Raw genomic sequence first — 45,322 nt, 5'->3', positions numbered from 1 at the left:
CAAGATTTGCCTGGCGGCTTTAGCGCGGTGGTCCCACCTGACCCCATGCCGAACTCAGAAGTGAAACGCCGTAGCGCCGATGGTAGTGTGGGGTCTCCCCATGCGAGAGTAGGGAACTGCCAGGCATCAAATTCGTTCCTTTTCCCCTGACAAGGAAAATAACAGGAACAGACGGCCATCAGCCCGTTGCTGACAGCTGTGAAAGAATCGGTGGAGCGGTAGTTCAGTTGGTTAGAATACCTGCCTGTCACGCAGGGGGTCGCGGGTTCGAGCCCCGTCCGTTCCGCCACCCTATTAGGGGCGTAGTTCAATTGGTAGAGCACCGGTCTCCAAAACCGGGTGTTGGGGGTTCGAGTCCCTCCGCCCCTGCCAGAAAACGATCCTTTGCTTCGGCAAAGGATTTTTTTTTGCCTTTAAAAAAGCAAAAAAGAAAAACCAGCTAAATCTAACTGGCCTCTGATCTTCCCTGCCTACTGTCCTGCCTGCAAATTCAGCTATTTTGCCTGACCAGAATCGGGAATTTAAGCAACTGACGGATATGTGCCTGCTGATCGCTGTTCTGCAACCAGACAGCATAGAGCGGACGCACGGCGACGGGCGTATCCGGAATCACCATCAACTCACTGTACACACTCTGCCAGAAGTCCGGCAGAAATGCGCACGCTCCGGTGGTATGCAGCAGTTCACGGGTGACATGTGCCGACGTGGTGGTCAGTACCGGTACATCATCAGCCCCGGAGAGATAGCTCTGATGCTGATGAAAATCTGCTCCCCATTCCAGCTTAATATAATCATATTTTTCACGCTTCTCGCTCTGCCGGGCGCAGAAAAGCGCCAGTGAAATATGACCAATCTGCTGACTGGTTAACTCATCCATCTTAGGTGCTTCAGTGGTAATCAACAGATCCAGCTGGCGCTCATGGAGTTGCTTAACCAGCAGATGTCGTTGTGCCACGCGCGCTTCTAAGTGCAGGCTCTCCCGATTCTCGTAGAGCGTCTGTAGCCATGGCGTCAGATAAGCCTCCCATAGTGATGCACTGGCACCTATTGAAAGCTCATGGTGCTGCTGAGTGTGAGAGACCTCCTTCTTCGCCATCATCCAGGTGTTCATCAGGCTTTCAGCATAGGGGAGCAGTCGCTCTCCGGCCGCCGTCAGACGTATGTTATTGCGATGCCGTGTAAAAAGGTTAACGCCAAGCTGATTCTCTAACTGACGGATGCGAAAACTGACAGCAGATTGCGTGAGGTAAAGTGCTTCTGCAGCACGCCCGAAATGGCGAGTTCTGCTCACTTCCAGGAAAGTTTTCAGTAATTCCGTATCCACAGCGTTCTCCCAAAAAATGTTTGTCGTATAGATTTAAATGTTTTGTTTTACACTCTGTCAAGCCTATCTAATACTCCGCGCCATTAACAGCACGGCATTAGAAAATCAGGAGCGTGTAACATGGCGGAAAGCTTCTCAACAGAGAATCGTTTCTTTGATAACAAACATTACCCGCGTGGTTTCTCACGCCACGGTGACTTTACTATTAAAGAAGCTCAGCTTCTTGAACGCCACGGTTTTGCCTTTAATGAGCTGGATTTATCAAAGCGTGAGCCTGCAACCGAAGAAGAACGTTTGTTTATTGAAGTGTGTCGTGGCGTGCGTGAGCCGCAAACGGAAGCTGAACGTGTATGGTCTAAGTATATGACCCGCATTAAGCGTCCTAAACGTTTTCATACGCTGTCTGGCGGTAAACCGCAGATGGACACCGTTGAAGACTTCACCGACAGCGACGATTAACAGAGAAGGGGCGAAAGCCCCTTTTTTATTGCAGGCTGTTATGCAGATGGATCATTAATCGATCTATCGTACGATAGCTGACAGCTTCCTGCAGATGATGCCGGGTGATGTCTGTTTCCCCAGCCAGATCGGCCAGGGTACGGGCCACTTTTAAAATCCGCTGCCATGCCCGTACAGATAAACCCAGCTTCTCCAGCACTGACTCCAGCCACTCCGCATCCTCTTTAGCAGGCTGACACCAGCGCATAATCTCTGCATTGTTTAAATGCGCATTTATTTTTCCTGCACGAGCCAGCTGAATGTCACGCGCTGCGACCACCCGATGACGAACCTGCTCAGATGCTTCCGCCCTGGCGCGCTGACCGCTGAGCATGCCGCTGGGGAGTAGCGGCACCTCCAGCGAAAGATCAAAACGATCAAGAAATGGGCCGGATAGCTTACTGAGATAACGCAGCACCTGCTGGGGTGAGCAGCGGTTATGCTGTCCCTGATAGTGTCCGGTTGGACTTGGATTCATCGCAGCAATCAGCTGAAACCGGGCCGGGTAGGTAACTTTTGCCCGTGCGCGTGAAATAGCGATGACGCCCGACTCTAATGGTTCGCGCAGTGAGTCCAGCACCTTGCGATCAAATTCCGGTAATTCATCCAGAAACAGCACGCCGTTATGCGCCAGGGAGATCTCACCGGGCCGTGGCAATGAGCCGCCGCCAATCAGAGCATAGAGAGAGGCGCTGTGGTGAGGTGATCTGAAAGGCCGGGTGCGCCACTGTCGGTGCAGGGTATTGCTGTTCACCAGGCTGGCGATTGCCGCGCACTCCAGTGCTTCCTGATCGCTTAAGGAGGGCATGATGCCGGGCAACCGGGTAGCGAGCATGGTTTTACCGGTGCCAGGGGGCCCGATCAGCAACAGGTTGTGCCCGCCAGCCGCAGTGATCTCCAGTGCTCTGCGCCCCTGTTCCTGACCAATGATATCAGCGAGATCGTCAGCAGGTGCATCGCCCTGATGCTCAGGATATTGGGCTGTCTGTAGTGTGAGTTCATTGCGCAGAAAGGCGCACACTTCGCTGAGGTGAGAGGCAACCAGCGACGAGCCCTGACGGATTAGCCCGGCATCACACTGATTCTCAGCGGAGAGGACCAGCTGTCGTCCAGCCTGAATGGCTACCATGGCCGCTGGAATCGCGCCCTGTACACCGCACAGTGCGCCGTCGAGTGCCAGCTCACCCAGAAACTCATAGTGCGTCAGTTTGTCGGCAGGAAGCTGCTCAGAGGCCACCAGAATGGCAATCGCCATAGGTAAGTCATACCGCCCGCCCTCTTTGGGTAAATCTGCGGGTGCCAGATTGATGGTGACGCGTTTTGCCGGGAAGGCAAAACCGCTGTTGATAATGGCGCTGCGTACCCGCTCACGCGCCTCTTTCACCGTGGTTTCAGGCAGCCCCACCAGCGTTAACGCAGGCAGTCCGTTACTGATGTGTGCCTCGATGGTCACCAGCGGGGCTTCCACTCCCAGCGCTGCCCGGGTCAGAACTTTTGACAATGACATACTCGCTCCTTGTTACCGTCAGTCTGGTGACAGCATCAAAGGAAAGCCAGGGCATCATCAGCACTATTCGGGTCATTGCACAATCTATCAGAAGTTTTTTCACAACCTGTTAAAACGCTGCGTGTCTGCGCGCAAATTCACCAAAAAATTATTACGTCAGTAAAGTGATGAATAATTATCATCATGTAATTATTTCTTTTATTACAAATTGATAGACCGCGATTTAGCGCCAGGCGCTAAAAAAACTCTGTAAAAAAAGTTGTGTCATGCCCCCTGACTATGATAACTCTGTAGGCATTACTTCGAACAAGCGAAAGAATTGAACAACACATGAAAGCCCTTCTACAAGTGATTAGCCTGGTCGTGATTAGCGTGGTGGTGGTTATTAACCTACCGTGCGGGGCAACGCTTGGAGAAAGAAAGGCTTAAAAATCAAGCCTCGAATCCGAAAAAACCCCCGCACCGAAAGGTCCGGGGGTTTTTTTTCGACCAGAGGAAATATCAGTAAATCCACAAGGAACAAACAATGAACAGTAGCATAAAATTCTGTTGTTCCGGTCAGGACACAGGAGAATAGCGATGACAGGTGCACAGTGGGTAGTTCAGGCTTTACGCGCGCAGGGTGTTGATACCGTATTCGGTTACCCTGGCGGCGCAATCATGCCGGTTTACGACGCGCTCTACGACGGCGGCGTGGAACACCTACTGTGTCGCCACGAGCAGGGCGCTGTGATGGCGGCGATCGGTTATGCGCGCTCAACCGGCAAAACCGGTGTCTGTATCGCCACCTCTGGCCCTGGCGCGACCAACCTGATTACCGGCCTGGCAGATGCCATGATGGATTCGGTTCCGGTGGTTGCCGTAACGGGTCAGGTCTCTTCCGCTTTTATTGGTACCGACGCCTTTCAGGAAATCGACGTACTGGGCTTATCGCTGGCCTGCACCAAACACAGCTTCCTGGTTGAATCGCTGGATGAGCTGCCCGCCATCATGGCAGAAGCCTTTGCGCTGGCGCAGTCGGGCCGTCCGGGTCCGGTACTGGTGGACATTCCTAAAGATATTCAGATTGCGCAGGGAGAACCTGCCCCGCATCTGGTTCCGGTAGAAGAGGGAAGCGCGCTGCCGCATCAGGCGATTCAGGAAGCACGCGCACTGATGGCGCAGGCCAGAAAACCAATGCTCTATGTTGGTGGAGGCGTTGGCCTGGCACAGGCTGTTCCGGCACTGCGCGCGCTGGCAGAAGAGACCGGCATCCCGGCAGTGGCCACCTTAAAGGGGCTGGGCAGCGTAAACCCCCACAGCGAGGTGTATCTCGGCATGCTGGGGATGCACGGTACTAAAGCCGCCAACCTGGCGGTGCAGAGTTGTGACTTACTGATCGCGGTCGGTGCCCGTTTCGATGACCGCGTGACCGGCAAGCTGGACACCTTTGCCCCCCATGCCAGCGTGATTCATCTCGATATCGATCCCGCTGAGTTAAACAAATTACGTCGTGCACACGTCTCTCTGCAGGGTGATCTCAACGAACTGCTGCCCGCCCTGAGTCAGCCTCTGCATATCAACGCCTGGCGCGATGAGATGAAAGCGCTTAAGGCCAGTCACCCATGGCGCTACGACCATCCGGGCGAAGCGATCTATGCACCGCTGTTGCTGAAGCAGCTTTCCGATCGCAAACCGGCCAATACCGTAGTGACCACCGACGTCGGTCAGCACCAGATGTGGACGGCGCAACACATGGCATTCAGCGCGCCGGAGAACTTCATCACCTCCAGCGGCTTAGGCACCATGGGCTTTGGTTTACCCGCCGCCATCGGTGCGCAGGTTGCACGCCCGGAAGATACGGTTATCTGTGTCTCGGGCGATGGCTCCATCATGATGAACATCCAGGAGCTGGGCACCATCAAGCGCGGCAAGCTGCCGGTCAAAATCGTGCTGCTGGATAACCAGCGTCTGGGCATGGTGCGTCAGTGGCAGCAGCTGTTTTTCGATGGCCGCTACAGTGAAACCAATCTGTCCGACAACCCCGACTTCCTCACGCTGGCCAGCGCTTTCAATATTCCCGGCCAGCGCATTACCCGTAAAGATCAGGTCGACGCCGCCCTTGATGCTCTGCTGAACAGCGAAGGTCCTTACTTCCTGCATGTTGCAATTGATGAGCATGAAAACGTCTGGCCACTGGTACCGCCGGGTGCCAGCAATGCAAACATGATGGAGAAAACTGTATGAACCAGCATCAATTGTCTATCGAAGCCCGTTTCCGCCCTGAAATATTGGAGCGCATTTTACGCGTAGTGCGTCACCGCGGTTTTCAGGTCTGTTCTATGAACATGGCCTCAGTCGCCAACGCAGAAAACATTAATATTGAAATGACCGTTGCCAGTCAGCGTTCCGTCGATTTACTGTCTTCGCAGTTAAGCAAATTGATCGACGTTGCATGCGTTCAGATTCAACAACAGACAACACAACAAATCCGCGCTTAGCCGCGAGAGGGAATAACAATGAGCACGAAGAAAGCAGACTTTATTTGGTTCAATGGCGAGATGGTTAAGTGGGAAGAGGCGAAGGTCAGCGTCATGTCCCACGCGTTGCACTACGGTACGTCGGTATTTGAAGGCGTGCGCTGCTACGACTCTCACCAAGGACCGGTTGTGTTCCGCCATCGCGAACACATGCAACGTCTGCACGACTCCGCCAAAATCTATCGCTTCCCGATTAAAAGCAGCGTTGATGAGCTGATGGAAGCGTGCCGCGAAGTCATCCGCGTGAACAAACTGAAAAGTGCTTATATCCGTCCGCTGGCCTTTGTCGGCGATGTGGGCCTGGGCGTGAACCCGCCAGACGGCTTCACCACCGACGTGATCATTGCGGCGTTCCCGTGGGGCGCATACCTGGGCGCTGAAGCCCTGGAGAATGGCATCGACGCCATGGTCTCCTCATGGAACCGCGTAGCACCGAACACCCTGCCAACCGCCGCTAAAGCGGGCGGTAACTACCTCTCCTCACTGCTGGTGGGCAGCGAAGCCCGTCGTCACGGCTATCAGGAAGGGATTGCGCTGGATACTAATGGCCTGATCTCAGAAGGTGCAGGCGAAAACCTGTTTGAAGTTAAAGATGGCGTGCTCTTTACCCCGCCATTTACCTCTTCAGCACTGCCGGGCATCACCCGCGATGCCATCATCACGCTGGCGCGCGATATGGGCATTGAAGTGCGTGAGCAGACCCTGTCGCGTGAATCTCTCTATCTGGCTGACGAAGTCTTTATGTCTGGCACCGCGGCAGAAATTACACCGGTGCGCAGCGTTGACCGCATTCAGGTTGGCGAAGGCAAACGTGGCCCGGTGACCAAACGCATCCAGGAGGCCTTCTTTGGCCTGTTCACCGGCGAAACCGAAGACAAATGGGGCTGGTTAGATCCGGTTAACCCATAATCAGATACAGCGCGGGCGTCATCTGACGTCCGCGAGCTTATTCTTACTGGAGTAAATAGAGTATGCCTAAGTACCGTTCCGCCACCACCACCCACGGCCGCAATATGGCGGGTGCCCGTGCCTTATGGCGCGCGACAGGAATGACCGACGACGATTTCGGCAAGCCGATTATCGCTGTGGTTAACTCATTCACCCAATTTGTGCCGGGCCACGTTCACCTGCGTGATCTTGGTAAACTTGTCGCCGAGCAGATCGAAGCGGCAGGCGGTGTGGCTAAAGAGTTCAACACCATTGCGGTGGATGACGGTATTGCCATGGGTCATGGCGGCATGCTGTATTCACTGCCGTCGCGTGAGCTGATTGCTGACTCGGTCGAGTACATGGTCAACGCCCACTGTGCCGACGCCATGGTCTGCATCTCTAACTGCGACAAAATCACCCCGGGTATGCTGATGGCGTCATTGCGCCTCAATATTCCGGTGATCTTCGTTTCAGGCGGACCGATGGAAGCGGGTAAAACCAAGCTTTCTGACCAGATCATCAAGCTGGATCTGGTAGATGCGATGATTCAGGGTGCCAACCCGAACGTCAGCGATGCCGACAGCGAGCAGATCGAACGCTCTGCCTGTCCGACCTGCGGCTCCTGCTCCGGTATGTTCACCGCCAACTCGATGAACTGCCTGACTGAAGCACTCGGTCTGTCGCAGCCTGGCAACGGTTCACTGCTGGCTACGCACGCCGATCGCAAAGAGCTGTTCATCAATGCCGGTAAGCGCATCGTAAGCCTGACCAAGCGCTATTACGAGCAGGATGATGTCAACATGCTGCCGCGTAACATCGCGAACAAGGCCGCTTTTGAGAACGCCATGATGCTGGATATCGCCATGGGTGGCTCCACCAACACCGTGCTCCACCTGCTGGCAGCCGCACAGGAAGGCGATATCGACTTTAATATCTCCGACATCGATCGCCTGTCACGCAAAGTGCCTCAGCTCTGTAAAGTGGCGCCAAGTACCCCGAAATACCACATGGAAGATGTGCATCGCGCGGGTGGCGTCTTCGCCATTCTCGGCGAGCTGGATCGTGCCGGCCTGTTCGACAGCAGCGCTCGTAATATCCTGCAGCAGACCATGCGTGAAACGCTGGATCAGTACGACATCATGCTGACCAAAGATCAGGCGGTAAAAGATATGTTCCGCGCGGGTCCGGCGGGTATTCGTACCACTCAGGCGTTCTCACAGAACTGCCGCTGGGACACGCTGGATGATGACCGTGCCGAAGGCTGTATCCGTACACATGAAAACGCTTACTCGCAGGATGGCGGTTTGGCCGTGCTCTACGGCAACATCGCGGAAGATGGCTGTATCGTAAAAACTGCGGGCGTAGACAAAGAAATCCTGACCTTCACCGGTCCGGCCAAAGTCTATGAAAGCCAGGATGACGCCGTTGAAGCGATTCTGGGCGGCAAAGTCGTTGCGGGCGATGTGGTCGTCATTCGCTACGAAGGTCCAAAAGGCGGGCCAGGCATGCAGGAGATGCTCTATCCGACCACTTATCTGAAATCGATGGGGCTGGGCAAAAGCTGCGCGCTGATCACCGATGGTCGTTTCTCTGGCGGTACGTCAGGCCTCTCTATCGGTCACGCCTCGCCTGAAGCAGCCAACGGCGGCACCATTGCGCTGGTCAAAGATGGCGACACCATCGAAATCGATATCCCTAACCGCGGTATCAAACTCGCCGTACCGGATAACGAACTGCACGCCCGTCGTGAAGAGCAGCAGGCACGTGGCGATGCGGCGTATACGCCGGTCAATCGTCAGCGTGAAGTCTCCTTTGCGCTGCGTGCCTACGCATTACTCGCGACCAGTGCTGACAAAGGCGCCGTCCGCGATAAGAGCAAGCTGGGAGGCTAACAATGGCCGAGTCTCAACCGCTACCCGAGGCGCCTTGTGGCGCTGAGTATTTGCGCGCAGTGTTGCGTTCACCGGTGTATGAAGTGGCACAGGTGACGCCGCTGCAGGTTATGGAAAAAATCTCATCGCGTCTTGGCAACACCATTCTGGTGAAGCGGGAAGATCGTCAGCCGGTGCACAGTTTCAAGGTGCGCGGTGCCTACGCGATGATTGCCGGTCTGAACGAAGAGCAGAAAGCGCGCGGCGTGGTAACGGCGTCAGCCGGTAACCATGCGCAGGGCGTGGCGCTTTCTGCCACTAAGCTGGGCATCAAATCACTGATTGTGATGCCGCTGGCGACGGCAGACATCAAGGTTGATGCGGTGCGCGCATTTGGCGGTGAGGCTTTCCTGTTCGGGGCCAACTTTGACGAGGCGAAAGCCAAAGCGATAGAACTCTCTGAACAGCGCGGTTACACCTTCGTACCGCCGTTTGACCATCCGGCCGTCATTGCCGGACAGGGCACGCTGGCGATGGAGCTGCTGCAACAGGATGCGCATCTCGACCGGGTCTTTGTCCCGGTTGGCGGTGGAGGTCTGGCAGCCGGCGTCGCGGTGCTGATCAAGCAGCTGATGCCGCAAATCAAAGTGATCGCGGTGGAGTCAGAAGATTCAGCCTGTCTGAAAGCAGCGCTGGAGGCGGGTCATCCGGTCGATCTGCCGCGCGTCGGGCTGTTTGCCGAAGGGGTGGCGGTGAAACGGATTGGCAGCGAAACCTTCCGGCTCTGTCAGGAATACATTGATGACATCATCACCGTCGACAGCGATGCCATTTGTGCCGCGATGAAAGATCTGTTTGAAGATGTCCGTGCTGTGGCGGAGCCCTCTGGCGCGCTGGCGCTGGCGGGCATGAAAAAGTATATCCAGCAGCATGGGATCAAAGGCGAGCGGCTGGCGCATGTGTTATCCGGGGCCAACGTCAATTTCCACGGCCTGCGCTACGTTTCTGAGCGCTGCGAGCTGGGCGAACAGCGAGAAGCGCTGCTGGCCGTAACGATCCCGGAACAGCAGGGCAGTTTCCTGCGTTTCTGCCAGACGCTGGGTGGACGGTCGATTACCGAGTTCAACTACCGCTACGCCGATGCGGACAAAGCCTGCATCTTTGTTGGCGTACGACTGACGCGCGGCGTGGAAGAGCGCAGCGAGATCATCAGCGAGCTCACCGGCGGCGGTTATCAGGTGGTCGATCTCTCGGATGATGAGATGGCGAAACTGCACGTGCGTTACATGGTGGGCGGACGCCCTTCTAAACCACTGCGTGAACGCCTCTTCAGCTTTGAATTCCCGGAGGCACCCGGCGCGTTGCTGAAGTTCCTGCAAACGCTGGGCACCCACTGGAATATCTCGCTGTTTCATTATCGCAGCCACGGCACCGATTATGGCCGTGTGCTGGCCGCTTTTGAACTTGGCAGCGATGAGCCACGCTTCGAAGAGCATCTCACCGATCTGGGTTACGACTTTCATGACGAAAGCCAGAACCCGGCGTTCCGCTTCTTCCTGTCAGGCAACTGATTACAGCTGGCTCCAGAAAGCACTGATCAGCGGCTCTCCGAGCCGCTTTTTTTGCACGCAGATGCCGAGTTCGAACGGCGCAACCGAGTCAATATTCTCCAGTAGCAGCACGCGGTTACGCACCGGCTCCGGGCTGTTTTCCAGCACCACATCCGGCAAAAGTGCAATACCGCAGCCCAGCGCCACCATCGAAACAATCGCCTCATGCCCCGAGACCGTGGCGTAAATCACCGGATTCGGGATGCGCTGGCGGCGGAACCAGAGATCGATACGTCGCCGTGCCGGTCCCTGCACCGGCAGGATAAACGGAATTTTTGACCAGTCGGGCTGCGGCTGTGTTGCCTGGGTACGAACGGCACAGGGCAGTGCAGGCGCGATCAGCACCAGCGGGATCAGCCCCAGTGGCATAAAATCAATGCTGGCGGGCAGCGTTTCAGGACGGCCGGCAATGGCCAGATCGGCATCGCCGGAGTGCACTTTTTCCACCGCATCCGCGGCATCGCCGGTATCCAGTTTGATTTCGACCTGCGGATGTTCAGCGCGAAAGCGGTCGAGGATGGGCGGCAGATGACTGTAGGCCGCCGTCACCGAACAGAACAGGCGCAGCTCGCCGCTGAGCGACGGACCGTTAAGATCCATCACATGGCGCAGTTGCTGATACTGCAACAGCGTCTGCTGGGCAAACTGGCGCAGGCGTTCGCCCGCTTCTGTCAGCGTCACGGTGCGGTTATCGCGCAGAAACAGCGCATGGCCGACATCTTCTTCAAGCCGCTGGATCTGGCGTGACAGCGTGGAAGGGCTGACGTGCATAGCACGCGCAGTGCGCCCGAAGTGGCAGCTTTCTGCCAGATGAAGAAACAGTTTCAGATCCCGTAAATCCATGTGCGCGTCGCCTCTGGGTGGTGTTGCATTTATTGCAATGTGACGTTGTTAATATATCAATTTAAGCAACAGAATTCCTGTCATATGATGGGGTCATTCGCGGCGCTGCATGACACGCCGTTCCTGAACAAAAAAAGCAAACACAACCTTACCGGAGTACCCATGGCTAACTATTTCAACACATTGAACCTGCGCAACCAGCTGGCGCAATTAGGCAAGTGCCGTTTCATGGCACGCGATGAATTCGCGGATGGTGCCAGTTTCCTGAAAGGCAAAAAAGTCGTTATCGTTGGCTGTGGTGCGCAGGGCCTGAATCAGGGTCTGAACATGCGTGATTCCGGTCTGGATGTGGCCTATGCACTGCGTGCTGAAGCAATTGCGGAAAAACGCCCTTCATGGCGCAAAGCGACCGATAACGGTTTCAAAGTGGGCACCTACGAAGAACTGATCCCGCAGGCTGATCTGGTGGTTAACCTGACGCCAGACAAGCAGCACTCCGCTGTAGTTCAGGCTGTTCAGCCGCTGATGAAAGATGGCGCTGCGCTGGGCTACTCGCACGGTTTCAACATCGTTGAAGTGGGCGAAAGCATCCGTAAAGACATCACCGTGGTGATGGTGGCACCGAAGTGTCCGGGTACAGAAGTTCGTGAAGAGTACAAACGTGGCTTTGGTGTACCGACGCTGATCGCGGTTCATCCGGAAAACGATCCAAAAGGCGAAGGCATGGCGATTGCCAAAGCCTGGGCAGCAGCAACTGGCGGCGATCGTGCTGGCGTGCTGGAGTCCTCTTTCGTTGCAGAAGTGAAATCTGACCTGATGGGTGAGCAGACTATCCTGTGCGGCATGTTGCAGGCTGGTTCACTGCTCTGCTTCGACAAGCTGGTGGCTGAAGGCACTGACCCGGCTTACGCAGAAAAACTGATCCAGTTCGGCTGGGAAACCATCACCGAATCACTGAAGTTTGGCGGCATCACACTGATGATGGATCGCCTCTCTAACCCGGCTAAACTGCGCGCTTATGCGCTGTCAGAGCAGCTGAAAACCATCATGGCACCGCTGTTCCAGAAACATATGGATGACATCATCTCCGGCGAATTCTCTTCCGGCATGATGGCGGACTGGGCTAACGATGATAAAAACCTGCTGACCTGGCGTGAAGAGACCGGCCAGACCGCGTTCGAAACCGCTTCACAGTATGAAGGCAAAATCGAAGAGCAGGAGTACTACGATAAAGGTGTGGTGATGGTTGCGATGGTTAAAGCGGGCGTTGAGCTGGCGTTTGAAACCATGGTGGACGCCGGCATCATTGAAGAGTCTGCTTACTACGAATCACTGCATGAGCTGCCGCTGATCGCGAACACCATCGCCCGTAAGCGCCTGTATGAAATGAACGTGGTGATCTCCGATACCGCCGAATATGGTAACTACCTGTTCTCCTTCGCCGCGGTGCCGCTGCTGAAAGAGTTCATGACCACGCTGCAGCCAGGCGATCTGGGTAAAGCGGTTGAAGGCACGCAGGTTGATAACGCGCAGCTGCGTGACGTTAACGAAGCGGTTCGCCAGCATCCGATTGAAACCGTTGGCCGTAAGCTGCGTGGCTACATGACCGACATGAAGCGTATCGCTGTCGCGGGCTAATTACCGTCATCACAGTTTTCAGCAAAACAAACCCCGGCTTGCCGGGGTTTTTTGTTGATGAACAACGGCTGGACGGTTCTCTGTGAGACCGTGCCTGCACTGCTGTGAGACAGTGCAGGCACATGGAATACGGTCAGATCGGAAAGACGCAAAACCGCCATCCATGGCATGCTCGGCCCGCGCGATTACGCACCTCATCCCTGAGGTGCGCCCGTTTCCGGGCCAACGCTTTGCGTTGTTCAAAAACGCTCCCGGCGTTTTTGTCCCTGGCGCGGGACGCTTTCCTCTTCTGACCGTATTCCCTGTGCCCTTAAGCTTCTTTATTGCTGCCAGTATCAATACGCTTTTCAGCGAGGTCCGGTTTTTTCAAACAGAAAGCTAACCCGCTTAAGGCGTATGCTCCCTGAGCCTGTCGCCTGACCATAAGGCGATGTTTTGTTTAGCCCTTCAGAGCGGTTGTACTCTGTGAGCCTGCTCCATAAAAAAACCCGGCAGCCGCCGGGTTTTCACTGACCTTCATCCAGCCGGATTAAACGTCATACAGCGTCTGATTACGCGTCTCTTTACAGGCGAGTAATGCAATCAGCGTCAGCACGGCCATCGATGCCAGATAAAGTCCCACCGCCTGCAAACCATAATGCGCATTCAGCCAGGTCGCGATATAAGGCGCAACAGAAGCACCCAGAATCGATGAGAGGTTATAAGAGAACGATGCGCCGGTATAACGCACTTCGGTCGGAAACAGCTCCGGCAGCAGGGCGCCCATCGGACCAAAGGTCAGGCCCATAATGCTCAGACCCAGCAACAGGAACGCCATCACCAGCGCCTGCGATCCGGAACCGAGCATCGCCGGGAACAGGAACGAAAACGCGATAATCATCAGCGTAATGGTAATCATCGTCTTGCGGCGACCAAAACGGTCAGCCAGCAAACCGGCAATCGGCACCATCACTCCAAAGCCAATCACCGCCAGCATCAGCATCCACAACATACTATTACGCGGAATACCCAGACCGGCCGGTGCTGCCGTGGTGCCGTAGCTCATCGAATAGACGGTCATGATATAGAACAGCGTATAGGTCGCCAGCATGATAAAGGTGCCGAGAATGGTGGCAGTCAGATGCTTGCTCAGCAGCGCCGCAATGGGCACCCGAACCTGCTTCTTCTCTTTCTGTACTTTGGCAAACACCGGACTCTCATGCAGCGAAACGCGCACATACAGGCCAATCAGTACCAGCACGGCGGAGAGAATAAACGGCACGCGCCAGCCCCACTGCATAAACTGCTCGTCGGTCAGCAGCCACGAAAGCAGCAGAAAAGTGCCGTTAGCGAAGAAAAAGCCAATCGGCGCACCCAGCTGAGGGAAGGAACCGTAAAGCGCACGCTTCTTCGCCGGGGCATTTTCCGTCGCCAGCAGCGCCGCGCCACCCCATTCACCACCCAGTCCCAGTCCCTGACCAAAACGCGCCAGCGCCAGCAGCAACGGAGCCATCACGCCGATGGTTTCATAGCCGGGCAGCAGACCAATCACCACGGTGGAGATCCCCATGGTCAGCAGCGAGGCAACCAGCGTGGCTTTGCGACCCACGCGATCGCCAAAGTGACCAAACACGGCGGAGCCAATCGGACGCGCGATAAAGGCGATAGCAAAGGTGGCCAGCGACTGTAGCGTCGCGACCGTGGCATCACCCTGCGGGAAGAAAATGTGCGGGAAAACAATCACCGCAGCAGTGGCATAAATATAAAAGTCGAAGAACTCGATGGCCGTTCCGACCAGCGAGGCAATCACCACTTTACTGCGTGAGTTAACCGGCGTGGGATCCTGCTGTTTGTCGAGCGTGTCTGTGAGGGAGGCTTGCATAACTGTTTCTTATTTGTAAATACAGACAAAGAATCTTACGCATCTGCCAGAGCGCATTCAATGAAGAAAACCCGCGCCGCGTCTGGCTTCAGCGGGCAAAAAGAGGATAATTTCTGAGGTGCGACGAATGTCGGGTGATACCGGGGTAATCCGGACGATATCTGGCGGGATACTCTACGAAAGGGCTAAATAAAAGTGACCCCTCAGCTATTCATCCTGTTATCTGGTTAAAAAATAGCCGAGGGGTAATATTTTCCGCTGTTGTTAACGGATTACGATGATTTGTGTCGTGACGCGCTGCTCGCTTCAGGCATTTGTGGGTCGTCTTTATATTTGGCGGTGGCGATCCACGCCGCACAGAACAGCGTCAGACGGGCGAAGAAGTAGAAAAACGCCATCAGGCCAAGCACGGAACCAAAGGCCGCACCGGAAGGCGAGGTCGCCAGCTTCGGCAGCGTCAGCGTCATCACAAACTTGATCACCTCAAAACCGATTGCCGCCAGCAGAGTGCCGCGGAACAGTGCTTTCTTACGCGGCTTATGACGCGGCAGGATCCAGAAAATCCACAGGAACAGCAGATAGTTAGCCATAACGGAAATCGAGGTGGCAATAATGGTCAGGGCGGGCCGTAACCAGTCGATGCCATCCAGCCCCAGTGCGCTGACGATCAGTGCCTGCGCCGAACCGGCTACCGAGGTCAGCGACAGCGTAATCACCAGCGCCAGCATCAGACCGGTCAGCGACAGGAAATCGCGAATATAACGCTTCCAGATCTTCTCTTTGTCATCCGGTTTGCGTTCCCATACGTCGCGCGACTGGGCACGAATCGCTTCGCGCAGGTTACCCATCCAGTTAAGACCGGAGTAGAGCGCCAGCAGTAAACCGGTAATACCCACGGTGGCACGCTGCTGAATGGCGGTATTTACCGTATTCTTCAGCGTGGTGGCCAGCGTCGGGTCGCTGATGCTGCTGACGATTTTGTTGATGATATCGGTCAGCAGATCCTGGTTCGATGCCAGCACAAAACCCACGGCGGCAAACGACACCATCAGAATGGGGATCAGCGATAAAAAAGAGAAATAGGTAATGGCCGCGCCAAACTGGCTGCCGAGCCGATCATTAAAGCGGTCAAGGGCGCGAATAAAATGCGCCACTGCCGGGATCGCCTGAAACCAGGCGGCAAAACGCGACACGCGCACTATCGAATGATCAACCGTCTCGTTGCCGGTTTTAATATCGATAAGTGGCTTTTGCGGCTGCGTATCCTGCGGGTTTTCCTGCTTGTCTGTCATAGACCTTCACTGTCCTGTTTATCATTAAAATCAAAGTATAGCCGCTCAGGTGACGTACTCCTGTAACACCTGACTCAGCCACTCCATAAAAACCCGCACGCGACGCGCCACATTGCGCCGGTGCGGATAGAGCAGGTGGATCGGCATCGGTCTGGCGGGAAAGCGATGCAGCACTTCTACCAGCTCGCCTCTTTCCAGTAATGTCTGAATCCCGGCGGCTGGCACCTGAATAATGCCTAACCCCGCCAGACAGGCGGCGCGATAGGTTTCGGTGCTGTTCACGGTGACCACACCGCCGGTGTGAACATAGTGACACTGCCTGCCATCAAAATATTCAAAACCCGGTGAGGCCTGACCCAGTTGCTGGCTGTAATGCACCATCGCATGCTGCGACAGCTCTTCCAGCCGGATCGGCATGCCGAAACGCGAAAGGTAGACAGGGCTGGCGCAGTTGATCAAGGTATGGGTACCAATTTTTCGCGCAATCAGGCCAGAATCTTTGAGCTCGCCGACGCGGATTACGCAGTCAAACCCTTCCCGGATCACATCCACCTGACGATCGCTGCTGCTCAGCTCAATCTCTACGCCGGGGTAGTGCTGCAAAAATTCCGGCAGCCGTGGCAGGATAAAACTGGTGGCCATGGCCACAGACATATCAATCCGGAGCTTACCGCTGAGCGAGGCAGGCTCGTGCTGGAACAGGCTGTCCATATCGTCAATCATCGACAATAAATCCAGACAGCGATCGTAATAGACCAACCCATCCTGGGTTAGTTGCACCCGGCGCGTGGTGCGATGCAGCAAACGTGTTGCCATTTGATTCTCCAGCGCCTGTATCTGCCGCGAAACGCTGCCTTTGGGGACACCTAAACTCTCTGCCGCGCGGGTAAAACTGCCCATTTCGGCCACCCGCACAAACACCTGCATTGCGTGAATTTTGTCCATGTTGTTCACCGATTGTTGTTTTTATTGAAACAGTGATGCGCATTTAACACTGTTTATAGATCAATAATTCGCGAATATCCTTAACCTGTGTTCAATTTTTCAACAGGTGCGAGAGATGAATCAGAAAGTGGCGTTAATTACCGGTGCAAACCGCGGTTTAGGCCGTAATGGCGCGTTAAAACTGGCGGCCAGGGGGACAGACATTATCCTGACTTACCGCAGCCATGCCGATGAGGCACAGACGGTGGTGAAGGAGATCGAGGCGCTGGGACGGCGTGCAGTGGCGCTGGCGCTGGACGTCGGCGAAACCGGTCAGTTCGATCGTTTTGTCGGCCAGGTGAAAGAGGCATTGCAACAGCAATGGCAGCGTGAGCGCTTTGACTATTTAGTGAACAACGCCGGACACGGACACTACAAGCCGTTTACCGACACCACCGAGGCGGAATTTGATGCGCTGGTTAATGTGCATTTCAAAGGGCCTTACTTCCTGACCCAGAAGCTGCTGCCGCTGATCAACGACGGTGGCCGCATCCTGAATATCTCCAGCGGTCTGACCCGGCTGATCTATCCTGGCTCCTCGACCTATGCGTCAATGAAAGGGGCGATGGAGGTACTGACGCGCTATCAGGCGAAGGAGCTGGGCGAACGGCGCATTCGCGTTAATATCCTGGCACCTGGCGCGATAGAGACCGACTTTGGCGGTGGCCGGGTACGCGATACCCCCGAGATTAACCATCAGATTGCCGGGCTGACGGCGCTGGGCCGGGTCGGACTACCGGATGATATCGGCGACGCCATCAGCGCGATCCTCAGTGACGAAACCGGCTGGATCACCGCTCAGCGTATTGAAGCCTCAGGCGGGCAGGGGATTTAACCGCTGGTGGCGTCGCGGAAAGCACCCCGCGACGTCGCCGCCTTTTACAGCGTAATGGTGCCATCGATGACGGTTACGGTATTACCGCCAATCCAGATGGTTTCACCATTAAAGGTTACGTTCACCCGACCGGCACGCTGCAGGGCAGTACCCTGACGCACGCGATAGGAGGTGGTATGGCCTGCGGCTGCAAAATACCGCGCCAGACAGGCGTTGGCGCTGCCGGTCACCGGATCTTCGGTCAGGCTGCCATTTTCCACCAGCAGGCCACGCACTTCATACTGTTCATGCTCGCCCGAGGGCAAACGGCCAAAGGGCATCACGCCCGAGACACCCGCATGTTTAATCAGGCGCTGCAAATCGCTGACATTGGGCTGCAGCGCCAGCACGGCCTCGGCGCTGACCATCGGCACCAGCAGCCAGCGGATACCCATATCCACCACGGTCGGGCTTTGCGTCAGATCGAATGCATCGCTGTTTAAGGCGTTACCCATCAGCGCATCCTGCCATGGCATCAGGGTGGCAGCTGGCGCGGCAAAGGCCAGTCCGCCCGTCTCATTAATCTTCACCGTCACGTTACCGACGCCGCACTCCTGCACGATTTCACCCGGCATACGGGTTGGCCAGCCCGCCTCCAGCAGCGCGTGTGCGGTGCCCAGCGTCGGATGACCGGCAAACGGCAGTTCGCCTTCCACGGTAAAAATACGCACCCGGTAGTCCGCCTCTTCATGTTGTGGCGGCAGCACAAAGGTGGTTTCCGACAGGTTAGTCCAGCGGGCAATCGCCGCCAGCTGGCTGTCGCTCAACCCCTGAGCATCCATAATCACCGCCAGCGGATTGCCATTAAAGGCTGCTGAGGTAAACACATCGACTTGCTTAAACGCGACCTTCATGATGACTCCTTGCGATTGGGTTCAGTGCGGCCTTTTCTCTGCCGGATGATTGCTTATAACAGCTAACAGCGTTATCAATAAGTTAAAGATTTTACCGGAGACTGTGAATGCTAACGATCCTGGGACGCGCCTCCTCAATCAACGTGCGCAAAGTATTATGGCTGTGTGACGAGCTTGACCTTGATTATCAGCGCGAAGAGTGGGGCGATGGATTCCGCTCAACGCACCTGCCCGAATTCATGGCACTCAACCCCAATGCGATGGTGCCGGTACTGAAAGATGATGACTTTGTGATGTGGGAATCCAACGCCATCCTGCGCTATCTGGCGAACGCCTATGGCGGCGAGTGGCTCTATCCTCATCATCCGCAAACGCGTGCGCCTGTCGATCAGTGGATGGACTGGCAGTCCACTGAACTCAACACCTCATGGCGCTACGCATTTATGTCGCTGGTGCGAAATTCACCGGCTCATCAGGATCCACGTCTGCTGGCCGCGGCCAGTAAAGGCTGGGCACACACCATGAGCATTCTCAATCAGCAGCTGGAAAAAACCGGTCGCTACGTTGCCGGACGTAATTTCACGCTGGCAGACATTCCGATTGGTCTGGCGGTGAACCGCTGGTTTGAAACGCCGCTCGAACACCCTGATTATCCGGCGGTACGCACCTATTACGAACGCCTGACTGAACGCCACGGCTATACCGTCTGGGGCCGCAACGGTACACCCTGAGCCTCGCCGCAGGATACTCCCGCCAGTTCACAGGCGATTTCGCCCGCGCGTCTGATCGCCCAGCTATAGCGCGCATCAAACGGATAGCAGCAGGAGAGGCGCAGTGCATGGTTGTATCGCTCGCTCAGCGAATAGAGTGCGCCGGGCGTGACGCAAATCTGCTCCTGCAGCAGCCGATCAAACATCTCGGTGGTATTTACGCCGCCCGGTAACTCGACCCAGAAGACGAAGCCACCGCGCGGCAGCGTCGCGCGGGTGCCCTCCGGGAAGTAGCGGGCGATCAGTCCCCGCGCCTCATCCAGATTGGCCGCGTAGCGACGGCGCAGCGTGCGCAGATGGTGGTCATAACCGCCGGAAGCAAGAAACTCCGCCAGCGTTTCAGAGAGCAGGGCAGATTCTGCCATCGACGACACCGCTTTCAGTCGGGCAATCGCATCATGAAAACGGCCAGCGGCGGTCCAGCCAATACGGAAATCGGGTGCCACGGTTTTGGTGAAGCTGGTGCAGTAGATCACCCAGCCGTCGCGATCAAAGGCTTTTACCGCGGGCGAGAGCGGCCAGTCGAACTGCAACTCGTCATACAGCCCATCTTCTATCAGCGGAACGTGGTAAGTATTCACTAACTTCGCCAGCCGCTTCTTGCTCTCCAGCGACATGCCGCAGCCCAGCGGGTTCTGTGCGCTCGGCATCGCAATCAGCGCCTTAATTCGCTGCTCCTGAAGCAGCATCTCCAGCGCATCCAGCGACAGCCCATGCTGCGGATCGGTGGGGATTTCCAGCGCCTTAAGGCCCAGTGAAGCCAGCAGCGGGAAGAGGAAAAAGTAGGTCGGCGACTCCAGTCCGACGCAGTCGCCGGGCTGCGTGACCGCCCGCAGCGCCAGCTGAAGCGCCTCCATGCAGCCGTGAGTAAGAGTGATCTCATCGGCGGTGAGCGTCTGTCCGGCGTGCAGCGCCCGTCGCGCAATCTCCTCCCGTAAGCGCTCACTACCGGGCGGAAGCGCATAGCGCCCAATCATGTTCGGATCACGGCGCAGCAGTGAGGCAGTAATCCGGGCAATACGCGCCGCAGGAAACAGCTCGCTATCCTGGGGGCAGGCCAGGGAAATATTGATGTAGTCGGGATGGTTCTGCGCCGCAAATACCTTATCGATCAGGTCGAGCTTGCTGCTGCTGGGGTCGCGTACCCGGGTTTTATGCTGACCATGACGGGTCACGGCGGGCAACACGCCGCGCACGTAATAGCCCGACTGGGGACGCGCCTCAATCAACCCGCGATCTTCCAGCAACTGCCAGGCATTCAGTACCGTATTGACACTGACCTGATGTGACTGGGCGACGCGGCGGATCGCCGGCAGACGTTTGCCGGGTTTCAGCGTGCCCTGATGGATAGCCTCAGCGAAGCTCTCTGCCAGCTGCTGATAGAGCGGCTGATCGGAAGTGGGAGCAAGGGACACAGTGGCCTCCGGATTGGATGGGTACAATTGCTGTTAACGGGAACTGTAACCATAACAATAGTGATTTTGTGTCACTGTTACCATCCCTTTTCCCGCCGTAGCATAGAACTCTGTCTGTTTTCAGGAGAGTCACCATGCTCGATCCCTCTTTCTTCAGTTACGTTACCGTCATGTCGATTACGCCAGGCCCGAACAATCTGCTGCTGGCGACCTCAGGCGTCAATTTCGGCATGCGCCGCACGCTGCCGATGGTGTTTGGCATACTGGTAGGTTGTGCGCTGCAAACGGTGATCGCCGGCGTCGCACTGGAGGTCTTACTGCACTGGATGGCGGCGATTCGCCTGCCGCTGACGCTGGCAGGCTGTGCCTATCTGTTGTGGCTGTCATGGAAGATTTTCCGTGCGGCAGCACCTGAAGTGCGCAGCAAGCCGCAGCCCATGACGCTGCTGGGCGGTGCCTGTTTCCAGGCGATCAATCCCAAAGCCTGGCTGATGGCGACCAATGTGGCGCTGTTGTACAGCGCCAGCAGCGGCGTGCTGACGGTGATGATCGGCTTTATGCTGCTGAACCTGCCCTGCATTCTGATCTGGGCTGCGCTGGGCGATCGCCTGCGCAGCCATCTGCAGATTGCCTGGAAGCGTCAGTTATTTAACAGCCTGATGGCGCTGTCGCTGGTGGCGACTACCATCTGGATGCTGACCGACGCCTTGCTGGCCGCTTAATCGGGTGCACCAGGTGCAGTGGCCGACGGCCATTTCCAGTTCTGCACCTCCGGCACATCTTCACCGTGTTCACGCACATAGCGATGATGCTCAGCGATGCGCTCCTGCAGATCGTCCAGCAGCTCAGGATGCGCATCGGCCAGGCCAGGCACGCGAAGAATCGCCTCCTGCGCCAGATGATAGCGGTCAAGCTCGTTCAGCACCGTCATATCAAATGGCGTGGTGGTGGTTCCCTCTTCATTGAAGCCGCGCACATGGAAGTTGCGGTGGTTGGTACGCGAATAGGTCAGGCGATGTATCAGCGTTGGATAACCGTGGAAGGCGAAGATCACCGGTTTATCCTGAGTAAACAGCGCGTCGAATTCTGCATCAGATTTACCATGCGGATGCTGATCCTGCGGCTGCAGCGCCAGCAGATCGACCACGTTCACCACGCGGATACGCAGTTCGGGCAGTATACCGCGCAGCAGATCCACCGCCGCCATCGTCTCCATGGTCGGCACATCACCGGCACAGGCCATCACCACATCCGGCTCCTCATGCTCTGGGGTGGTGCCCGCCCAGCGCCACTCGCCCATGCCCGCTTCACAATGGGTCACCGCACTCGCCATATCCAGCCACTGCGGCGCAGGCTGCTTGCCCGCCACAATCACATTGATGCGGTCCCAGGTGCGCAGGCAGTGATCGCCAACCCACAGCAGCGTATTGGCATCGGGCGGCAGATAGATGCGCACAATGTCCGCTTTTTTATTGGCAACGTGATCGATAAAGCCAGGATCCTGATGGCTGTAGCCATTGTGATCCTGTCGCCAGACGTGCGAAGAGAGCAGATAGTTCAGCGACGAGATCGGCTTACGCCAGCCCAGTTTACGTGAGACTTTCAGCCACTTGGCGTGCTGGTTAAACATCGAATCGACGATGTGGATAAAAGCTTCATAACAGTTAAACAGCCCGTGGCGGCCGGTCAGCAGATAGCCCTCAAGCCAGCCCTGACGCTGATGCTCACTGAGAATTTCCATCACCCGGCCATCACGCGCCAGCTGCTCATCGTAAGGCTCTGTTCGTTCCAGCCAGGTACGGCTGGTCACGTCGAAGACCGGCGTCAGGCGGTTAGAGGCGGTTTCATCCGGGCCAAACAGGCGGAAATTATCGCGGTTGCGCTGGAACAGCACGCTGAGATAGCGGCCCAGATGCTCAGTGGCCTGCGCCATCTGTGCGCCTGGCTCGCTGACATCGCAGGCAAACTCCGCGAGTTCAGGCGCATCCAGCTCACGGCGCAACAGGCCGCCATTGGCATAAGGCGAAGACCCCATGCGTTTATCACCTTCCGGTGCCAGCGCCTGCAGTTCCGGCTTTAAGCGACCCTGTTCATCAAACAGGTCGTCTGGCTGATAACTCCGCATCCACGTCTCAAGGATCTGGCGATGTCCTTCATCTTCACGACAGGCCGCGACCGGCACCTGATGCGCCCGCCAGAAATCTTCCACTTTCTTGCCGTCGACCGTTTTGGGGCCGGTCCAGCCTTTGGGGCTGCGCAGGATAATCATTGGCCAGCGCGGCACCCCGGTGGTGGCTTTACCCTGGCGCGCCTCGCGCTGATAAGCGGCGATTTTACTGAAGGCACTATCCAGCGCATCCGCCATCAGCGGATGCATTTTTTCAGGCTCATGCCCGCAGACGAACAGCGGCTCATAGCCGTAGCCACTGAACAACTGGTGCAAATCTTCATCGCTGCTGCGACCCAGCAGCGTCGGGTTGGCGATTTTGTAGCCATTGAGGTGCAGAATCGGCAGGACCGCGCCGTCACGTTCAGGATTCAGGAATTTAATGCCGTGCCAGCTGGAGGCCAGTGGACCGGTCTCCGCTTCGCCGTCGCCAATCACGCAGGGTACAACCAGTTCGGGATTATCGAAGGCCGCGCCAAACGCATGGGAGAGCGAATAGCCCAGCTCACCGCCTTCGTTAATCGAGCCAGGCGTTTCCGGTGCCGCGTGACTGGGAATGCCCCCCGGAAAGGAGAACTGTTTGAACAGACGCTGCATGCCTGCGGCATCCTGCGTGATGTGCGGATAAATCTCGCTGTAGCTGCCCTCAAGCCAGGTATTCGCCACCATGCCGGGGCCGCCATGTCCTGGTCCGCAGATGTAGATCATATCCAGGTTTTGCTTCCGGATAACGCGGTTGAGGTGGGCATAGATAAAATTCAGGCCTGGCGTAGTGCCCCAGTGACCCAGCAGACGCGGTTTAATGTGTTCAGGCCTGAGTGGCTCACGCAACAGCGGGTTATCCATCAGGTAAATTTGTCCGACGGAGAGGTAGTTTGCTGCCCGCCAGTAGCGGTCGAGCAGCGTGAATTCCGGTGAAGCAGGGGAGTAAGACATGCAGTTTCCTCCTGATCGTGCAGCTAAAAGATGGCTTAACCCTAATAGAGAATGCCCGGATCGACCAGGTAACCGGCCAATAAAAAAGGCCCCGCAGTGCGGAGCCTTTTTATCAATGGCGCTGAATTATTTGCCGACGACGAACGCGGTTTCCCGTCCTTCATCGTTTGCTGCCATCGGGGTAACCGGCGAATAGTCGAGCTGCAGAATCCGGCTGGTTTCGGCTAACACTTTCTCTGTCAGCGCTACGTCGCCGTTCAGCTTACGTCCCCAGGATGGGATCACCGCACGGATTTTGTTCTGCCATTCCGGCGAAGCCATCTGCTCAGGACAGACCTTGTGCAGCAGCTCCAGCATGATCGGTGCCGCCGTAGAGGCGCCAGGCGATGCACCCAGCAGTGCTGAAATCGAGCCATCCTGTGAGGCGACCACTTCGGTGCCCAGGCGTAACACGGCGCCCTCTTTTTCATCTTTCTTGATGATCTGCACACGCTGACCGGCAGTCACTAAGCGCCAGTCCTCCTGCTTCGCCTGCGGCACATAGGCGCGCAGGGCGTCCATCCGGTCGCGATCGCTTTGCAGCACCTGATCCATCAGGTATTTCACCAGGTCAAAACTTTTCAGCCCCACTTTCACCATCGGCAGCATATTGCTGCTGTTCAGTGAGGTGAACATATCCATCAGCGAACCCTGCTTCAGGAACTTAGTCGAGAAGGTGGCGAACGGGCCAAACAGCAGCACCTGCTTGCCATCCAGCACGCGGGTGTCGACGTGCGGCACGGACATCGGCGGCGCACCGACGCTGGCTTTGCCATAGACCTTAGCCATGTGCTGCGCGACGACCTGCGGATTTTCCGTTACCAGGAATGAACCGCCCACCGGGAAACCAGCGTAACCGTTGGCTTCCGGGATGCCAGCCTTCTGCAACAGCGGTAACGCTGCGCCGCCAGCACCGATAAATATTCTACCCGCCGTCAGTGTGCGACGCGTGCCGCTGTTCAGACACTGCAGCGTCACCTGCCAGCGACCGTCGGCGAGCTGCTTCAGCTCACGCACTTCCTGGCGCAGACGCAGCTGGAAATTCGCTTTCTTCTCTAATGAGGCGATCAGCTGACGGGTGATTTCACCGAAGTTCACGTCGGTGCCCATCTCCGTCCAGGTCGCGGCTACTTTCTGGCTGCGGTCACGGCCATTCATCACCAGCGGGATCCAGCGGGCAATCTGCTGCGGATCTTCGGAGTAGGCCATGCCACGGAACAGGGTGCTTTTCTGCAGCGCCTTAAAGCGCTTGCGCAGGAAGTCGACATTGTCGTCACCCCAGACAAAGCTCATGTGCGGCGTGCTGTGAATAAAGCTTTTAGGGTTGCGCAGGTTGCCTTTCTGGACCTGATAAGCCCAGAACTGGCGGGAAATCTGGAACGATTCGTTGATCGTTACCGCTTTAGAGATGTCGATGCTGCCATCCGCCTGCTGAGGCGTATAGTTCAGCTCTGCCAGCGCCGCATGACCGGTGCCCGCGTTATTCCAGCCGTTGGACGACTCTTCGGCCACGCTATCCAGCCGCTCCACCATTTCGATGGACCAGTCCGGCTCTAAATCCTGCAGCCACGCGCCGAGGGTGGCGCTCATCACACCTGCGCCAATCAGCAGCACGTCAACGTCTTTGCGCTCCTGCGCGGTAGTAGTGGTGTCCTTTGCCATGGCACTCATCGCGAGCGCAAGGTTTACAGCTGAATTGCACATGAGGCGACATCTCCTCTTCTGTTGACCTGAAGCCCAACAGTTTTGCAGGCGAAATAGTCACGCTTCTTACGAGCGCGTTGCGCTATTTCTCAAAGGTTAAGTCTCAGGTATAGGGTTAAAGCGGTAATAACGCGTTAACTGCACGTTATGCTTTGTCATCTGAATATAACATTCTCGCATCTGAATTAAACATTTGTTTATTTTTTAAATGCAGAAATGATTCAGCATAAGAATTAATCATCAGGGCCAGCGGCGTATTAGGGGTTTTTTAGTGTGAAGTCAGTGGGTTAACGGAAATGGCATGTTGCTGAAAAGCCCCATACTGGTGCAACGACGGAATAGGTATGAACCGTGCGGAATTATTTAATCCGCTGAAATTTAGCGATTTATTATGCAGTAAGGAATAACGGGAATCGGGGGATGAGAGGCTGAAAGGCTGCTTGTGTAAAAATAATGTTACATTTTTGTGAGTCTGAAAATGCGTACACACCGGCGCACGCATCGGATTCACTTATGACTGACTGGCGCTGGCGGGCAACTTTTTCAGACTTATCGCCATGCGGTTGTAGGTGTTCATCAGACCAATCGCGATGTTCAGATCGACAATCTCTTTTTCACTGAAGTGCGCTTTCAGTGCGGTATAGCGGCCGTCTGGCGCACCCTGCTGAGCAATCAGGGTCAGGCATTCAGCCCAGTGCAGAGCAGCCTTCTCTTTATCACTGAACAGCGTACCGGATTCCTGCCAGACCGAGGTCAGCACGATCTTATCCCAGCCCATGCCCGACTTATTCAGTGCTTTGGTATGTAAATCAATGCAGTAGGCACAGCCATTAATCTGCGATATGCGCAGGAACAGCAGTTCCAGTAAAGTGAGCGGCAGATCGGTTTGTGCCAGATAACTGTATACGCCGCCCAGCGCTTTCATGCCTGCCGGTGCTGCACTGTGAAAATCGATACGTTCGCTCATCTTATTGCCTCATTCAGGGTTGATAAGGCGATTTTCAGCCTTTCAATGGAGCAGATAAAGTGCCAAAAAATGAGAGTCTGACTGGTCCATCGCCGCTTTCCACGCTGACACTGCAGCGCGGCGCGTCACGTGGCCTCAGTGAACAACTGCGCCAGCTGATCGAACAGGCGATTGGTGAAGGTCGTTTACAACCTGGCGCACGTCTGCCTTCGTGCCGCGATCTGGCCGCTCAGCTCGGCGTGGCGCGTGGCACCGTTCGCGCCAGTTATGACATGCTGGTTGATGGTCAGTTTCTGCAGGCCAGAGGCGCGGCGGGTACCTTCGTCAGCCCATTACCGCCGTTAAAACCGGTCAATGCCGAGGCTGAACGCCAGCTGCTGGAGGGTGCAGAGGAGTATGAAGCGCCACCGCTGACCTTCCAGATGGGCATTCCTGCCAGCGATGCATTCCCGGCCAAAGTCTGGCTGCGCATTCTGCAGCGTCAGACGCGCATGCAGGTCAGCAGACCGGCCAGCTATCCCGATCCCCGCGGCAGCTTAGCGTTGCGGCAGGCGCTGGTGGCCTACCTGGCGGTGGCACGCGGCCTGCGCTGTCAGGCGGACCAGATTATTATTACCAGCGGCTATGCTGGCGCAATGGGACTGATTGGGCTGGCGATGAATTTTCAGGGTAAAACAGCATGGCTGGAAGATCCCGGATTCTGGGTGGCGCGTCGCGCGGTTGAAGCGCTGCGCGTCACGCCGGTTGCCGTGCCGGTTGATGCCGAAGGGTTGCAGGTTGAGGCCGGGGTTGCCCGCGCGCCGGATGCCGCTTTTGCGCTGGTCACACCGGGACAGCAGGCGCCGCTTGGCATGACGATGAGCCTGGCACGCCGGCATGCCCTGCTTAACTGGGCCAGCCGCGCGCAGCGCTGGATTATCGAAGATGACTATCTCGGCGAGCTTCAGCCCGGCAATCGCGCCGCGCCGGCACTGGCCGCGCTCGACAGCCAGGGGCGGGTGTTGCACATCGGCACGTTCAGCAAGACGCTGACGCCGCAACTGCGTCTCGGTTTTATGGTGGTGCCACCCGCGCTGACGGCCCGATTCGGTGAGGTCTGCGCGTTGCTTTCGCCAGCCTCCTCCGGATTGCTGCACAACGCGGTGGCGGAATTTCTGCGGGATGGCCACTTTATGCGGCATCTGCGGCGCATGAAGCGCGTCTATCATGAGCGGCTGGAGCAGATGATCGCGGCGCTGCATCCTCACTTTCCTGACCTGCAACGCGCCGGGCTGGCGGTGATTGTCCGTTTACCCGCCGGTTCACCGGATCAGGTGATTGCGCAGCAGGCGGTGGAGTGGGGCATGGCACCGTCGCCGCTGTCGATCTGGTATCAGCAGGCGGATCAGCGCGGTGCGGGCCTGTTACTGGGGACGGCCCATCTGCCACGTGAAGGTTATGCGCGCAGTGCCGAACGGCTAAAAGCGCTGGTCGATGCGCAGGCGGTCAGCCCCTGAACCAGCGACGCCAGACAAAACGGATAACAAAAAACTCCAGTGCGCCCAGCAGCAAAAACCAGACGCAAAACACCACCGTGTAGAGCTGATTCAGGTCCTGCAAATGGAACATCTGCAACAGATGCTGCGCTACCGTCACGCTAAAGGCGGGCGCGGGCAGCAGCAGCGCCGAGAGAAAGCCCAGCAGTAAAATGCCACCAGGCACGATCAACGTTTCAAAAGGGTTATTCATAACCGGTATCCCATATTTATCAGCCCGGCATTTTCCGGTAAACGGCGACACGGTTCAATGGTGGCGCGCTGCTTCGTGCGCATCCGGCATGCTACATGGCCAGAGAAATGGTCAGAAAATGCTTTGCTACCATCGACTTAGCGCGATTCATAGCGGATGATAAGAGTTATAGCCTTTGCTATACTTAAATCCCTGATTTTACTGTCTTTTTATCTTTGGGTTTGCATGGTAGACTGCGCCCACTTTTTCATAACTGAACACTTTGTGTGGTGAATTCAGCGTGAATTGCCGCTTTTTCGCCCCAGGTGAATAAATCATGACCTTTATTGCCACTTTAATTCTTGCGCTGGGCATGTCGATGGACGCGTTTGCTGCTGCTCTGGGCAAAGGTGCCACATTGCATCGTCCCGGTTTTAAAGAAGCGCTGCGTACCGGTCTGATTTTCGGCTCAATTGAAGCGCTGACGCCGCTGATTGGCTGGGCGCTTGGCCTGGCCGCCAGCCGTTACATCATGGCGTGGGATCACTGGGTTGCCTTCATCCTGCTGGCGTTTCTGGGTGGACGTATGATGATGGAAGGCTTCCGTCAGACTGCTGTCGCAGAGCCCTGTGAAGCCCCGCAAAGCCATGGCTTTATGGTACTGGCGACCACCGCGGTAGCGACCAGCCTGGATGCGCTGGCTGTTGGTGTGGGTCTGGCTTTCCTGCAGGTGAACATCATTACTACCGCGCTGACCATTGGTGCAGCCACTACGGTGATGGCGACGACTGGCGTATTAGTCGGGCGCTTTATTGGTCCGATCCTGGGCAAATGGGCGGAAGTGCTGGGTGGAGTCGTGCTGATTGCCGTCGGCTCTACCATTCTGTTGCAGCATCTCGGCTACACCGCGTAGGGCTTTTGCACATAAAACCGCCATTTTTGTGATCTGGTTCAAATTTATTTGCTGTTAAAACGCACAGGAGCTATACTTTTTCGGTATATGTTCAACTAAATTTGAATCAGGTGTTCCATGAAACGTATTTTTAAACACGTGTTCCGCGCTTACGTTGAGACGTTCAAACACGTACCGCCGGGTGCCATGTACTAAGCACCCCGCAAGAAACCCTCGATAATCGCGGTCAGGGATCGACCTGTGATTATCACCTTTTCTGCTTTTTCTGCCTTTGCTTCTGCTGATTTAAACCCGCGTTTTTGCACTTCGGGTGCATCCTGTTTGTTGCTACTCCTCTCCTTCTGATTTTCCCGTTATGCGTCACTTTGAGCCAGAAAAGACGTTGCTGCAGTGATCTAATCTGCCCGGGAGATTTCCGGATGCCAGACAAAATGGCGGCATACCTTAAACAGGAAACAAGCACTTTTAATGGGTCACGGGATTGCCTGTGCCGAAACAAAGATTCACGGTTAACCCTGATGATTCTTCCTGAATATTTCAGTAAACCATTCGATAAAGACCCGGACCTTAGGCGGAAGATAGCGTCGGTCAGGGTAGAGTATAGAAACCGGTTTCGTCACAGTCGCATAACCCGATAATACTTCCTTCAGCTGGCCTGTTTCGAGGCAGGGCTTTAATGCCGTATATAATGCGTGAAGCATGCCGAGGCCCGCCACGCCACAGGAAAGAAGGACGTCAGAATTGTTAACTCGTATGCTGCTTCCCGGATGCCGTGAAACAATTTCGCCATTCATGACAAATTTCCATTCCTGGATGTCCCGACTGTGTTCATTAAAAAAATAAATGGCTTTGTGATCTTTAAGGTCATCAGGCGTTAAAGGAGTGCCATATTTATCCAGATAAGAGGGTGCTGCACAGGTGACCATCTGCAGGCTGCCCATTCTGCGCGAAATAAAATTCGAATCAGCAAGCTCACCGAGACGAATAACACAGTCCACACCTTCTGTAATTAAATGGGTCAGGCGATCTGAAGCGGTTAAGACTATTTCAATTTCAGGATATAAAGCCTGAAACTCGCTTAATTGTGGGATCAGGATACTGTGCGCCAGCGCCAGTGGAACATCAATGCGCAGCTGGCCACAAGGTCGCTGATTTGAAGAGTAAGAAGCCATTATATCGCTGGCATCACTCAGCAGCGTTTTAGCCCGCTGATAAATTTCCTCCCCTTCAACGGTCACACTCAGACTGCGCGTTGTGCGGTGCAATAGCTTAACGCCAAGCTTGTCTTCCAGTTGTTGTACGGACTTACTGACCGCAGGGCGATGCAGCTGCAAGGCGTCAGCGGCCCGGGTGAAACTACGGAATTCAACGACGTGAACAAAAATATCCATCAATTCCAGCATGTTCGAGCGCATCATTTAACTCCGCAAAAAATATTCCTGCCGAAATAGTGTATTGCGGATTATATCTCATTCCGATTGTTTCTCCTGCAGTAACACTGACGTCCTTTTACGTGGCTTTTTACGCCTCCCTGCTTTTTTTATCATCGTCCTATTCGATGCATACACATGGGAAATGACAAAATGAAAGCATGGTTACTGAAAGATTTTGGCCTTGAAAACTTAAAGCTTGAAGAGGTGGAAACGCCTGTACCTGGTCCGGGTGAACTTCTGGTTAAAGTTGGCGCGGTGTCTCTGAACTTCAGGGATAAGGCGATAGTAGAAGGCTTCTATGAGCCTCATCTGGTTCCAAAGCCACTGATTCCTGTCTCTGATGCCACAGGTACCGTTGTTGCCACGGGACAGGGTGTATCCCGTTTTAGCACGGGTGATCGCGTTAACTCGCATCTCTATTCACGCTGGTTAGAGGGTGAACCTGCAGCCGATGAGCCAGCATGGTGTATTGGAATGCCGTTACCCGGCGGGCTGGCTGAGTACATGATTATTCATGAGGACAGCGCAGTTAAAGCGCCTGACAGCATGACCGATGAAGAAGCCTCTACACTTCCCATCGCTGCACTTACGGCATGGTACTCGCTAATGGATATCGGCAATCTGCAGCCCGGTCAGACCGTGCTCGTACAGGGAACCGGTGGCGTATCGGTCTTCGCTGCTCAGATAGCGCATGCCTATGGTGCACGTGTCATTGCCACCTCCAGTAACGATGCAAACCTTGAGCGCGTTAAATCGCTGGGAGCAGATGAAGGGATTAACTATAAAAAATACCCTGAGTGGGAAAGAAAAGTGCTTGAAATTACTGATGGTAAAGGCGCTGACGTAACGATAGATGTCGCCGGGGGCAATGGCATCAATCAGTCAATTGCTGCGACAAAAGTTGCCGGTACGATTGCTCAGGTAGGATTTCTGACCGGCCAGACAGCACAACTTGATTTGATGCCGTTAATTTTCCGTCAGACAAAAATCCGGGGCATTGCGGTTGCACCACGCTCCTCGTTTGATCGGATGAATCCGTTCCTCAATAAACATAATATTAAACCCGTCATTGAACAGGTTTACAGCTTTAATGAGGCGGTTGAAGCCTTCCGGCATCTCTCCCGTGGTGCATTTGGCAAAATCGTCATCAGAATTAGTGACTGATAACGACTTTTTATTCCTCAATTCTGGCAGTTTTCACCGACTGCCAGATACTTTCGGATCCCATTCTCACCGCGTTAAACCCCTTCTCAAAGCGTACTTATATCCTTTCTGCACATCGTCAAAAGGGCCGCTTTTCGTATCACCACGACCGGCAGCGGTGAGTTACTTTTGCGGGTGGATAAGGGACAATTTTCGCCCGGCAAAAACGCTCCTGTCTTAAATCGCATCGGCCAAAAATTCAATAAATGTCCGTACTTTCGAATTGAGTGCCGAACGTTCGGTGACACAGGCATAGATATTCATCGGCAGGGACTCAATGGTGCTCTCGCCACTGTGACCTGACCAGGACAAAGGCCTTAGCAGACCGCTGTCTATCAGTGGCTGAGCTACAAAGCTTGCCAGACGGGCAATACCGCCGCCGTTTACGGCTATTCTGGCGATGATATCAATATCATCGCTGATAAAACTGGGGTTGAGTTTTGCATTAACAGGCTGTCCGTTGACCATAAACGTCCATGGCAGAAACCGTCTGTCGGTGGGATAGCGGAAAACCAGGCAGGCGTGCTGGCTCAGTTCTCCGGGCGTCTGAGGCGTACCAGCGCGATCAAGGTAAGCGGGAGCCGCACAGAATATAAAGGGTAACGATGCGATTTTTCTGGCGATCAGTTGATCATTCAGCTGTGCTTCGATGCGGATACTGACATCGACGCCTTCCAGGCGATGATCGACGTTGCGATCGGTACTGATCAGTTCAATATCTATATCGGGGAAAGACGCTTTGAAAGCGGGCATAAGGGGAGCCAGAACGTACCGACCAAACGCGGCTGTCGTAGCGATACAAAGTGGCCCCTGTGGTTTGGTTTCATTCGCAGCAGCCTGAGAGGCGAGTTCGATATCATGTGGGATGTGACGGACTTTCTCGAAATAGCGTTTACCGTTTTCCGTTAAGGTCATGCTGCGGGTGGTGCGCGATAGCAGTCGCACGCCCAGATGCGCTTCAAGACGGGAAAGACTCTGGCTGACTGCTGCCGGACTCATACCTTTAGCGCGTGCCGCCGCTGCAATACTGCCGTTTTCCACCACGCGAATAAAAGTGCTAATCAGACCTAAAATGTCCATCGTATCCTCAACCGTTAATTCGTCACTTTTACTTAATAATGATTAAAGCATAACCGCTCTACAACCCCCCGCATAAGCTTGTTAAGTTAGCCACAGTCTTATCTACTTTTGTTAAACAGGATATTCAGATGACTGATGCTGCAACAAAAAAAACCTTACGAACCCGCTTGCCGGTGCGCACGACACCTTACATATTTGCGCTTTATATGGCGATCATCATGGCGTTCCTGATGAGTCTGGTCATCACGTTAGCCGAATTCGGAATGGGGCCTCATTACATGACAAATGTGATGAATGCTTACCGGGTCGCCATGCCAGCGGCTTTCTTTTGCATACTGGTTGTCCGTCCTGTTGTTATCCGGCTCGTAGGATTGACCGTTCACGGTCACTGAGACAGTCAGCATGCCCAAAATGGGCGGACAGGTAGGGTTTAGCCCGCTTCTCGCTCATCGCGGCAGGCTGCTTCTGCACCAGAATGGAGGCGGGTGGCAAACCTCCAGCATTTCAGATGCAGGGTGAGGGCGGGCAGGTCGTCCGGATACTGACCGATATCAGGATGAAAGATACCGAAAGCCGGGCGTACGATATGCAGCAGGTAAAGCTCACAGATGAAGAGGGCGATGACAGCGCTTCGCTGGCCGTGCGGAAATTTTTAGGCGATGTGACATTACAGGCTCTGTTTATTGTTAAGCATCAACGTTAAATCGGCACCGTCATTATGACAGGATTAGCCTGCTCCTCTTCGCACACAGCGGAGCCTGAAGCACTTCCTGAGCAGTCAAAATAAAACAGCCATTCAGCCATCTGAGCGTTTAAATGGTTAAAATAAATAAACATATACATTGCTAAATTATTATCGCTATGTCTTAATGCGTCATCGGTTTGGAACACAGACCTTATGAAAGCAGTTTTAGTAAAGTAGTCCTCAGTTCAAGTGTTATCCACAGATATCCTTCTTCGAGAGCCTCCTCCTAAGTGCCCAATAAGTAAATCTCTAACTACAGGCCATCTTCGCCGCTCTTAGTGGCTAATCGATTAAGGAAATATCTATGTCTAACAAAATGACTGGTTTAGTAAAATGGTTTAACTCAGATAAAGGTTTTGGCTTTATCACTCCCGATGATGGCAGCAAAGATGTATTCGTGCATTTCTCTGCTATCCAGGGTGATAACTACAAAACGCTTGATGAAGGTCAGAAAGTCTCCTTCACCATTGAAAATGGCGCCAAAGGCCCTGCAGCTGGCAACGTCACAGCGCAGTAAGCCGCGCTCATTATCAGCGACGCTTACAATAGCGATGAAGACATAAGTCTGAGCAGATAAGATCTGCTGATAATAAAAGAAACCCGCCCAGTGCGGGTTTTTTATTGCCTGAAATTCGCATCATCTCTGGTCCGTTGACCTGCTCCACGTTTATCAGGCTACCCCGATGTTAATCCTCTCTTCATAAGCCCTGCCCGTGATGAAATGTTACGTTAAGCCATCGGGCAAAAGCCATAACGCGCCTTTTGAAATCAGCGATGCTCCCCTGAGGTGTATTACTGATTACCAGCAAGTAATCCATTTCTTTTGCTAACGCTGGATATCGGGCATTGAATGTAAAGCGATACTCCTCGAGTGTTTCAGGCCACTCTTTGTCATGTTCACTTCGAAGAATATTGGTTGCTCTGATTGCCTTTCGTGCAGCAGCACGCTGTAGCTGCAACTTTTTATTTTCGTCAGCAGATAACTGCATTTGACTTATTAATTTTTCCAGCACCGGCAGGAAGTCACCATTCACTGCTACCGCGATTTCTTTTGAAGGTTTAAATGCCTGGAATCGTTGACTCAGGTCCTCTCCATAAACGCAGACACAGTGATGTTTGAGCCAGTATCCCCAGCTAAGCAGATTATCCGGATGCACTACCTGTTGTAACAGACCACAATCAAAATCGACTTTACTGACAACAGGATTATTTTTTTCAATTTTACGTTGTATTTCAGTGAGTTGAAATTTAGCCACTTCGCCGGGATCAACGCTAAATATGACTGTTATATCCAGATCGGACTTCCCGATTTTTGCCCGGCCTTCAGCCACACTGCCATACAAATAAAGGCTATGTATAAGCTCAGGAAAACTTTGGATTAGCTTTGCCACGACCTGTGCAACAATATTCCGGAACTCTGGCTGCAATTTATTGGTTTCTGGCAGGGCAATAAAGCCGTTGTGATCGATTGCCACCCTGTCTCCCTTTTAATGGCGTCATTCACCGGGTTAATAAGTCCTGGGAATCTGAGATTCTCATGGCGGATTAATTATATCTCTCATGTCTGCTTCTCGCTCACAGCGTACACACATCATTCACTGCCGTCATTGCCTTCCCGCTTACACCAGACAGATCTCCCGCCAGAGTTCATCACCCGCAATGCCAGCGTCTTCTTAGGCGAAACCCCATACTTTTTCACACCATCGCGCCGATAACCCGCCTGCTGCCTGATCCCGACCTACACTGAATTATTCTCCCCAAACCAGGAGCAGCGGATGATCCAGAAGCATCGACGAAAACAGGCAGCGATTGTGGCAGGTGTTGGATTGGGTGTGGCGGCCACATTATGGGGCATGAAACGCTGGCGGCAGCTTAAGGAGACGCCGCCGGTGTCGCCGAACAGTCATCACGCCGGTCTGGCCGGTTATTATCAGCAGATTGGTGACTGGCGCATGTTTACCCGCGTTACGCCCAATGAGGCTCAGGGACTGCCGGTCGTGCTGATCCACGGTCTGGTGATGTCGGGCCGGGCGATGGAGCCACTGGCGCTGGCGCTGGGGCGCGACTATCACGTGCTGGTGCCGGATCTGCCCGGTTTTGGCGCCAGCACACTGCCCCCTTCTTCGCCGATCATGTCGGTGGATCAGCTGGCGGATGCGCTGTGGCTGTGGTTACAGCATAACGGTTTCCAGCGCGCTATCTGGGTCGGCAATTCGTTTGGCTGCCAGATTCTGGCCGCGCTGGCGGTGAAACATCCACAGGCTGTGGCGGGACTGGTGCTGCAGGGGCCGACGGTCGATCGTCATGCCCGCAGTCTGCCGCGTCAGCTCTGGCGCGACTGGCGTAATGGCCGGCTGGAATCCCGTCGTCCACCGGGGCCACTGGCCCGAATCGATTACGCCAAAGCGGGCCTGCGGCGCGCCTTCGGTACCCTGCGCGCCATGATGCGCGACCGCATTGAGCATCGCCTTACTTACATTAACGCACCCACGTTGCTGCTGCGGGGCTCGCGCGATCCCGTCTGTCCGGCCCGCTGGCTGGATGAACTCGCCGCCCTGATGCCGCGCAGCGAAAGACTGACATTACGCGACGGGACGCACACATTGCACTACGTCTACCCGTGGAGTTTCTGTCACGCCATCCGCCCGTTCCTGGCACGTATCCAGCAGGAGGATCAACATGAGTAAACCACCAAGAGGGATTGCCCGCTTTGACTCTGCTGCCGCCATGCTGCTTGCGCTGGCCAATGCGCTGCACGACCGCCCCTTTGCCAGCCCCAGCCAGTCACCGACGCTGGATCGCCTGTTGCCGTCGCTTAACCGGCTGCCGACCGGACTGCGTGAGTGGGGCTATGCGCTGGGCGGCATGGCAGAAGGCATCAACCTGCGTCAGGCGGGTGAACTGGATGTGGAAGGGATCGCCGAATGGATGGTGAGTGAATACCCGCAACAGGATTATCCGGCGGCCTTTATCGGTTCATCGAACGGCGCGCTGGTGCATCTGGCGTCAGCGATGAGCGTGCCCTGGCTGCCGCAAACCTTTCTCTGTCCGGTGCGCGCGGCCAATAGCGATCCCGATGATGTACAGGCGAGTTTTGAGCAGGGTAAAGAGGTGGCGGCGGCACTGCTGGCCGCCTGGCCGCGTCTTGCGGTTCACCATATGCATGACCCGAATCAGGATCGGCTGATGCTCGACCAGATGCGCTATTTCCGGCTGAAACTGCGCGAGCTGCCGCTGGCCTTTAACGAATTCCTGATGGGAAGTCTGCCCGCTGGCTCCACGCTGTTTATCAATCACTGCACCCGGCAGTGGCCGGTAACGCGCACCAGCGATCGCTCGTTTTTCCAGTTTGGTGCGCCGGGCGGAGCCAGCGAAAAAGAGTTTATGCAGGGTGGTCCGCGCGTGGCGGAATATCTGGCACGCTATGGCATCGATCGCGAGCGCTGGACGCCGCCGGCCATTACTGACCACGTGCCGGAAGCGGAGTGGGGACTGGATGGTTATCTGATTTCGCCGCTGAAAAAACTGGCGGCGGCGCAGAACTGGAAGCTGATGGAGATTCGTTATGAAGATCCAGAGGCGATGAGCTATGTGGTGGCTGAGATCTACCGCGACTGGTATCTGGCGGCGGGAATTTTACCGACCCGGCTGACGGTGGACAGCTTCCTGTTGATGGACCCGTGGTGCACTCAGCAGCAGCAGGCGATTCCATTCTGGCTGAGCTTCAGCAACGAATCCTCGGCCTCGGCCCTGCAACGCTTCCTGGAAAAACAGCCGCCGTTCCGCAACATCGACATGATGCTCTTTTCTCACGGCACCGACAGTATCGGGCTGGCGGAGATTGACCGCTGGCGGGCGCTGCTCTCCCATGCACGTGATGAAGGCGTATTGATTGGCGTGGATGAGGAACGTTTCCCGCGTGATTTCGCGACGTTTGCCCGCTTCGACTCGGCGCTGCGTGAACGGGCACCGCTGTTGCCACCTCCACCCGCGCTGAGCGCGGAGAAGGTGATGACGGGTATTCAGCGTTATGGTGCGAAACATGGGGTCACCCTGACGGCGCTGACGTAACAGTCGCGCCGTCAGCCGTGATTATTCGCCGTCGGTGATCGGCTGGCGCACCAGCAGCAGGTAGGCGAGTGCGCCAACCAGCGTCACGCAGGCACAAATCATCAGCGCCATGCTGAACGATTTGGTGGTGTCGAGCACCCAGCCGGTGATGACCGGCGCGAACGAGGCGAAGATAAAGCTGGCGAAGTTCTGGATGCTGCCGACAGACGCTGTCATACGGGCGGTGACGTTGGCGTGGATCAATCCCCAGCACGACGTTCCGGCGAAGTGGATACAGAACAGCGCCATCCCAATCAGCGTTACGGCGCTGGTGGTGTCGGTCGCGCGGGTCACCACGGCGGTAAAGCCGGCGGACAGCAGCATCCCGCTGACGATGCAGACTTTGCGGGTTTTCACCGCGTTAAAGCCGCGACGTACCAGCGAGTCGACCACATAGCCATTCAGCAGCATGCCCGCCGCACCGAACAGGAACGGAATCGCCGCCAGCAGGCCGGTACTTTTAAGATCGAGATGATAGGTCGACTGCAGGTAGCCCGGCAGCCAGGCGATATAGAGCCAGGCGGTGTAGTTGATGCCGCTGAAGCCAATCATCATCCCCCACATGGTGCGCTGCTTAAACAGGCCGCGCCACTCTTTGAAGCTGATCGGCTCTTTACGCGAGGCGACGCTGCCCGCCTGCAGATAGTGGATCTCTTCAGCGCTCAGGGTGTTGTTGTCGCGGTCGCGGTAGATCATATACCAGCCGATAGCGAGGAACATGCCGAGGATACCGATCGTGACAAACATGCCACGCCAGCCCATCACCAGCATCATCGCCGCCAGAATCGGCGGAGCCACCGACAGTCCAATCATCGAAGCCGCATTGAACATTCCCATCGGCATGCCGCGATCTTTAATGTTGAACCAGTCGTTGATCACTTTCACGCCGCACGGGTTCATCGGCGCTTCGCCAATGCCGAGGCCGATGCGCACCAGGATGAACTGGGTAAAGTTATGCACCAGGCCAGAGGCGGCCTGGAACAGCGACCAGATAAACATGCCAATGCCGAGCATAATGCGCGGCCCTTTACGATCCAGCAGCGCGCCGCATGGCAGTTGCGCGAGGCCATAAGCCAGCGAAAAGGCGGAGAGCAGGAAGCCGATTTCGGTGGCGCTCAGCCCCATCTCCTCGCGGATGGTCATATTCGCGACCGACAGCGAGCTGCGATCCAGATAGTTGATGATGGCGGCGAACAGCAACAGCAGCATCGCCGTGATCTGAATCTTGCGGATACGCGGTGAACGCACCACGTCGCTACGCATCGGCACGAAATCCTGGTCTGGTGGCGTGTCACCAGCTGCGCTGTCGCGGCCGGTTACTGAAGTCTTTTCCATTGCACTCTCCCGAAACTGGGTACTTATCGTTATGGTGAGAAGGGGTCTGCGCGCAGCGGCAAAAGGCCGCCGTGACGTTGCAGTCGAGACTAAGAGCAAAGGGTTAAGGATGTTGCAAAGATGTTTCTGAATCGTGCGGGAGCTAATGCTTTGTGGTTTTTAATCGGTTTTTAATTGTACTGACCGATTGAGCGCACCATCGAGGTTTTAGCGGTCGCCAGATGGTTATGTAATGCACAGAGGGCGTCGACATCCTGACGGCCAATCAGCGCGGTCAGAATCGCCATATGCTCCTCCAGCGCCACAATATTTCGCTGCTTGAGGTCGCTCTCATCCCACTGATAGTGCGAGTGAAAGATCACCGAGATAATCTCCAGCGACTGATTGAAAAATGGGTTGTTGGCGGCGGATAAAATCAGCGAATGCATCTGACGATCCAGCGCGGCAAAGTGGCGATAGTTGCTGGCGATGGTGTCGCGCATCGATCGGTGACGATCCAGCAGATCCCGCGCCTGAACCCAGCGCTCGTCGCCTGCGGGCAGATTCAGGAAGCGGCTCAGGGCGTGGGTTTCCAGCATCTCGCGCAGTTCAAATAGCTTCTCGGCGTAATCCTGGGTGAATTTTTTCATCCGCCACTGGCCGCGTCTGACCGGCTCCAGCAGGTCATAGCGCATAAAGCGCAGCAGGAATTCGCGCACCACCACCGGACTGACTTTCACCTGCTGCGCCAGTTGCAGCTCGCTGAAGGTATCGCCGGGCACCAGCTGCCGCTGATTAATCATATTAAAAAACATCTGCTCAAAGTGGCTGGCCTGCTGCTCAATCGGCGGCGTTAACGCGCTAAAACCGTCATCTTCGCGCGGATCGCGCACGATAACCCAGGTTTGATCCACCTTATCCAGCACGCCGCACTGATGCAGATAGTGCAGGGTGTGGCGCACCGTAGTCCGGCTGATATTGAACATTTCCGCCAGTGCCGCCTGGGGCGGCAGCGGTGAACGAATGTGGTGCTGAGCGATGCTTTCCAGCATCTGGTTGATGACGTTCTGGCGCAAATTCTGGCTGCGGCTCATCTCACTCTCCGGTTTTTTATGCATTAAAAACCATTCAAAGCCCAAAAAAATCGCGGTGCTTCACACTTCCCGCAAACGAACACCGCAGCGCGTGCAGGATTCGCCATAACTGCCTGCAGGACAACCGGAGAATCACCATGACAACAATGAAAGCACTGGTCATCGCTGAACCACGTAAGATGGTATGGACCACCCGCGATATCCCCACGCCCGCCGCTGGCGAGGTAGTGATTAAAATCCTCACCGCGGGAATCTGCGGCACCGATATCCACGCCTGGTCCGGTAATCAGCCATTCTTCAGCTATCCACGGGTGCTGGGCCATGAAATCTGTGCCGAAGTCGTGGCGCCGGGAAGTGATGCGGAGGGCTTTCAGCCGGGCAAGCGGGTAGCGTTAATGCCCTACATCTCCTGCCTGCGCTGTGACGCCTGCCAGAGCGGCAAGACCAACTGCTGTGAGCAGATCTCAGTGATTGGTGTGCATCAGGATGGCGGGTTCTGCGACTACCTGAGCGTGCCGGTCAGCACGCTGCTGGTGGTGGATGATGTCGCGCCGGAAGCGGCTGCGCTGATTGAGCCCTTTGCCATCAGCGCCCATGCAGTGCGTCGTGCCGCAATTGTGGCGGATGAGCAGGTGCTGGTGGTGGGTGCCGGACCGATTGGGCTGGGTGTTGCCGCTATCGCCGCCGCCAGCGGCGCGCAGGTGGTGGTGGCGGATACCAGCGAATTTCGTCGCCAGCATGTTGCTGACCAGCTCGGCCTGGCGACACTGAATCCGGCTGATGAAGCGTTTTACAGCGCGCTGCGCGAGCAGTTTGGTGGCCGTCTGGCGCTGAAGGTGATCGACGCCACCGGCAGCCCGGCGGCGATGAACAATGCGGTCAACCTGATGCGACACGGCGGCACGATCGTTTATGTCGGCCTGCACAAAGGCGATCTGGTGATCCCGGACAGTGAATTCCATAAAAAAGAGACCACCCTGATGGGCAGCCGCAACGCCACCCGTGAAGATTTCGATCGGGTGCGTGCGCTGATGGCCAGCGGCCAGCTGCGCGCCGAAATGATGCTGAATCATCATCTGGCCTTCTCCACGCTGGATGAAACCTTTGAGGCGCAAATCATCAACAACCGCGAGCTGATCAAAGGCGTGATTCATTTCGACCGGTAACGCGGCCAGTCGGTTCGCGTGGTTCAGGGCGCGGTGAGGGTCTGAAAGAAGTGCGCCCGCACCGCGTCAGCATCCACGCCAAGTGCGATACGCTGGGCGGGCAGGCCGTTAAAGCGATCCTGGCGGGAGGCCAGCGCGCTCAGCTTACGCACCGTCTGACCGCAGGCGATGCCCTCCGTGATCACCCGAAGCGGGCTTTCGGTCAGGGTAAACACCTGTGGCAGAGTGAGCCACGCCACCGCCAGGGTGTCGTGCAGCGCCATACCCTCGAATCCCTCTTTCTCCAGACTGTAAGCCAGGTAAGGGCGACAGATCGCACTCAGCACCGGCTGATTCAGACGCTGAACCTCATCGCCGCTGATCAGCACCTTGTGTGTGACATCCAGCGGGATCACCACCACGTTCAGCGCCGAGGCGAGCACCTGATCGGCAGCATGCGGATCTTTCCAGATATTAAATTCGCTGAAGGGCGTCACGTTGCCACTGTGCCCGTCGGTGCCAAATGCGCCGCCCATGATCACCAGCTCTTTTACCAGCGGAATAATATCCGGCGCCTGATTAATGGCCGTGGCGATATTGGTCAGCGGACCAATCGCCACCAGGGTGATCTGATGCGGCTGCGCCCGCACGCTGTCGATAATAAACTGCACCGCGCCCGGCGCCTGATCGCTGCAGGTATTATCAAACGCATCGCCCAGCCCATCTTCACCGTGCAGTCTGGCAGGCGCAGAGGGTGGCAGCGCCAGCGGTCGTGAACAGCCGCGATAGACCTCCGCGTTAATCGCCATTTTCCCGCAAAACAGTCGGGCGTTTTTCACCGCCTGACCCACTGCCACGTTGCCGAAGACCGTGGTAATCCCCAGCAGATGCTGCGTCCGCGCCGCATAGGCCAGCGCAAAGGCGTCATCCACGCCGATATCGGTATCAAAAATCAGGGTACGCATAGGGTCTCCGCAACAGGCTGTAAACCATCAGCATTACTCCGTCTGTGGCGTGCGCGTCAAGGTTTTCAGCCGCCATGACCTCACTGTTGCCAGCCTGAAACGGGCGTCGTATTATCACCGGCTCAAGGTGATGGCGTGCCACCTTTCCCAACCGCCGGTGGGCTTTACACCGGCTGATGACGCCTGACACTCAATCCTTTCGCGGGAGCTGAGGTGTCAGGCGCAGTTTATCTCTGCCTTTCCCCCTCAGCCCGGCGTCAATCTGCAATCAGGAGCAAGACATGTTGAAACCGTTATTGGCTGTGATGATCGGCGGCTCTGCCGGCTGTGTACTGCGCTGGCTCTTTGCGATGCGCTTTAATGCGCTCTTTCCCAATCTGCCACCTGGCACACTGCTGGTGAATCTGATCGGCGGTCTGGTGATCGGCGGCGCGATGGCCTGGTTTGTTCGCCATCCCGACATCGACCCGATCTGGAAACTGCTGATCGTCACCGGACTGTGCGGCGGGCTGACCACCTTCTCCTCTTTTACGGCGGAATTAATGGGGTTGCTACAATCAGGGAACTATCTCTGGGCGATGACCAGCGCGCTGGTGCATGTGATCGGTTCGCTGCTGATGGCGTTTGCCGGTTTCGCACTGGTCACGATGCTGGGCTGATCCGGCTAAGCGGCGCTTGTCATACTCCTTAAGAGGTAGATACTGTTTCAGGTTTTACGCCCGACCATCCCGCATGAACGGGCGCAGAAGCTGAACGTCACCGATTATTCCGGACGATTAAGGAGCCGAGCAATGCGAACTAACCCCACATTCCTTAACCTGGTGCTGTTAAACGGTGAACCCGGCCAGAAGCTCCAGGCGGCGCATGACGCCGGTTTCGATCAGGTGGAGATCTGGCGCGAGGATGTCGAGGCGTGCGAGGGCGGCGCGGCGGCACTGGCTCAGATCGCTGCCCGGCAGGGACCTGGCTTTACCAATCTCCAGGTGCTGCGCGATTTCACCGGGGCACCCAGCGCGTTGCGCGGACAGAAGCGCGAAGAGCTGCGCCAGTTTATTCAGATTGCCCAGGTGCTGGGCTGCGACACTATTCAGGCGCCGGCCAGTACCCGTGAGGATTGCTGCGCCGACCAGATTGATGATGACCTGCGCTGGATGGCCTCTGAAGCTGCGCGCTACAACATGCGCATTATGTATGAGCCGATGGCCTGGTGCAGCGTGGATAACACCCTGCCGCTGGCGTGGCAGCGATTGCAGCGGCTCGATCAGCCCAATATCGGGCTGGTGGTCGATCTGTTTCATATCTGCGCACTGGGCGGCGATGCCTCACAGCTGGACGGTATCCCTGCCGATCGCATCTATGAAGTGCAGCTGTGTGATATGGCCGCCATGCCTGCGCAGGATAAGCAGAGCCTGATGGCGATGGCAAAGCATCAGCGTCTGCTGCCCGGCGATGGCATTATCGACATTGAACGCTTTGTCGATAAGCTCAAAAGCGCGGGCTATCAGGGACCGGTGGGCATTGAAGTCTTTAATGATGCGCTGAAACGCCTGCCGCCTGAGGTCGCTGCCCGTCATGCCTGGCAGGCATTAAAGCGCTGCTGGGGTTAATCCTGTAAGCACTGCGCGATAAACGCGGCGGCATGCATGGCACCCTGAGCGGAGATGGTGTGGCCGGTGGCGGGTTCAAATCGCGCTTCTACCGGCACCAATGCGGCCCTGAGTCGTGCTGCGGCAGATTCGCTCTCCTGCCACGGGATCACCTCATCGGCCTGGCCGTGGATCAGCAGCGCGGGCAGATGAGGCTGTGGCGTCAGTTCACCGTCAACCGCCAGACGACCCGAAAAGGCGACCACGCCCGCCAGCGGATAACGGCCAGATGCCAGCGCATCCAGCGCCATGATCGACCCCTGTGAAAAGCCGACCAGCACCACATCCTGCCAGCGGTCGGCGAAGCCGTGCTGTGCGATAACGTCGCTGAGGGTCGCGTCAAACGCCGCCCGCGCGGCCCGTACCCGACCTGGCCGGTTCTCTGGCGTCACCTCCTCCAGGCTGAACCACTGCCAGCCAAAACCGGCGGTAAAACGTTCGGGCGCATTGGGTGAGGCAAAAATCACATCCGGCAACAGCGTCGCCCAGTGACGGCCAATCGGTGCCAGATCGTCGCCGTTACTGCCTACGCCATGCAGAAAAATCACCAGTGCTTTTGCCATTATTGCTCCTTTAAAGACCGTACTCACTCAGATCCGGGCCTGCCGGAACGATCCCGTTCGGGTTCAGTGCCTTGATTGAGTAGTAACCCTGTTTGATATGATCGATGCTGACCGTCTCACGCACGCCGGAGACTGACAGCATGCTCTTAAGATAGCGATTCAGCAGCGTATAGTCGCGTATCCGGCGCAGGTTGCATTTGAACAGGCCATGATAGGCGACGTCAAAGCGAATCAGGGTGACGAACAGGCGAATATCGGTTTCAGTCAGCCGTTCACCCAGCAGGAAGGTGCGTCCATCGCTGAGCAGGGCTTCCAGTTCGTCGAGCTGGCTGAAGACGTCATTAAATGCCTGCTGGTAGCTGATCGATGTGGTGGCGAACCCGGCGCGGTAAACGCCGTTATTCAGACGCGGATAAAGACTCTCATTCAGCGCATCAATCTCAGGGCGCAGCGCGGCGGGATAGAGGTCGATGCGGTTATCGGCCAGATCGCCAAAGCCGCTGTTGAACATACGCACAATGTCAGCGGACTCGTTGCTGACAATGGTGCCGGTTTTCTTGTCCCATAAGACCGGCACGGTGGCCCGGCCCGTGTAATCGGGCGCGACGCGGGTATAGATTTCATGCAGGTACTGCGCGTTATTCAGCGGGTCCTGCTGTGCGCCGGGGAAATTGCCAAAGCGCCAGCCCTGGGCACCGAGCTGCGGTTCAACCACCGTCACGCTAATCAGCGACTCCAGCCCTTTGAGCTTGCGGGCAATTAACGCGCGCGACGCCCACGGACAGATCAGCGCCACATAGA

The 45,322-nt window shown here is 55.9% G+C and carries 43 protein-coding genes, 2 tRNA genes, 1 rRNA gene and 1 riboswitch (1 of these 47 only partly in view); of the genes, 26 read left to right on the top strand and 20 right to left on the bottom strand.

What is annotated here, in order from left to right:
• Positions 1 to 9: 9 nt before the first annotated feature.
• The 3 genes from rrf to GVJ63_RS16965 all read left to right on the top strand — a co-directional run bounded on the left by rrf (position 10) and on the right by GVJ63_RS16965 (position 372).
• A 5S ribosomal RNA gene (gene rrf, locus GVJ63_RS16975) occupies positions 10 to 125 on the top strand.
• Between the two features lie 87 nt (positions 126 to 212).
• Positions 213 to 289, top strand: a tRNA-Asp gene (locus GVJ63_RS16970).
• Positions 290 to 296: 7 nt separating this feature from the next.
• Positions 297 to 372 (top strand) — tRNA-Trp (locus GVJ63_RS16965).
• 118 nt (positions 373 to 490) lie between these two features.
• On the opposite strand, the gene hdfR is transcribed toward GVJ63_RS16965, so the two are convergent.
• A complete protein-coding gene (gene hdfR, locus GVJ63_RS16960; protein WP_033766557.1) occupies positions 491 to 1,324 on the bottom strand; it encodes an HTH-type transcriptional regulator HdfR in 834 nt (277 codons plus the stop codon).
• 120 nt (positions 1,325 to 1,444) lie between these two features.
• Here hdfR and GVJ63_RS16955 point away from each other — a divergent pair, with 120 nt between their 5' ends.
• Positions 1,445 to 1,783, top strand: a complete 339-nt coding sequence (locus tag GVJ63_RS16955; protein WP_010253568.1) for a DUF413 domain-containing protein — start codon at positions 1,445 to 1,447, stop codon at positions 1,781 to 1,783.
• Positions 1,784 to 1,808: 25 nt separating this feature from the next.
• On the opposite strand, the gene GVJ63_RS16950 is transcribed toward GVJ63_RS16955, so the two are convergent.
• Positions 1,809 to 3,329 (bottom strand): YifB family Mg chelatase-like AAA ATPase, encoded by a 1,521-nt coding sequence (locus GVJ63_RS16950; protein WP_033780902.1) that lies wholly within the window; start codon positions 3,327 to 3,329, stop codon positions 1,809 to 1,811.
• A gap of 330 nt (positions 3,330 to 3,659) precedes the next feature.
• Between GVJ63_RS16950 and ilvL the strand changes: the two genes are divergently transcribed.
• The 6 genes from ilvL to ilvA all read left to right on the top strand — a co-directional run bounded on the left by ilvL (position 3,660) and on the right by ilvA (position 10,220).
• Positions 3,660 to 3,758, top strand: coding sequence for an ilv operon leader peptide (ilvL, locus tag GVJ63_RS16945; RefSeq protein WP_072101316.1), 99 nt, complete (start codon positions 3,660 to 3,662; stop codon positions 3,756 to 3,758).
• A gap of 150 nt (positions 3,759 to 3,908) precedes the next feature.
• On the top strand, positions 3,909 to 5,555 hold the full coding sequence (gene ilvG / locus GVJ63_RS16940) for an acetolactate synthase 2 catalytic subunit (RefSeq protein WP_031593764.1): 1,647 nt from the start codon (positions 3,909 to 3,911) through the stop codon (positions 5,553 to 5,555).
• Entirely contained in the window at positions 5,552 to 5,809 is a 258-nt protein-coding gene (gene ilvM, locus GVJ63_RS16935; protein ID WP_008926359.1) for an acetolactate synthase 2 small subunit, read from the top strand. The genes ilvG and ilvM overlap by 4 nt, the downstream gene beginning before the upstream one ends.
• Positions 5,810 to 5,827: 18 nt before the next feature.
• Entirely contained in the window at positions 5,828 to 6,757 is a 930-nt protein-coding gene (locus tag GVJ63_RS16930; RefSeq protein WP_159227150.1) for a branched-chain amino acid transaminase, read from the top strand.
• A 62-nt stretch (positions 6,758 to 6,819) separates the two neighbouring features.
• Complete coding sequence (gene ilvD, locus GVJ63_RS16925) at positions 6,820 to 8,670, top strand: dihydroxy-acid dehydratase (RefSeq protein ID WP_033766560.1); 1,851 nt, start codon at positions 6,820 to 6,822, stop codon at positions 8,668 to 8,670.
• A 2-nt stretch (positions 8,671 to 8,672) separates the two neighbouring features.
• Positions 8,673 to 10,220, top strand: a complete 1,548-nt coding sequence (ilvA, locus tag GVJ63_RS16920; protein WP_159227149.1) for a threonine ammonia-lyase, biosynthetic — start codon at positions 8,673 to 8,675, stop codon at positions 10,218 to 10,220.
• Here ilvA and ilvY read toward each other — a convergent pair whose 3' ends face one another.
• The gene (gene ilvY, locus GVJ63_RS16915) at positions 10,221 to 11,102 is read right to left on the bottom strand and encodes an HTH-type transcriptional activator IlvY (protein WP_010671461.1); all 882 of its coding nucleotides are present in this window, start codon (positions 11,100 to 11,102) and stop codon (positions 10,221 to 10,223) included.
• A gap of 162 nt (positions 11,103 to 11,264) precedes the next feature.
• On the opposite strand from ilvY, the gene ilvC reads away from it, so the two are divergent.
• On the top strand, positions 11,265 to 12,740 hold the full coding sequence (gene ilvC / locus GVJ63_RS16910; RefSeq protein WP_010253551.1) for a ketol-acid reductoisomerase: 1,476 nt from the start codon (positions 11,265 to 11,267) through the stop codon (positions 12,738 to 12,740).
• A gap of 529 nt (positions 12,741 to 13,269) precedes the next feature.
• On the opposite strand, the gene GVJ63_RS16905 is transcribed toward ilvC, so the two are convergent.
• The 3 genes from GVJ63_RS16905 to GVJ63_RS16895 all read right to left on the bottom strand — a co-directional run bounded on the left by GVJ63_RS16905 (position 13,270) and on the right by GVJ63_RS16895 (position 16,838).
• Positions 13,270 to 14,601 (bottom strand): MFS transporter, encoded by a 1,332-nt coding sequence (locus GVJ63_RS16905; protein ID WP_010671462.1) that lies wholly within the window; start codon positions 14,599 to 14,601, stop codon positions 13,270 to 13,272.
• 272 nt (positions 14,602 to 14,873) lie between these two features.
• Positions 14,874 to 15,893 carry an inner membrane protein YhjD gene (yhjD, locus tag GVJ63_RS16900; RefSeq protein WP_159227148.1) on the bottom strand — a complete coding sequence of 340 codons (1,020 nt, stop codon included), beginning with the start codon at positions 15,891 to 15,893 and terminating at the stop codon, positions 14,874 to 14,876.
• A 45-nt stretch (positions 15,894 to 15,938) separates the two neighbouring features.
• The gene (locus tag GVJ63_RS16895) at positions 15,939 to 16,838 is read right to left on the bottom strand and encodes a LysR family transcriptional regulator (protein WP_159227147.1); all 900 of its coding nucleotides are present in this window, start codon (positions 16,836 to 16,838) and stop codon (positions 15,939 to 15,941) included.
• 115 nt (positions 16,839 to 16,953) lie between these two features.
• Here GVJ63_RS16895 and GVJ63_RS16890 point away from each other — a divergent pair, with 115 nt between their 5' ends.
• Positions 16,954 to 17,712, top strand: a complete 759-nt coding sequence (locus GVJ63_RS16890) for an SDR family NAD(P)-dependent oxidoreductase (protein WP_010671464.1) — start codon at positions 16,954 to 16,956, stop codon at positions 17,710 to 17,712.
• A gap of 44 nt (positions 17,713 to 17,756) precedes the next feature.
• Here the strand turns inward: GVJ63_RS16890 and GVJ63_RS16885 are convergent, their stop codons facing one another.
• On the bottom strand, positions 17,757 to 18,605 hold the full coding sequence (locus GVJ63_RS16885; protein ID WP_159227146.1) for a PhzF family phenazine biosynthesis protein: 849 nt from the start codon (positions 18,603 to 18,605) through the stop codon (positions 17,757 to 17,759).
• 107 nt (positions 18,606 to 18,712) lie between these two features.
• Between GVJ63_RS16885 and GVJ63_RS16880 the strand changes: the two genes are divergently transcribed.
• A complete protein-coding gene (locus GVJ63_RS16880) occupies positions 18,713 to 19,336 on the top strand; it encodes a glutathione S-transferase family protein (protein ID WP_010253536.1) in 624 nt (207 codons plus the stop codon).
• On the opposite strand, the gene GVJ63_RS16875 is transcribed toward GVJ63_RS16880, so the two are convergent.
• Complete coding sequence (locus GVJ63_RS16875; protein ID WP_159227145.1) at positions 19,303 to 20,790, bottom strand: PLP-dependent aminotransferase family protein; 1,488 nt, start codon at positions 20,788 to 20,790, stop codon at positions 19,303 to 19,305. The two genes, GVJ63_RS16880 and GVJ63_RS16875, sit on opposite strands and share 34 nt — an antisense overlap.
• A gap of 134 nt (positions 20,791 to 20,924) precedes the next feature.
• Here GVJ63_RS16875 and GVJ63_RS16870 point away from each other — a divergent pair, with 134 nt between their 5' ends.
• The gene (locus GVJ63_RS16870) at positions 20,925 to 21,512 is read left to right on the top strand and encodes a LysE family translocator (RefSeq protein WP_031593770.1); all 588 of its coding nucleotides are present in this window, start codon (positions 20,925 to 20,927) and stop codon (positions 21,510 to 21,512) included.
• Here GVJ63_RS16870 and GVJ63_RS16865 read toward each other — a convergent pair.
• From GVJ63_RS16865 to GVJ63_RS16855, 3 genes are all read right to left on the bottom strand, one after another.
• Positions 21,509 to 23,893, bottom strand: coding sequence for a phosphoketolase (locus GVJ63_RS16865; protein WP_159227144.1), 2,385 nt, complete (start codon positions 23,891 to 23,893; stop codon positions 21,509 to 21,511). The genes GVJ63_RS16870 and GVJ63_RS16865 overlap by 4 nt on opposite strands.
• Before the next feature lie 126 nt (positions 23,894 to 24,019).
• Entirely contained in the window at positions 24,020 to 25,636 is a 1,617-nt protein-coding gene (gene mqo / locus GVJ63_RS16860) for a malate dehydrogenase (quinone) (RefSeq protein WP_062759585.1), read from the bottom strand.
• 511 nt (positions 25,637 to 26,147) lie between these two features.
• Positions 26,148 to 26,603, bottom strand: coding sequence for a carboxymuconolactone decarboxylase family protein (locus GVJ63_RS16855; protein ID WP_061704386.1), 456 nt, complete (start codon positions 26,601 to 26,603; stop codon positions 26,148 to 26,150).
• Positions 26,604 to 26,662: 59 nt separating this feature from the next.
• Between GVJ63_RS16855 and GVJ63_RS16850 the strand changes: the two genes are divergently transcribed.
• Positions 26,663 to 28,099, top strand: a complete 1,437-nt coding sequence (locus GVJ63_RS16850; RefSeq protein ID WP_159227143.1) for a PLP-dependent aminotransferase family protein — start codon at positions 26,663 to 26,665, stop codon at positions 28,097 to 28,099.
• On the opposite strand, the gene GVJ63_RS16845 is transcribed toward GVJ63_RS16850, so the two are convergent.
• Positions 28,089 to 28,331, bottom strand: a complete 243-nt coding sequence (locus GVJ63_RS16845) for a DUF1158 domain-containing protein (protein WP_010253517.1) — start codon at positions 28,329 to 28,331, stop codon at positions 28,089 to 28,091. The genes GVJ63_RS16850 and GVJ63_RS16845 overlap by 11 nt on opposite strands.
• A gap of 316 nt (positions 28,332 to 28,647) precedes the next feature.
• Here GVJ63_RS16845 and mntP point away from each other — a divergent pair, with 316 nt between their 5' ends.
• Together mntP and azuC are read left to right on the top strand one after the other, a co-directional pair.
• A complete protein-coding gene (gene mntP / locus GVJ63_RS16840) occupies positions 28,648 to 29,223 on the top strand; it encodes a manganese efflux pump MntP (protein WP_010253515.1) in 576 nt (191 codons plus the stop codon).
• A 117-nt stretch (positions 29,224 to 29,340) separates the two neighbouring features.
• Positions 29,341 to 29,418 carry a stress response protein AzuC gene (gene azuC / locus GVJ63_RS22565; protein ID WP_111534772.1) on the top strand — a complete coding sequence of 26 codons (78 nt, stop codon included), beginning with the start codon at positions 29,341 to 29,343 and terminating at the stop codon, positions 29,416 to 29,418.
• A 314-nt stretch (positions 29,419 to 29,732) separates the two neighbouring features.
• Here the strand turns inward: azuC and GVJ63_RS16830 are convergent, their stop codons facing one another.
• Positions 29,733 to 30,638, bottom strand: coding sequence for a LysR family transcriptional regulator (locus GVJ63_RS16830; RefSeq protein ID WP_159227153.1), 906 nt, complete (start codon positions 30,636 to 30,638; stop codon positions 29,733 to 29,735).
• 168 nt (positions 30,639 to 30,806) lie between these two features.
• Between GVJ63_RS16830 and GVJ63_RS16825 the strand changes: the two genes are divergently transcribed.
• On the top strand, positions 30,807 to 31,820 hold the full coding sequence (locus GVJ63_RS16825; protein WP_159227142.1) for an NAD(P)-dependent alcohol dehydrogenase: 1,014 nt from the start codon (positions 30,807 to 30,809) through the stop codon (positions 31,818 to 31,820).
• Between the two features lie 216 nt (positions 31,821 to 32,036).
• On the opposite strand, the gene GVJ63_RS16820 is transcribed toward GVJ63_RS16825, so the two are convergent.
• Complete coding sequence (locus tag GVJ63_RS16820; protein ID WP_033766567.1) at positions 32,037 to 32,939, bottom strand: LysR family transcriptional regulator; 903 nt, start codon at positions 32,937 to 32,939, stop codon at positions 32,037 to 32,039.
• Positions 32,940 to 33,067: 128 nt separating this feature from the next.
• Here GVJ63_RS16820 and GVJ63_RS16815 point away from each other — a divergent pair, with 128 nt between their 5' ends.
• The 3 genes from GVJ63_RS16815 to cspA all read left to right on the top strand — a co-directional run bounded on the left by GVJ63_RS16815 (position 33,068) and on the right by cspA (position 34,201).
• Complete coding sequence (locus GVJ63_RS16815; protein WP_010253502.1) at positions 33,068 to 33,331, top strand: DUF2798 domain-containing protein; 264 nt, start codon at positions 33,068 to 33,070, stop codon at positions 33,329 to 33,331.
• Between the two features lie 164 nt (positions 33,332 to 33,495).
• Positions 33,496 to 33,642, top strand: a complete 147-nt coding sequence (locus tag GVJ63_RS16810; protein ID WP_155740606.1) for a hypothetical protein — start codon at positions 33,496 to 33,498, stop codon at positions 33,640 to 33,642.
• A gap of 346 nt (positions 33,643 to 33,988) precedes the next feature.
• Complete coding sequence (cspA, locus tag GVJ63_RS16805; protein ID WP_010671477.1) at positions 33,989 to 34,201, top strand: RNA chaperone/antiterminator CspA; 213 nt, start codon at positions 33,989 to 33,991, stop codon at positions 34,199 to 34,201.
• A 181-nt stretch (positions 34,202 to 34,382) separates the two neighbouring features.
• Here cspA and GVJ63_RS16800 read toward each other — a convergent pair whose 3' ends face one another.
• A complete protein-coding gene (locus tag GVJ63_RS16800) occupies positions 34,383 to 35,159 on the bottom strand; it encodes a nucleotidyltransferase domain-containing protein (RefSeq protein ID WP_159227141.1) in 777 nt (258 codons plus the stop codon).
• A 300-nt stretch (positions 35,160 to 35,459) separates the two neighbouring features.
• Between GVJ63_RS16800 and GVJ63_RS16795 the strand changes: the two genes are divergently transcribed.
• Positions 35,460 to 36,371: an alpha/beta fold hydrolase gene (locus tag GVJ63_RS16795; protein ID WP_045139526.1), complete on the top strand. Its 912-nt coding sequence runs from the start codon at positions 35,460 to 35,462 to the stop codon at positions 36,369 to 36,371.
• Positions 36,364 to 37,755, top strand: a complete 1,392-nt coding sequence (locus GVJ63_RS16790; RefSeq protein WP_159227140.1) for a hypothetical protein — start codon at positions 36,364 to 36,366, stop codon at positions 37,753 to 37,755. The genes GVJ63_RS16795 and GVJ63_RS16790 overlap by 8 nt, the downstream gene beginning before the upstream one ends.
• Before the next feature lie 21 nt (positions 37,756 to 37,776).
• Here the strand turns inward: GVJ63_RS16790 and GVJ63_RS16785 are convergent, their stop codons facing one another.
• Positions 37,777 to 39,129, bottom strand: coding sequence for an MFS transporter (locus GVJ63_RS16785; protein ID WP_010253488.1), 1,353 nt, complete (start codon positions 39,127 to 39,129; stop codon positions 37,777 to 37,779).
• A gap of 170 nt (positions 39,130 to 39,299) precedes the next feature.
• On the bottom strand, positions 39,300 to 40,202 hold the full coding sequence (locus GVJ63_RS16780; RefSeq protein ID WP_010671481.1) for a GntR family transcriptional regulator: 903 nt from the start codon (positions 40,200 to 40,202) through the stop codon (positions 39,300 to 39,302).
• 137 nt (positions 40,203 to 40,339) lie between these two features.
• Here GVJ63_RS16780 and GVJ63_RS16775 point away from each other — a divergent pair, with 137 nt between their 5' ends.
• A complete protein-coding gene (locus tag GVJ63_RS16775; protein WP_159227139.1) occupies positions 40,340 to 41,368 on the top strand; it encodes a zinc-binding alcohol dehydrogenase family protein in 1,029 nt (342 codons plus the stop codon).
• Between the two features lie 23 nt (positions 41,369 to 41,391).
• Here the strand turns inward: GVJ63_RS16775 and GVJ63_RS16770 are convergent, their stop codons facing one another.
• A complete protein-coding gene (locus tag GVJ63_RS16770; RefSeq protein WP_159227138.1) occupies positions 41,392 to 42,312 on the bottom strand; it encodes a nucleoside hydrolase in 921 nt (306 codons plus the stop codon).
• A gap of 117 nt (positions 42,313 to 42,429) precedes the next feature.
• Positions 42,430 to 42,505: riboswitch (Fluoride riboswitch) on the top strand.
• Positions 42,506 to 42,593: 88 nt separating this feature from the next.
• On the opposite strand from GVJ63_RS16770, the gene crcB reads away from it, so the two are divergent.
• Both crcB and GVJ63_RS16760 read left to right on the top strand, forming a co-directional pair.
• Complete coding sequence (gene crcB / locus GVJ63_RS16765) at positions 42,594 to 42,971, top strand: fluoride efflux transporter CrcB (RefSeq protein ID WP_031593044.1); 378 nt, start codon at positions 42,594 to 42,596, stop codon at positions 42,969 to 42,971.
• A gap of 132 nt (positions 42,972 to 43,103) precedes the next feature.
• Positions 43,104 to 43,919 carry a sugar phosphate isomerase/epimerase gene (locus tag GVJ63_RS16760; protein ID WP_159227137.1) on the top strand — a complete coding sequence of 272 codons (816 nt, stop codon included), beginning with the start codon at positions 43,104 to 43,106 and terminating at the stop codon, positions 43,917 to 43,919.
• Here GVJ63_RS16760 and GVJ63_RS16755 read toward each other — a convergent pair.
• Both GVJ63_RS16755 and GVJ63_RS16750 read right to left on the bottom strand, forming a co-directional pair.
• Positions 43,916 to 44,521 (bottom strand): alpha/beta hydrolase, encoded by a 606-nt coding sequence (locus tag GVJ63_RS16755; RefSeq protein ID WP_010671486.1) that lies wholly within the window; start codon positions 44,519 to 44,521, stop codon positions 43,916 to 43,918. The two genes, GVJ63_RS16760 and GVJ63_RS16755, sit on opposite strands and share 4 nt — an antisense overlap.
• A gap of 10 nt (positions 44,522 to 44,531) precedes the next feature.
• A protein-coding gene (locus GVJ63_RS16750; protein ID WP_061901952.1) for a glutathione S-transferase family protein crosses the window boundary here: on the bottom strand, positions 44,532 to 45,322 show its 3' portion. It continues 151 nt past the right edge of the window; the window shows 791 of its 942 coding nt (coding positions 152-942); its start codon lies beyond the right edge, outside the window; it ends in the stop codon at positions 44,532 to 44,534.

Source organism: Pantoea sp. 18059 (assembly GCF_902706165.1).
In the GTDB taxonomy this organism is placed as follows: domain Bacteria; phylum Pseudomonadota; class Gammaproteobacteria; order Enterobacterales; family Enterobacteriaceae; genus Pantoea; species Pantoea agglomerans.
Note: the sequence above shows the minus strand (reverse complement) of the source record. Positions and strands in the feature narration are given on the sequence as shown.

Bases quoted from the DNA above. Each gene is read 5' to 3' on its own strand.
- GVJ63_RS16955 (WP_010253568.1), top strand. From the start codon at position 1,445: ATGGCGGAAAGCTTCTCAACAGAGAATCGTTTCTTTGATAACAAACAT.
- GVJ63_RS16950 (WP_033780902.1), bottom strand. From the start codon at position 3,329: ATGTCATTGTCAAAAGTTCTGACCCGGGCAGCGCTGGGAGTGGAAGCC.
- ilvL (WP_072101316.1), top strand. From the start codon at position 3,660: ATGAAAGCCCTTCTACAAGTGATTAGCCTGGTCGTGATTAGCGTGGTG.
- ilvG (WP_031593764.1), top strand. From the start codon at position 3,909: ATGACAGGTGCACAGTGGGTAGTTCAGGCTTTACGCGCGCAGGGTGTT.
- ilvM (WP_008926359.1), top strand. From the start codon at position 5,552: ATGAACCAGCATCAATTGTCTATCGAAGCCCGTTTCCGCCCTGAAATA.
- GVJ63_RS16930 (WP_159227150.1), top strand. From the start codon at position 5,828: ATGAGCACGAAGAAAGCAGACTTTATTTGGTTCAATGGCGAGATGGTT.
- ilvD (WP_033766560.1), top strand. From the start codon at position 6,820: ATGCCTAAGTACCGTTCCGCCACCACCACCCACGGCCGCAATATGGCG.
- ilvA (WP_159227149.1), top strand. From the start codon at position 8,673: ATGGCCGAGTCTCAACCGCTACCCGAGGCGCCTTGTGGCGCTGAGTAT.
- ilvY (WP_010671461.1), bottom strand. From the start codon at position 11,102: ATGGATTTACGGGATCTGAAACTGTTTCTTCATCTGGCAGAAAGCTGC.
- ilvC (WP_010253551.1), top strand. From the start codon at position 11,265: ATGGCTAACTATTTCAACACATTGAACCTGCGCAACCAGCTGGCGCAA.
- GVJ63_RS16905 (WP_010671462.1), bottom strand. From the start codon at position 14,601: ATGCAAGCCTCCCTCACAGACACGCTCGACAAACAGCAGGATCCCACG.
- yhjD (WP_159227148.1), bottom strand. From the start codon at position 15,893: ATGACAGACAAGCAGGAAAACCCGCAGGATACGCAGCCGCAAAAGCCA.
- GVJ63_RS16895 (WP_159227147.1), bottom strand. From the start codon at position 16,838: ATGGACAAAATTCACGCAATGCAGGTGTTTGTGCGGGTGGCCGAAATG.
- GVJ63_RS16890 (WP_010671464.1), top strand. From the start codon at position 16,954: ATGAATCAGAAAGTGGCGTTAATTACCGGTGCAAACCGCGGTTTAGGC.
- GVJ63_RS16885 (WP_159227146.1), bottom strand. From the start codon at position 18,605: ATGAAGGTCGCGTTTAAGCAAGTCGATGTGTTTACCTCAGCAGCCTTT.
- GVJ63_RS16880 (WP_010253536.1), top strand. From the start codon at position 18,713: ATGCTAACGATCCTGGGACGCGCCTCCTCAATCAACGTGCGCAAAGTA.
- GVJ63_RS16870 (WP_031593770.1), top strand. From the start codon at position 20,925: ATGCTCGATCCCTCTTTCTTCAGTTACGTTACCGTCATGTCGATTACG.
- GVJ63_RS16865 (WP_159227144.1), bottom strand. From the start codon at position 23,893: ATGTCTTACTCCCCTGCTTCACCGGAATTCACGCTGCTCGACCGCTAC.
- mqo (WP_062759585.1), bottom strand. From the start codon at position 25,636: ATGTGCAATTCAGCTGTAAACCTTGCGCTCGCGATGAGTGCCATGGCA.
- GVJ63_RS16855 (WP_061704386.1), bottom strand. From the start codon at position 26,603: ATGAGCGAACGTATCGATTTTCACAGTGCAGCACCGGCAGGCATGAAA.
- GVJ63_RS16845 (WP_010253517.1), bottom strand. From the start codon at position 28,331: ATGAATAACCCTTTTGAAACGTTGATCGTGCCTGGTGGCATTTTACTG.
- mntP (WP_010253515.1), top strand. From the start codon at position 28,648: ATGACCTTTATTGCCACTTTAATTCTTGCGCTGGGCATGTCGATGGAC.
- azuC (WP_111534772.1), top strand. From the start codon at position 29,341: ATGAAACGTATTTTTAAACACGTGTTCCGCGCTTACGTTGAGACGTTC.
- GVJ63_RS16830 (WP_159227153.1), bottom strand. From the start codon at position 30,638: ATGCGCTCGAACATGCTGGAATTGATGGATATTTTTGTTCACGTCGTT.
- GVJ63_RS16825 (WP_159227142.1), top strand. From the start codon at position 30,807: ATGAAAGCATGGTTACTGAAAGATTTTGGCCTTGAAAACTTAAAGCTT.
- GVJ63_RS16820 (WP_033766567.1), bottom strand. From the start codon at position 32,939: ATGGACATTTTAGGTCTGATTAGCACTTTTATTCGCGTGGTGGAAAAC.
- GVJ63_RS16815 (WP_010253502.1), top strand. From the start codon at position 33,068: ATGACTGATGCTGCAACAAAAAAAACCTTACGAACCCGCTTGCCGGTG.
- GVJ63_RS16810 (WP_155740606.1), top strand. From the start codon at position 33,496: ATGAAAGATACCGAAAGCCGGGCGTACGATATGCAGCAGGTAAAGCTC.
- cspA (WP_010671477.1), top strand. From the start codon at position 33,989: ATGTCTAACAAAATGACTGGTTTAGTAAAATGGTTTAACTCAGATAAA.
- GVJ63_RS16795 (WP_045139526.1), top strand. From the start codon at position 35,460: ATGATCCAGAAGCATCGACGAAAACAGGCAGCGATTGTGGCAGGTGTT.
- GVJ63_RS16790 (WP_159227140.1), top strand. From the start codon at position 36,364: ATGAGTAAACCACCAAGAGGGATTGCCCGCTTTGACTCTGCTGCCGCC.
- GVJ63_RS16785 (WP_010253488.1), bottom strand. From the start codon at position 39,129: ATGGAAAAGACTTCAGTAACCGGCCGCGACAGCGCAGCTGGTGACACG.
- GVJ63_RS16780 (WP_010671481.1), bottom strand. From the start codon at position 40,202: ATGAGCCGCAGCCAGAATTTGCGCCAGAACGTCATCAACCAGATGCTG.
- GVJ63_RS16775 (WP_159227139.1), top strand. From the start codon at position 40,340: ATGACAACAATGAAAGCACTGGTCATCGCTGAACCACGTAAGATGGTA.
- GVJ63_RS16770 (WP_159227138.1), bottom strand. From the start codon at position 42,312: ATGCGTACCCTGATTTTTGATACCGATATCGGCGTGGATGACGCCTTT.
- crcB (WP_031593044.1), top strand. From the start codon at position 42,594: ATGTTGAAACCGTTATTGGCTGTGATGATCGGCGGCTCTGCCGGCTGT.
- GVJ63_RS16760 (WP_159227137.1), top strand. From the start codon at position 43,104: ATGCGAACTAACCCCACATTCCTTAACCTGGTGCTGTTAAACGGTGAA.
- GVJ63_RS16755 (WP_010671486.1), bottom strand. From the start codon at position 44,521: ATGGCAAAAGCACTGGTGATTTTTCTGCATGGCGTAGGCAGTAACGGC.